Source organism: Streptomyces sp. NPDC015346 (assembly GCF_043078785.1).
In the GTDB taxonomy this organism is placed as follows: domain Bacteria; phylum Actinomycetota; class Actinomycetes; order Streptomycetales; family Streptomycetaceae; genus Streptomyces.
The window spans coordinates 53904-96937 of record NZ_JBIBTW010000014.1 but is presented as its reverse complement, the minus strand read 5'-3'; the positions used below and the strand labels follow the sequence as shown (position 1 = coordinate 96937).

At 69.4% G+C, this 43034-nt stretch carries 71 protein-coding genes and 1 pseudogene; 25 read left to right on the top strand and 47 right to left on the bottom strand.

Features of this window, described 5'->3' with window-relative positions; translation table 11 throughout:
- The 3 genes and pseudogenes from ACF06X_RS33845 to ACF06X_RS33835 form a co-directional block, all read left to right on the top strand.
- Positions 1 to 530: pseudogene (locus tag ACF06X_RS33845) on the top strand (hypothetical protein); the annotation flags it as partial.
- Between the two features lie 92 nt (positions 531 to 622).
- A complete protein-coding gene (locus tag ACF06X_RS33840) occupies positions 623 to 1207 on the top strand; it encodes a GIY-YIG nuclease family protein (protein WP_392291163.1) in 585 nt (194 codons plus the stop codon).
- 163 nt (positions 1208 to 1370) lie between these two features.
- Positions 1371 to 2087: a hypothetical protein gene (locus ACF06X_RS33835; RefSeq protein ID WP_392291162.1), complete on the top strand. Its 717-nt coding sequence runs from the start codon at positions 1371 to 1373 to the stop codon at positions 2085 to 2087.
- 146 nt (positions 2088 to 2233) lie between these two features.
- Here ACF06X_RS33835 and ACF06X_RS33830 read toward each other — a convergent pair whose 3' ends face one another.
- Together ACF06X_RS33830 and ACF06X_RS33825 are read right to left on the bottom strand one after the other, a co-directional pair.
- Positions 2234 to 2524, bottom strand: coding sequence for a hypothetical protein (locus tag ACF06X_RS33830; protein ID WP_392291161.1), 291 nt, complete (start codon positions 2522 to 2524; stop codon positions 2234 to 2236).
- A gap of 89 nt (positions 2525 to 2613) precedes the next feature.
- Positions 2614 to 3129 carry a hypothetical protein gene (locus tag ACF06X_RS33825; protein WP_392291160.1) on the bottom strand — a complete coding sequence of 172 codons (516 nt, stop codon included), beginning with the start codon at positions 3127 to 3129 and terminating at the stop codon, positions 2614 to 2616.
- 119 nt (positions 3130 to 3248) lie between these two features.
- Between ACF06X_RS33825 and ACF06X_RS33820 the strand changes: the two genes are divergently transcribed.
- The 20 genes from ACF06X_RS33820 to ACF06X_RS33725 all read left to right on the top strand — a co-directional run bounded on the left by ACF06X_RS33820 (position 3249) and on the right by ACF06X_RS33725 (position 15287).
- Positions 3249 to 3803, top strand: a complete 555-nt coding sequence (locus ACF06X_RS33820; protein WP_392291159.1) for a Uma2 family endonuclease — start codon at positions 3249 to 3251, stop codon at positions 3801 to 3803.
- Between the two features lie 63 nt (positions 3804 to 3866).
- Positions 3867 to 4271: a hypothetical protein gene (locus ACF06X_RS33815; protein WP_392291158.1), complete on the top strand. Its 405-nt coding sequence runs from the start codon at positions 3867 to 3869 to the stop codon at positions 4269 to 4271.
- A gap of 516 nt (positions 4272 to 4787) precedes the next feature.
- Positions 4788 to 5183, top strand: a complete 396-nt coding sequence (locus tag ACF06X_RS33810; RefSeq protein WP_392291157.1) for a hypothetical protein — start codon at positions 4788 to 4790, stop codon at positions 5181 to 5183.
- A gap of 35 nt (positions 5184 to 5218) precedes the next feature.
- Positions 5219 to 5851 carry a hypothetical protein gene (locus tag ACF06X_RS33805; protein WP_392291156.1) on the top strand — a complete coding sequence of 211 codons (633 nt, stop codon included), beginning with the start codon at positions 5219 to 5221 and terminating at the stop codon, positions 5849 to 5851.
- An 11-nt stretch (positions 5852 to 5862) separates the two neighbouring features.
- Positions 5863 to 6054: a hypothetical protein gene (locus ACF06X_RS33800; RefSeq protein ID WP_392291155.1), complete on the top strand. Its 192-nt coding sequence runs from the start codon at positions 5863 to 5865 to the stop codon at positions 6052 to 6054.
- A 64-nt stretch (positions 6055 to 6118) separates the two neighbouring features.
- Positions 6119 to 6472, top strand: a complete 354-nt coding sequence (locus tag ACF06X_RS33795; protein ID WP_392291154.1) for a hypothetical protein — start codon at positions 6119 to 6121, stop codon at positions 6470 to 6472.
- Positions 6473 to 6763: 291 nt separating this feature from the next.
- Positions 6764 to 6970, top strand: a complete 207-nt coding sequence (locus ACF06X_RS33790) for a hypothetical protein (RefSeq protein ID WP_392291153.1) — start codon at positions 6764 to 6766, stop codon at positions 6968 to 6970.
- Between the two features lie 34 nt (positions 6971 to 7004).
- Positions 7005 to 7226: a hypothetical protein gene (locus ACF06X_RS33785; RefSeq protein WP_392291152.1), complete on the top strand. Its 222-nt coding sequence runs from the start codon at positions 7005 to 7007 to the stop codon at positions 7224 to 7226.
- A gap of 224 nt (positions 7227 to 7450) precedes the next feature.
- On the top strand, positions 7451 to 7813 hold the full coding sequence (locus ACF06X_RS33780) for a hypothetical protein (protein ID WP_392291151.1): 363 nt from the start codon (positions 7451 to 7453) through the stop codon (positions 7811 to 7813).
- Complete coding sequence (locus tag ACF06X_RS33775; RefSeq protein ID WP_392291150.1) at positions 7803 to 8414, top strand: hypothetical protein; 612 nt, start codon at positions 7803 to 7805, stop codon at positions 8412 to 8414. Before ACF06X_RS33780 ends, ACF06X_RS33775 begins: the two co-directional genes overlap by 11 nt.
- Complete coding sequence (locus ACF06X_RS33770; protein ID WP_392291149.1) at positions 8411 to 8716, top strand: hypothetical protein; 306 nt, start codon at positions 8411 to 8413, stop codon at positions 8714 to 8716. Before ACF06X_RS33775 ends, ACF06X_RS33770 begins: the two co-directional genes overlap by 4 nt.
- Positions 8713 to 9060 carry a hypothetical protein gene (locus tag ACF06X_RS33765; protein ID WP_392291148.1) on the top strand — a complete coding sequence of 116 codons (348 nt, stop codon included), beginning with the start codon at positions 8713 to 8715 and terminating at the stop codon, positions 9058 to 9060. Before ACF06X_RS33770 ends, ACF06X_RS33765 begins: the two co-directional genes overlap by 4 nt.
- Positions 9060 to 9566: a hypothetical protein gene (locus tag ACF06X_RS33760; protein WP_392291147.1), complete on the top strand. Its 507-nt coding sequence runs from the start codon at positions 9060 to 9062 to the stop codon at positions 9564 to 9566. Before ACF06X_RS33765 ends, ACF06X_RS33760 begins: the two co-directional genes overlap by 1 nt.
- A complete protein-coding gene (locus ACF06X_RS33755) occupies positions 9566 to 10462 on the top strand; it encodes a hypothetical protein (protein WP_392291146.1) in 897 nt (298 codons plus the stop codon). The genes ACF06X_RS33760 and ACF06X_RS33755 overlap by 1 nt, the downstream gene beginning before the upstream one ends.
- Before the next feature lie 2 nt (positions 10463 to 10464).
- On the top strand, positions 10465 to 11250 hold the full coding sequence (locus ACF06X_RS33750) for a hypothetical protein (protein WP_392291145.1): 786 nt from the start codon (positions 10465 to 10467) through the stop codon (positions 11248 to 11250).
- A 110-nt stretch (positions 11251 to 11360) separates the two neighbouring features.
- Positions 11361 to 11675, top strand: a complete 315-nt coding sequence (locus ACF06X_RS33745; RefSeq protein WP_392291144.1) for a hypothetical protein — start codon at positions 11361 to 11363, stop codon at positions 11673 to 11675.
- Positions 11676 to 12444: 769 nt separating this feature from the next.
- Positions 12445 to 13272 (top strand): helix-turn-helix transcriptional regulator, encoded by an 828-nt coding sequence (locus ACF06X_RS33740; protein WP_392291143.1) that lies wholly within the window; start codon positions 12445 to 12447, stop codon positions 13270 to 13272.
- Between the two features lie 86 nt (positions 13273 to 13358).
- The gene (locus ACF06X_RS33735) at positions 13359 to 14432 is read left to right on the top strand and encodes a PhlD (protein WP_392291142.1); all 1074 of its coding nucleotides are present in this window, start codon (positions 13359 to 13361) and stop codon (positions 14430 to 14432) included.
- Positions 14433 to 14552: 120 nt separating this feature from the next.
- Complete coding sequence (locus ACF06X_RS33730; protein ID WP_392291141.1) at positions 14553 to 14705, top strand: hypothetical protein; 153 nt, start codon at positions 14553 to 14555, stop codon at positions 14703 to 14705.
- Between the two features lie 429 nt (positions 14706 to 15134).
- On the top strand, positions 15135 to 15287 hold the full coding sequence (locus ACF06X_RS33725; RefSeq protein ID WP_392291140.1) for a hypothetical protein: 153 nt from the start codon (positions 15135 to 15137) through the stop codon (positions 15285 to 15287).
- Between the two features lie 267 nt (positions 15288 to 15554).
- On the opposite strand, the gene ACF06X_RS33720 is transcribed toward ACF06X_RS33725, so the two are convergent.
- The 3 genes from ACF06X_RS33720 to ACF06X_RS33710 all read right to left on the bottom strand — a co-directional run bounded on the left by ACF06X_RS33720 (position 15555) and on the right by ACF06X_RS33710 (position 16796).
- A complete protein-coding gene (locus ACF06X_RS33720) occupies positions 15555 to 15836 on the bottom strand; it encodes a hypothetical protein (protein WP_392291139.1) in 282 nt (93 codons plus the stop codon).
- Positions 15837 to 16002: 166 nt separating this feature from the next.
- Positions 16003 to 16425 carry a helix-turn-helix domain-containing protein gene (locus ACF06X_RS33715; protein WP_392291138.1) on the bottom strand — a complete coding sequence of 141 codons (423 nt, stop codon included), beginning with the start codon at positions 16423 to 16425 and terminating at the stop codon, positions 16003 to 16005.
- A gap of 71 nt (positions 16426 to 16496) precedes the next feature.
- Complete coding sequence (locus ACF06X_RS33710; protein WP_392291137.1) at positions 16497 to 16796, bottom strand: hypothetical protein; 300 nt, start codon at positions 16794 to 16796, stop codon at positions 16497 to 16499.
- Positions 16797 to 17020: 224 nt separating this feature from the next.
- Here ACF06X_RS33710 and ACF06X_RS33705 point away from each other — a divergent pair, with 224 nt between their 5' ends.
- Positions 17021 to 17950 carry a Ku protein gene (locus ACF06X_RS33705; protein ID WP_392291136.1) on the top strand — a complete coding sequence of 310 codons (930 nt, stop codon included), beginning with the start codon at positions 17021 to 17023 and terminating at the stop codon, positions 17948 to 17950.
- Here ACF06X_RS33705 and ACF06X_RS33700 read toward each other — a convergent pair.
- Positions 17947 to 18336: a DUF6233 domain-containing protein gene (locus tag ACF06X_RS33700; RefSeq protein ID WP_392291135.1), complete on the bottom strand. Its 390-nt coding sequence runs from the start codon at positions 18334 to 18336 to the stop codon at positions 17947 to 17949. The two genes, ACF06X_RS33705 and ACF06X_RS33700, sit on opposite strands and share 4 nt — an antisense overlap.
- 10 nt (positions 18337 to 18346) lie before the next feature.
- On the bottom strand, positions 18347 to 18670 hold the full coding sequence (locus ACF06X_RS33695) for a hypothetical protein (RefSeq protein ID WP_392291134.1): 324 nt from the start codon (positions 18668 to 18670) through the stop codon (positions 18347 to 18349).
- Between the two features lie 137 nt (positions 18671 to 18807).
- Between ACF06X_RS33695 and ACF06X_RS33690 the strand changes: the two genes are divergently transcribed.
- Positions 18808 to 19452, top strand: coding sequence for a hypothetical protein (locus tag ACF06X_RS33690; RefSeq protein ID WP_392291133.1), 645 nt, complete (start codon positions 18808 to 18810; stop codon positions 19450 to 19452).
- Positions 19453 to 19552: 100 nt separating this feature from the next.
- Here ACF06X_RS33690 and ACF06X_RS33685 read toward each other — a convergent pair whose 3' ends face one another.
- The 40 genes from ACF06X_RS33685 to ACF06X_RS33490 all read right to left on the bottom strand — a co-directional run bounded on the left by ACF06X_RS33685 (position 19553) and on the right by ACF06X_RS33490 (position 42928).
- A complete protein-coding gene (locus ACF06X_RS33685; protein WP_392291132.1) occupies positions 19553 to 20104 on the bottom strand; it encodes a nuclease-related domain-containing protein in 552 nt (183 codons plus the stop codon).
- Positions 20105 to 20208: 104 nt separating this feature from the next.
- Positions 20209 to 20409, bottom strand: coding sequence for a helix-turn-helix domain-containing protein (locus ACF06X_RS33680; RefSeq protein WP_392291131.1), 201 nt, complete (start codon positions 20407 to 20409; stop codon positions 20209 to 20211).
- A gap of 29 nt (positions 20410 to 20438) precedes the next feature.
- Positions 20439 to 20948 (bottom strand): hypothetical protein, encoded by a 510-nt coding sequence (locus ACF06X_RS33675; RefSeq protein WP_392291130.1) that lies wholly within the window; start codon positions 20946 to 20948, stop codon positions 20439 to 20441.
- 94 nt (positions 20949 to 21042) lie between these two features.
- On the bottom strand, positions 21043 to 21564 hold the full coding sequence (locus ACF06X_RS33670) for a response regulator transcription factor (RefSeq protein ID WP_392291129.1): 522 nt from the start codon (positions 21562 to 21564) through the stop codon (positions 21043 to 21045).
- On the bottom strand, positions 21561 to 22034 hold the full coding sequence (locus ACF06X_RS33665; RefSeq protein ID WP_392291128.1) for a hypothetical protein: 474 nt from the start codon (positions 22032 to 22034) through the stop codon (positions 21561 to 21563). The genes ACF06X_RS33670 and ACF06X_RS33665 overlap by 4 nt, the downstream gene beginning before the upstream one ends.
- A gap of 109 nt (positions 22035 to 22143) precedes the next feature.
- Positions 22144 to 22770, bottom strand: coding sequence for a hypothetical protein (locus ACF06X_RS33660; RefSeq protein WP_392291127.1), 627 nt, complete (start codon positions 22768 to 22770; stop codon positions 22144 to 22146).
- A complete protein-coding gene (locus ACF06X_RS33655; protein WP_392291126.1) occupies positions 22767 to 22994 on the bottom strand; it encodes a hypothetical protein in 228 nt (75 codons plus the stop codon). The genes ACF06X_RS33660 and ACF06X_RS33655 overlap by 4 nt, the downstream gene beginning before the upstream one ends.
- Positions 22995 to 23073: 79 nt before the next feature.
- Positions 23074 to 23799 (bottom strand): hypothetical protein, encoded by a 726-nt coding sequence (locus ACF06X_RS33650; RefSeq protein ID WP_392291125.1) that lies wholly within the window; start codon positions 23797 to 23799, stop codon positions 23074 to 23076.
- A gap of 70 nt (positions 23800 to 23869) precedes the next feature.
- The gene (locus tag ACF06X_RS33645) at positions 23870 to 24400 is read right to left on the bottom strand and encodes a hypothetical protein (RefSeq protein WP_392291124.1); all 531 of its coding nucleotides are present in this window, start codon (positions 24398 to 24400) and stop codon (positions 23870 to 23872) included.
- A 43-nt stretch (positions 24401 to 24443) separates the two neighbouring features.
- On the bottom strand, positions 24444 to 24779 hold the full coding sequence (locus ACF06X_RS33640; protein ID WP_392291123.1) for a hypothetical protein: 336 nt from the start codon (positions 24777 to 24779) through the stop codon (positions 24444 to 24446).
- A complete protein-coding gene (locus tag ACF06X_RS33635; RefSeq protein ID WP_392291122.1) occupies positions 24776 to 25132 on the bottom strand; it encodes a hypothetical protein in 357 nt (118 codons plus the stop codon). Before ACF06X_RS33635 ends, ACF06X_RS33640 begins: the two co-directional genes overlap by 4 nt.
- 42 nt (positions 25133 to 25174) lie before the next feature.
- Positions 25175 to 25708 carry a hypothetical protein gene (locus ACF06X_RS33630; protein WP_392291121.1) on the bottom strand — a complete coding sequence of 178 codons (534 nt, stop codon included), beginning with the start codon at positions 25706 to 25708 and terminating at the stop codon, positions 25175 to 25177.
- A gap of 14 nt (positions 25709 to 25722) precedes the next feature.
- On the bottom strand, positions 25723 to 25989 hold the full coding sequence (locus tag ACF06X_RS33625) for a hypothetical protein (protein WP_392291120.1): 267 nt from the start codon (positions 25987 to 25989) through the stop codon (positions 25723 to 25725).
- A gap of 11 nt (positions 25990 to 26000) precedes the next feature.
- Complete coding sequence (locus ACF06X_RS33620) at positions 26001 to 26594, bottom strand: hypothetical protein (RefSeq protein WP_392291119.1); 594 nt, start codon at positions 26592 to 26594, stop codon at positions 26001 to 26003.
- Between the two features lie 22 nt (positions 26595 to 26616).
- A complete protein-coding gene (locus ACF06X_RS33615; protein WP_392291118.1) occupies positions 26617 to 27489 on the bottom strand; it encodes a methyltransferase in 873 nt (290 codons plus the stop codon).
- A 222-nt stretch (positions 27490 to 27711) separates the two neighbouring features.
- Complete coding sequence (locus ACF06X_RS33610; protein ID WP_392291117.1) at positions 27712 to 27894, bottom strand: hypothetical protein; 183 nt, start codon at positions 27892 to 27894, stop codon at positions 27712 to 27714.
- Positions 27895 to 28061: 167 nt separating this feature from the next.
- Positions 28062 to 28580, bottom strand: a complete 519-nt coding sequence (locus ACF06X_RS33605) for a single-stranded DNA-binding protein (RefSeq protein WP_392291116.1) — start codon at positions 28578 to 28580, stop codon at positions 28062 to 28064.
- Positions 28577 to 28999 carry an HNH endonuclease signature motif containing protein gene (locus ACF06X_RS33600; RefSeq protein WP_392291165.1) on the bottom strand — a complete coding sequence of 141 codons (423 nt, stop codon included), beginning with the start codon at positions 28997 to 28999 and terminating at the stop codon, positions 28577 to 28579. Before ACF06X_RS33600 ends, ACF06X_RS33605 begins: the two co-directional genes overlap by 4 nt.
- 336 nt (positions 29000 to 29335) lie before the next feature.
- Positions 29336 to 30118 (bottom strand): hypothetical protein, encoded by a 783-nt coding sequence (locus tag ACF06X_RS33595; RefSeq protein ID WP_392291115.1) that lies wholly within the window; start codon positions 30116 to 30118, stop codon positions 29336 to 29338.
- Positions 30115 to 30573: a WhiB family transcriptional regulator gene (locus tag ACF06X_RS33590; RefSeq protein WP_392291114.1), complete on the bottom strand. Its 459-nt coding sequence runs from the start codon at positions 30571 to 30573 to the stop codon at positions 30115 to 30117. The genes ACF06X_RS33595 and ACF06X_RS33590 overlap by 4 nt, the downstream gene beginning before the upstream one ends.
- Positions 30570 to 31085 carry a RusA family crossover junction endodeoxyribonuclease gene (locus ACF06X_RS33585; RefSeq protein ID WP_392291113.1) on the bottom strand — a complete coding sequence of 172 codons (516 nt, stop codon included), beginning with the start codon at positions 31083 to 31085 and terminating at the stop codon, positions 30570 to 30572. The genes ACF06X_RS33590 and ACF06X_RS33585 overlap by 4 nt, the downstream gene beginning before the upstream one ends.
- 115 nt (positions 31086 to 31200) lie before the next feature.
- Positions 31201 to 31368, bottom strand: coding sequence for a hypothetical protein (locus ACF06X_RS33580; protein ID WP_392291112.1), 168 nt, complete (start codon positions 31366 to 31368; stop codon positions 31201 to 31203).
- On the bottom strand, positions 31361 to 31666 hold the full coding sequence (locus ACF06X_RS33575) for a hypothetical protein (protein ID WP_392291111.1): 306 nt from the start codon (positions 31664 to 31666) through the stop codon (positions 31361 to 31363). Before ACF06X_RS33575 ends, ACF06X_RS33580 begins: the two co-directional genes overlap by 8 nt.
- Positions 31659 to 32228 carry a hypothetical protein gene (locus ACF06X_RS33570; protein ID WP_392291110.1) on the bottom strand — a complete coding sequence of 190 codons (570 nt, stop codon included), beginning with the start codon at positions 32226 to 32228 and terminating at the stop codon, positions 31659 to 31661. Before ACF06X_RS33570 ends, ACF06X_RS33575 begins: the two co-directional genes overlap by 8 nt.
- Positions 32221 to 32742, bottom strand: a complete 522-nt coding sequence (locus ACF06X_RS33565; RefSeq protein WP_392291109.1) for a hypothetical protein — start codon at positions 32740 to 32742, stop codon at positions 32221 to 32223. Before ACF06X_RS33565 ends, ACF06X_RS33570 begins: the two co-directional genes overlap by 8 nt.
- Positions 32739 to 32867: a hypothetical protein gene (locus tag ACF06X_RS33560; protein WP_392291108.1), complete on the bottom strand. Its 129-nt coding sequence runs from the start codon at positions 32865 to 32867 to the stop codon at positions 32739 to 32741. Before ACF06X_RS33560 ends, ACF06X_RS33565 begins: the two co-directional genes overlap by 4 nt.
- Positions 32864 to 33094 carry a hypothetical protein gene (locus ACF06X_RS33555; protein WP_392291107.1) on the bottom strand — a complete coding sequence of 77 codons (231 nt, stop codon included), beginning with the start codon at positions 33092 to 33094 and terminating at the stop codon, positions 32864 to 32866. The genes ACF06X_RS33560 and ACF06X_RS33555 overlap by 4 nt, the downstream gene beginning before the upstream one ends.
- A complete protein-coding gene (locus tag ACF06X_RS33550; protein ID WP_392291106.1) occupies positions 33091 to 33726 on the bottom strand; it encodes a hypothetical protein in 636 nt (211 codons plus the stop codon). The genes ACF06X_RS33555 and ACF06X_RS33550 overlap by 4 nt, the downstream gene beginning before the upstream one ends.
- Positions 33723 to 33989 carry a hypothetical protein gene (locus ACF06X_RS33545; RefSeq protein ID WP_392291105.1) on the bottom strand — a complete coding sequence of 89 codons (267 nt, stop codon included), beginning with the start codon at positions 33987 to 33989 and terminating at the stop codon, positions 33723 to 33725. The genes ACF06X_RS33550 and ACF06X_RS33545 overlap by 4 nt, the downstream gene beginning before the upstream one ends.
- Positions 33990 to 34049: 60 nt before the next feature.
- Entirely contained in the window at positions 34050 to 34520 is a 471-nt protein-coding gene (locus ACF06X_RS33540; protein ID WP_392291104.1) for a hypothetical protein, read from the bottom strand.
- 106 nt (positions 34521 to 34626) lie between these two features.
- The gene (locus ACF06X_RS33535) at positions 34627 to 34968 is read right to left on the bottom strand and encodes a hypothetical protein (protein WP_392291103.1); all 342 of its coding nucleotides are present in this window, start codon (positions 34966 to 34968) and stop codon (positions 34627 to 34629) included.
- 172 nt (positions 34969 to 35140) lie between these two features.
- On the bottom strand, positions 35141 to 35368 hold the full coding sequence (locus tag ACF06X_RS33530; protein ID WP_392291102.1) for a hypothetical protein: 228 nt from the start codon (positions 35366 to 35368) through the stop codon (positions 35141 to 35143).
- 133 nt (positions 35369 to 35501) lie between these two features.
- Positions 35502 to 36041, bottom strand: coding sequence for a hypothetical protein (locus tag ACF06X_RS33525; protein ID WP_392291101.1), 540 nt, complete (start codon positions 36039 to 36041; stop codon positions 35502 to 35504).
- A gap of 213 nt (positions 36042 to 36254) precedes the next feature.
- Entirely contained in the window at positions 36255 to 36608 is a 354-nt protein-coding gene (locus tag ACF06X_RS33520; protein ID WP_392291100.1) for a hypothetical protein, read from the bottom strand.
- 440 nt (positions 36609 to 37048) lie between these two features.
- Positions 37049 to 38281, bottom strand: coding sequence for a ParB/RepB/Spo0J family partition protein (locus ACF06X_RS33515; protein ID WP_392291099.1), 1233 nt, complete (start codon positions 38279 to 38281; stop codon positions 37049 to 37051).
- Complete coding sequence (locus ACF06X_RS33510; protein ID WP_392291098.1) at positions 38278 to 39531, bottom strand: ParA family protein; 1254 nt, start codon at positions 39529 to 39531, stop codon at positions 38278 to 38280. Before ACF06X_RS33510 ends, ACF06X_RS33515 begins: the two co-directional genes overlap by 4 nt.
- Before the next feature lie 261 nt (positions 39532 to 39792).
- Positions 39793 to 40008, bottom strand: coding sequence for a hypothetical protein (locus tag ACF06X_RS33505; protein ID WP_392291097.1), 216 nt, complete (start codon positions 40006 to 40008; stop codon positions 39793 to 39795).
- A gap of 119 nt (positions 40009 to 40127) precedes the next feature.
- Positions 40128 to 40940 (bottom strand): DciA family protein, encoded by an 813-nt coding sequence (locus ACF06X_RS33500; protein ID WP_392291096.1) that lies wholly within the window; start codon positions 40938 to 40940, stop codon positions 40128 to 40130.
- A complete protein-coding gene (locus tag ACF06X_RS33495; protein WP_392291095.1) occupies positions 40933 to 42285 on the bottom strand; it encodes a transcriptional regulator in 1353 nt (450 codons plus the stop codon). The genes ACF06X_RS33500 and ACF06X_RS33495 overlap by 8 nt, the downstream gene beginning before the upstream one ends.
- A 313-nt stretch (positions 42286 to 42598) precedes the next feature.
- The gene (locus tag ACF06X_RS33490) at positions 42599 to 42928 is read right to left on the bottom strand and encodes a hypothetical protein (protein WP_392291094.1); all 330 of its coding nucleotides are present in this window, start codon (positions 42926 to 42928) and stop codon (positions 42599 to 42601) included.
- Positions 42929 to 43034 lie beyond the last annotated feature (106 nt).

The window sequence follows — 43034 nt, the reverse complement described above, 5'->3', positions numbered from 1 at the left end:
ATCCGGAAACTGGCGTTTCCGCAGGTCACGGGCGGAATGCGGAAAACCCGCGATCCGCTGTTCACCCCCCACACCCCCCGGAGGAGGTGGAAACCTCCTCCCCCTACCCCCTCACGTCAGCTGACCGTTCCAAGGAGGGGGAGGGGCAAGGCTCCGCCAGCAACGACGAAAAGACGCAAGCCGCGTACGACTTCCTGCAAGACCTCCCGAACCCGTGGCGCGCTGGCCGGGCCACGGCCCGCAAGCTCGCACCCAAGCTCGTCGAGGCGATCACCGAGCAGGGCTGGGAGCTGAACGCCGACCTGGCGAAGAAGCTGACCGAGGCACCCGAGGGCATCAAGAGCTACCCCAGCGTCCTTGCGAGGCGCATTGAAGACCTTCCTCGCCGCGGCCCTTCTCGACTGCCGGGACAGCGCAGGGAGCGCTTCAGCGATGTTCCTGAGCGTCCTGAGGAGGTCGTGCCCTCCGAGGCCGGCATGGCGGCGGTACGCGCAGCTTTCGAGGCAATCAGGAGCGGCCGCCCCACGTAGCGCGTCCTTCTGGCCGACCAACCTGGTGGCGTACGGCCTGTCAGTGCCGTACGCCACCATCCAGCTACCGCTCAACCTGATCTGGGGGAACGATGACCGCCTTCGTCTATGTGATTGGCGAACAGGGATCACGCATTGTCAAGATCGGCACCACGAAGGACCTGAGCCTCCGGCTCACCGCGCTCCAGACCGGCAACCCGAACCCCCTCGTACTCCTCTGGAGTCACCAGGGCGGCAGGGACCTCGAGGGCCACCTCCACGCCACATTCGCCCCCCACCGGGTGCGCGGCGAGTGGTTTGACCTGAATCCGCTGGGAGAACCGGTAGCAGCAGTTCAACGAGCAGTAGAGGCTGCCGGCCTCGGACTTCTTCCCCGCCCGCGCCGCGAGGCCATTCCAGTCTCAGGCCGCCCTGATGAAACCGCTGGCACGGCCTCGGACGACGGGCACTGGTGGCTCTCCCTCAAGCTGGACAACCTCTTCAGGGCGCGGGAGCACTTCACCCTTCAGGAGGCGGCCGAAGCCCTGGAGAAGCCCCTCCATTTCGTCGAGCACTACGCGGCGAAGGCGGAGGCCAAGAACCTGCTGATCCGCCGACGCGCCTTGTCCTCCCGCGGAGAGCCGCTGTTCGCCGTGCCGTGGGACAGCTACCTGCCCTGCTCAGGCGAAGACTGGTAGCGCGGGCCCTCGCTTGCCCGGCAGTACGGCACGCCCGACCAGATCGAGACGTACGCCAGCCCCGCCCCGTTCTAACCAGCCACTTCCCTGAGGCGCGCGGCAGTTGTCTGTGTCGCGCGCCATCATGGGCGTAACCGCCCTAAACCGGCTTGGAGGCCAGTTGATGGACGCCTGTCAGATCGCAGCTTTGGACGACAGCGAGTATGAGCAGCTCGTCGTCACTCACGCCCATCCGCGCCGCCGGGATGAAGAGATCTGGGCTGTGCTCATCCACCCCGACAACATCGACCGCACACGGCAAGCGGCGGTCAACGTGCACGCACGTACGGCAGCCACGATGCGTCGGAAGAAGGCGGAGCGGGAGGAGTACCAGCAGGAGTGCCACGCCCGCGGCTACGAGGGCAAGCAGGAATGGTTCGCAAGCAAGCCCGAGTACGAGCAGTGGAAGCGGCGCACCGGGAACTTCCACCAGATGATCCAGGCTGCGATTGCCGAGCTCACTCGGGCAAAGAAGAACGTCAACCGCGCTGCGGGGGACCAGAGTGTCGGTCAGCAGCGCGACACCCTCCGCAAGCTCGCCACGGCCATCAGCCGTCACCAAGCCGCTCACGCACGTGCCGGCGGTATCGCCGAGCAGGCGGACTATGAGCTGTGGCGGCTCCTGGACACCCTGACCGTCCCGGTTGGCCAGAATCAGGGTGGGGTGTCGCTGCGGACCATGTTGGACATCTACTGGGCCGATGTCACGCCGCTGACCGAAGCGGACGTGAGCGCTGAAGGGGCGGAGCGGTCGATGCGCTCAGCGCCGGCAGGGCAGTCCGGTCGATACGCCGGCATCCCCAGGGCTCGGCACGCCCACAACGACAAGCACCTCGCGTAGCCCTCCCCCTCGCCCCCGTTCCGCGCTCTGGACGGGGGCAAGCCGCTCGATCCGCGTCCGCGCCCCGCCCCGCTGGGGGCGCCTCAACCGGCCGTGGGGCAGAGGCCACAGGCGTTCTGCCGGGATTCTGCGCTGCAGCTGGCCGGTCAGGCCAGTGCGGCGCGGCCGGCCTCGGTGGCTACTACTGAGGCCTGCGGCGCGCCCTCGACCATGGTGACCAGGTCGGTCCCAATGAGCACGAGCAGCGCACTATCGAGCTTGGTCTTCCTGGCCGCCCACGCCGCCCTGCGGGGATCGTCGTCGGGTGCGTCGCTATCGAAGTCCGGCGGCCACATGTCGTAGAAGGAGTCGTCCGAGACGTTCACCGGGTTCGGTGACTGGGCGATCATGCGCAACAGCTCGCGCTCTTCAACGGTCAGCTCAGCGGTCAGTGTCATGGCGGCAGGGTAGGGGGCGCCGCAGCAAGAATGGCGGATTCCGAACTGGGGTGGCTACGCCCGCCCCGCGGTCGGCGGAGTAGGGCCGGTCATGCCTGTTCCGTCTCCGAGAGAGCGGCGCGAGCAGCGGTGAGGTACGACTGCCTCGCCTCCGCCATCCTGGGCTCATGCTCGGCAGGGGCCGATCGGTTAGTGGCAGCAGCCTGAATCAGCTGAACAAGCGCCTGAAGGTACCCAGCGGCGGCGTGATGCACCGGGTCAGGGCCCTCAAGTTCGATCAAGCCCAGCGAATCGACGACACCGTCCAAGGTCGCATTCACTGTTGCTTGAGTCAGGCGGTCACCTCCTGCTACACGGTGGCGCGCCTGGTCCAGAACACGAAGGAACTGCGAATATGCCTGCCGCCGCCGGTCGAGAAGCCGGGCGCGGCGTTGTTCGTCGAGAGTGGCCTGAACAGTCGCTATCAGTGCGTTCGCCTGCGCCTGGCCCGCGGCCTCAGCCCCCTCGGCCTGGCGGTGGCCGGCCTTCCACGCGAAGAACCCGGTCGTGATGCTGCCCAAGATGGCCGACCCTGCGGCGATCAGGGCGATCCCCCACTCACTCATGCCGGTGATCCTGCCACTCGCGCGCGGCTGCCCATCGGCTTTCCCGCCCGCCTGCGGTACCCAGGCGGTAGCGTCAGCATCAGGAGCAGGAAGGACGTGACGGGGATGCAGGGCGGACGATGAGTACAGCGGCCGACTACGACGGCGTCGACCCCGAACGGGCCCTGAAGTACGCCGTCCAGCACATCAAGGGCGACCGCGCCCAGATCGTCGAGGGGATCATCGAGCCGGTGTCTCCGACTTGGGACCACGAAGCCGCGGCCGAGACGATCCGCGACCAGATCCGGCCCCGGGCCCGCGAGCTCGGCTGTGTCACCGGTTCCGGGAACCTCGACCTGCCGGGCTCGTCGAACTGGTACGTACCCGACATCGCCGTCGTGCCGGCCGCGCAGGCTAAGGGCGCGACCGCGCTCCTGCCCGAGGACACGCTGCTGATCGTCGAGGTGACATCGGAATCCAACCGGGACACCGACCGGGTCGTGAAACGGAAGCGGTACGCCGAGTACCACGCCCCGCTCTACCTGGTCGTCGACCGGCAGGAGCAGAGCGTCACCCTGTATGCAGAGCCCGGCCAGCTGGGCTACACCCGCGTCGACGGCCCCCATCCCTTCGGCGCCCACATCCGGCTGCCCGCCCCGTTCGATCTCGATGTGGACACCAGCGGCCTGACCTGACCATTCCGCCTGTTCTCAACGTTTCGTTGGCAATGAAACGTTGAGAGCGGGAGCATGGTGAGCATGGACGCGAAAGCCGCTCGAGACCACCTCACCGCCAAGTACCCGCTGCTCCTCAACGCCGACGACGCGCAACTCGTCCACGCGATCAGCAGCAGCGACTTCCGTGTCGAATGGCGCAATGTCGCCATCCGACACGACTGGGATGGCGACCCCGACCGCGAGCTGCCCCCGGTCACGGCCGAGGACACCGAGGCTGCCCTCGTCATCCTGGCCGATCTCCGTAAGCGTCTCGACGCCCAAGAGAAGATCCTGATCGACACCGCCCGGGACCGGAAGGTCAGCTGGCCCCGTATCGCCCAGGCCCTCGGACTGAGCTCCCCGCAGGGCGCCCAGCAGCGCCGAAAGCGCCTGGACGCCAAGACCTGGCTGGACTCCCTGCTTGACCCATCGAGGCGGAACCCGTGACCAGCGTGTCAGGCCTGGAGGCGTTAACGCCCCGGACCCTCTGGTGCACGCACTGCAGGGCAGGCCCAGGCGATGGCCAGGCCCGCACCCTCACCGTCACCGCAGGGCGTCTCACCGTGACGTGGCACCACCTGTCCTGCCCGCACTATGCGGCAGACCGAGTCCTGGCCGGCGAAGCGGACTGACCCCCTGGCGGTGGCGCGCAAGGCCCCGGCAGGCGTAGACAAGAAGGTCACGACAGCGGCGCCATCCGTCCACCTACCTCGGGCGCTCGGCGCTCGGCCCCGGGCTCGACGTCCGAGCCCCGGCCGCCGGAGCGGCGGCTACCTCGTAGAGCCCGGCTCGGTCGTGGGCGGCCTGCCCTACGCCATCGTTCGCGACGTTCCGGTGGCTCCCCTTCCCGACTGGATCGCCGCCAGGCTCCGTCAACTTGAAGGACGCTGATCCGGCGCCATTCTTCCCCGCAGTGTCAGGGGGCTCTGGGAGACTCCGAGCCTGCCGACAACAGGAGACCCCATGGACTTGAACCGATCCCCCGAAACCATCGCCTACGCCGCCGACGCAGAGGTCCGCGCCCTCAACCACCGCACCAACGACAGCGGAGCCTTCACCTATCCCGGAGAAGTCCAGGCGACCGCGTGCGGCCTGAACGCCCTCCTGCTCAAACTGCCCCAGGCGCTCAACCAGCTCGCCAGCGGCCTCGTTTCCGTCCAGGACAGGCAAGACCTGCACACCTACGACAACTCCGACGCCGACGAGATCGTAGACATGTCGAATGAAGACTTTCTCAGCGCTGCCGCGCACGTCCGGAAGGCACAGGCGGTGCTGCAGCTGGCGGTGAACCGGCTTGCTTACCTTGGCGCCCAGGTTCCAGAGGACGAAGCCGACGACGAGGCCACCGTGGCAGGCTGACCCAGGCCACAGCACGTACGAACCGAGGGAGCACCATGCGCTGGGAACGTCGGAAGGTCCTCTTCCACGACCCCGTCAACCTGACCGGCGACTCTGAACGCGACGCTCTCGCCTGCGCGTTGCAGGCCATCGAGGCTCGCGAAGGTGAACGCCGCGGCTGGGACCAGCCTCCGCGCCTGTGGACCTTGCACCTGGCCGACATCGACACCGGCGCCGTCGAACTGCGTGTAGTGCCGCCCCGCGAATGGGCTGGCACGGCAAGGAACCCGGCTGACAGTCTCAGCTCGTGGGCCCTGTCCTTCCCTGAACCGGGACCCGTCGCCCCCTTGAGGTTCGCTGATTCGGGTGACGGGTTTGCCGGCGTCGCGTTCATGACCGAGGGCTACACGGCTCCGGATGACGCGCCCGAAGACCCGGAGGAGATGGCACGCCGCGCGGCTGGAGAGCGCACCTTCCTGACCCGGCCTGACCGGGTCGAGGTCCGGATGATTACCGCCGTGGACATCAACGGCCACTCCTACATGCTGCGCCGCCTCCGCGGCCGCCAGCCCGAGATCGTCGCGACCGGCGACCACGAGGGCGCTGCTGGCGACAGCCGGGGCCGAGTCCCACACGCGCTCAGCCGGATCGCCCACGCCGGCCGCACCGGCTTCTTCGCCAACCACTGAGAGAGGGACCGATGACCGACACCGCTGAAATCCCCGCGCAGACAGCCCTCCTCGTCAAGGAACTGGGCCAGTGCGTGCGCCTGATCGAGCTGGACACGGAGGACCTTGAGAAAGGGTCCGATGCGGCCGAGGGCCTCGCGGACGAGCTGGAGCACTACATCAGCTCGCTGGAAACCGTGATGGAACGCTTGCGAGGCGACTGACAGCCGGCTGTCGGTGGGCTCTGGGAGACTGCGAGCCTGCCGACAACACCCCGCGGAGGCCCCCGTGACCGACAAGACGCCCGCCCAGCACGCCGACACCGCCGCCGAGGCGATCCGCGCGATCAACCACCTCACGATGAGCCCGCGCGACGGCTTCCAGTACCCCGGAGACGTGTACAGCCTGGTCGCCGACCTGTCCCGGATGGCCATGATGCTGCCGCAGGCGCTCGAGCAGGCCAGCCGCCTTATCGACGACCTGAACGCGGCCGGCCACCTGCGCAGCGACAAGGACCAGCTCGAGCACGACCTTCAGAACACGTTCATGGGATTGGAGCAGGCCCGTGTGGCGGCAGAGCAGCTGTATGGCGGCCTGAACCGCGCACACAACGGCCTGGGACCGATCGGCTACAAGGACTGACCACGGCCACGGCAGACCGGATCTCCTTCGGTACTGTCCACAACCGGAGTATGGTGAAGCCCAACGGTCCGCGGAGGCCTGTACCGCTGCCAGGGTCTGCCCTGGCCGACAGAGGGTGTGGGTCACCCACTCCGCACATGAACAGCGCTCAGCTACAGCTGGGCGCTGTTTGCTGCCGCGGCGGCCTACCGGGCACACAACGGGCTGGGCCCGAGCGGCTACAAGGACTCGAGCCCGCGGGCCGGGGTCACTGCGCTAGCCTCGATCCGTACCCGACCGGTGGAGGCCCCGATGGCACACCTCATCTTCGACGAGGACGAGCAGCGCGAGCTCCGTGAATCCGCGCGTGCCGAGTTCCCCGGAAACCCGGCGCTCGCCTACGTCCTGGAGAACCTCGCCTCCGAGGGCATCGACCTTGACCGGTGCCGCGACTGGGACGACATCCGGGCTGAGAAGGGCCTGCCCGAGCGGAACGACGAGGCCCCGAACGTTGCCTAGTCCGAAGCACTCCCGCGGCCGCCGACCTCGCATCGTGTTCATCGAGCCGGCCGAGACCCAGGTCCGAGCCCTGAGCATTGCGCAGGCCGCGATGCTGGACGGGACTTTGAACGCGATCGCGGCCGACCCGGACGCGGCTAAGCCGCACGCCACCGCCTCAGCGCTGCGCGACTACGATTTCGGCGGCGTCCGCGTGATTTTCTATGCGACCGCGCTCGGGAGCATCCTCATCGTCACGTACGTCGAGGTCGACTGACCTCCGCGAGGCGCCCCTTGCTTACTCCTAGGGGAACTGTTAGCCGGCCCCGCGCCCTTCTGGGTGCGGGGCCGATCTGTGTCCGGAACACCCAGTTATTGTATTGCAAGTGCACTACAATAGCGGTACGGTGATACCACCAGCCACGCGGCACAAGAGCCGGGGGAACGAACCCGCCGAACCACGCCACGCTGGAACCCTCCCCCTTCCCCAGGAGCCACCCCATGCCCGATCAGGTCACCCGCTCCCCCTACTGCCGGAAGATCCGATACGGCGTCACCGGAGCACCATTCCTCTCCGACCCGGCCACCTTGAGCGCTCCCGACACGGGGATCGCCCCCACGCTCGTCGAACTCGTCTACTCCGCCGCCAGGGACGACCGGCCCGCCAGCATCAGCGCCACCGTCGAGGGCTGGTGGATTCGCCACGGCCAGCTCGCACATCCGAAGAAAAAGGTGATGGCGCACTACGGGCACGGCCCGGCCGGGTGGCCGCAGTGGCTCGCGGATGAGACGCGGCTGCACTTGCCGGTGCGGCACGCGTGCTCGTCTGGGCCCTCGACAACTGGAACGCCCGATGAGCACTGAGACACTCACCCGTTTCTTCTGCGATGCCCCGCGCTGCCGCGCCAACGGCATCGGCCACGACAACATCACTCCGCCCGACGGCTGGACCAAGCTCAAGTCCACCACGCACATCCCCGTCGCCGAGACCAGCCCCTACCCGGCCCGGCGCCGGCGTGGAGAGCTGTCCTACAGCGAGCGCTGCTACGGCGGCTTCACCCTCCACCTGTGCCCCGAACACCCCGACGCCTTCGCCGACCACCAGCCCATCACCAACGGCTACGGCTACAACGCCAGCGTCGAAGTCAGCTGCTCATGCGGCGCGCTGCGCGGCCGCGCCCCGGCCGCCACCATGGTGAGCCAATACCCGGCACACGCCCCCGAGAGCACCTGGTTCCACCACCTGCCGGTCGAGCTGCGCTGGTACCTGTGGCGCGGGCAGCGCCAGTGGGGCACCCGTAAGTACATCCACGGTCGCGAGCACATCCAGCAGTACGGAACCGAGGAGCAAGCCCGCAACGCAGCCACCCCAACGAGCTCGCTCTACTACACCCTCGAGGTGGTCCACCGCGACGCCGAAGGCGACCTGTGGACCGTCGCTCCTGAGCCAGCGGCCGCGCCGTGACCGCGGCCCTGATCGCTGCGGTGGCCGCGCTCGCCGTCGGGTACGTCGCCGGCCGTTACGGGCCTGGGCCACGGCTCCTGTCCTGGGCTGAGGACCACGCCCGAGGCGGATGGCGCGACCCCGCGAACTGGGCCGCGCAGGTCATCTTCGCGATCGCCCTGGCCTGGATGTGGACCGTGCACCCGCGCCGGACCCTCGCGAACGTCCGCACCTGGCGCGAAGCCGCCCGCCGCGCCGCCGAACCCGCCCCGCAACTCCGTATCCGACGCACCGACCCGAATACCGAGGAGCCCACCCAGTGACCGACGAAGCCCCCACCCACTGCTGGGCGTGCTCCCACCCCGTCGAAGATCACGAACTCCAGCCCGACGGCACCCGCCCATGCCGCACCCCAGGACACCCCAACGGCGTCCCCTGCGCCGGGTGCCGCGCCCTCCTCACCCCCGAGCACCGTGCCGCAATCCAGGAAGAACGCGAGAACGACTCCTTCGAAGCGGCGTGGGGCGCCTACAACGTCACCCTGGTGGACGCCCAGAAGGCGTTCGGTGAACACGCCCCCTTCTACTTCTCCGACATCCACCAGTCCGCGCTCGCCTCCGCCCTCATCGCCTACCGCAAGCACCTCGCCGACGAGGGAGGCATGTGATGCGCGCCCTGACCGTTCGGCAGCCGTACGCCGACGCGATCGTGTGTGGGCCGAAGCGGACCGAGAACCGTTCCCGCCCGATCCCCGCCGCTCACATCGGCACCACGATCCTCATCCACGCCGCGAAGGACCCGCACGCCTCCGGAGTCGTCGCCGCCGACTTCACCAACACACCATGGCCGGACACCCGCAGCGCCATCCTCGGCACCGCCGTCCTCGACTCCTGCCACCAGGCCGCCGACAACTGCTGCACGCCGTGGGGCGAGCCGGACGGATGGCACTGGCAGCTCCGCGACGTACGCCCCCTCCCCCGGCCCGTGCCGACCTCTGGTGCGCTCGGCCTGTGGACCCCGACCGAGGCCGTCCTGCACGACGTCCAGGTCCAGTTCTGGGAGCCCACCCCCACCGCGGCGACCAGAGCCGCCACCCCCTGGGCCGAACCGACCGCTGACATCCTCGGCGACATGCGCGCCCACATCGACCGCTGGGAAGGGAAGCAGACCTGATGGGACGAGAAGTACGCCGCGTGCCGCTCAACTTCGACTGGCCGCTGAAGAAGGTCTGGGACGGCTTCCTCATGCCCGACGGCCTTGACGAGACCCCGTGCGCACACTGCAAGGGCGGCTGGTCGTCCAGCGCGGAAGCCCTCAAGGACCTCTGGTACGGGTACATCCTGTTCGACCCCGCCAGCACCGGTTCCACCCCGCTCCGCCACGACACCCCGGCCGTACGCGCCCGGGCCGAACGCAACGTGGCCCAGGCGCCCGACTTCTACGGCACTGGCGAGCGCGCCGTCGTCCGCGAAGGACAGCGGCTCGCCGACCTGTTCAACGCCCAGTGGGCCCACCACCTCAACCAGGACGACGTCGACGCCCTCGTCGCCGAGAACAGGCTCCACGACTTCACGCACACCTGGTCCCGCGAGACGGGATGGCAGAAGCGCGAACCCGCCGTCGTCCCCACCGCAGCCCAGGTCAACGAATGGTCGCTGACCGGCTTCGGCCACGACACCATCAACCAGATGGTCTGCGTCCAAGCCCGCTGCGCCCGCGAAGGCCTGCCGGTCTACTGCGCCGAGTGCGACGGACGTGGATCCTTCGAGGCCTACCCCGGCCAGCGCGCCGAAGCCGAGGCCTGGGAGCCCACCGGGCCGCCGGAAGGCGAGGGATGGCAGCTGTGGGAGAACGTCACCGAAGGCTCCCCGATCAGCCCCGTCTTCCCGACCGCCGAGGCTCTCGCCGCCTGGATGTCCGACCCCGCCCGCGGTAAGCGCTGGGTCCCTCCGGCCACCGCAGCCGCGTTCATCGCCGACGGATGGGCCCCCAGCTTCGTCAGCATCCCGGAGACGGGCGTCGTGTCCGGCGTCGAGTGGATCGGCCACCACACCACCGAGGAGGCCTGACCGTGGGAGCAGCACTCCACCTGGCGCACGCGCACCACGAGCCGGTGAAGAAGCGCCGGCCGAAGCGCACCGGCGGCGGCGACGGGCCGAAGTTCGCTGAGATCGCGAACCAGATCTTCCGCGACAACCGCGCGGACACCGAGTCCCGGCAGCTCCTCCTCGCCGTCGCCTACGCCGTCACCATGGCCGAGCTGAACGACGACACGAGCGTGTGGGCCGCCGCTCGCGCCGCGCTGGGCACTCCCCGCAACAGGCACCGCTACCACTTCCAGGAGCTCGTACGCCGGGATCTCCCCCGCTACGAAGCACCCGGCTACCGGTGGGGCGACGACCCGATGCAGGGACTCTGCGCAGGGCCGCGTGTCCGCCCGCACCCCGACGGCGCCGAGGACTTCCGGAACCGGCTGAACGTCTGCGGAGCACCGGCGAGCGAGTACGCCGTGGAGAAGCAGCTCGACACCGGCTGGCACAAGAACCACTGGTTCTGCCCGCGCCACCGTGACCACCTCACCCGAGTTTGCACGCAGGTCGCCGCACAGAATGCCGCCGCGCCCCCGCCGATCCCGAACCGCGGCGGGCTCCTGCCCTGCTACTTCGAATCGGACTGGCTGCGCGTGTACCGGTGGGCCACCGGCCACGAGGGCTGGGAGCCGCCGGTGTACGGGCTGCGCGCAGACGACTGGCCGGTACCCGGCCAGGATCCCCTTCCCCAGCGTGCACGGCTCCGCCTCGTCCTTGGCGGTCACAGCCTTGAGTCTGGGGAAGAGGCCGGGGATGACGACGCCTGAGACCCGCGCCCGCCTCGGCGCCCTGGAGCAGCAGCTCACCGCCCCGACACCGCCGCCGCTCGACGGCCAGACCGCCATCCCGATCCGCACAGACGAGCCCGGAGCAGCCGATGAGCTCGATCACCGACTTCAATCCGACCGCGCGGCGCGACGCGAGGAAGGATCCGCGGTATCCGGCGGTGCTGGAGCAGATCGTGAAGATGGCCTGGCCGGCGGGGAACCCGATGGTGCCCGGCGGGTGGGCTGAAACGCTCGCGAAGGACGTGATGGCCGCGATCCGCCGCGAGGAAGGCCAGCACCGGCTCATCACCCACCACACCTACGAGGGCCCCGGCCCGTGCCAGGCCACGTTCTACAGCATCGACGCCTGCGGCTACCCGGAGAGCGAGCACCAGCTCGTCGAGGACCCGTCAACGGAAGCCTGACGGTCTGTGAACCTCACCAGCCCCTCACCTCTTTGGGTGACAGCACGTGCCGAAAGCACTTTCCGGGGAAGACGCACCATGCCTCCCCCCACACCGCAGGGCCACCTATGCCCGCACCGTCCCAGGAGATAGCCGCCCGTGACCGCCGCCCAGAAGGAGCCGGAGCCCAGAACCTGCAGCGCGCGGAGAAGCCGCGGCGCGCGGCGAGACGCCGTGAGCATGGGCCGGCCCGGGCAGCGAGGGTGCTGCCCGGGCCGGGTCGGCCGCAGCGGCGAGGGGGCCGCTGGTCCCATGGCCGGCGGTAAGGGAGCCGCCGAACCGTACGGGCCTGGACGGCAAGGGGGATGCCGTCCGGCCCGCAACGACCGGCGCCAAGGACGCTACGCGATGGCGATTGTCGACACCGGCCGCCGTGCAGAGGTTTTCCCGTCCGAACGGCGACGGGAAGGAGAGCGGAACGGCACCGTGCTGCGAAATCCGCAACGGGTAGAAGCGAATTACGGCACCGTCCACTTGCTTCCCGCCTTGCCTTCGACGGGGCTTAGGAGATTCCTACAAGGGCGTTTTGACGGATTCCCGCCGCCCGCCTCGCAGTTGCACCCAAGCTGTTGCAGCGTGACCACACACCCGCTGCCCAGCAGGTCAGCGGCGGCCACGTCCCCAGCATGAAGGTTCAACAGTCTGTTTTCTACGGACAGTTTTTATTACTAAACCCGGCCCGAGTATTTAGACTCCATGACGCAAGATGCGTCATACATGGGGGGATCCGATGAACAAGAAGGCGCTGCAGGCTCTGCTGAAGGAACGACGCGAACTCATCGATCCGGAAGCACACGGCCTTTCCCGCCCCACCGGCCGAGGCCGCCGTGCCCGAGGCCTCAGCCAGCAGCAAGTCGACGAACTCACCACACGCGGCGTCGACACCTACAACCGGCTCGAGACCGGCCGCTACCCCAACCCGCCCGTCGAGTACCTGCGGCAGGTCGCCCGCCTCTTCGGCCTCAACGAACAAGAATGGGTCTCCCTGTGCCGGTACGCCGGCATCGGCGACCCCCCGGGCCCCCTCAACCAGTCCAGCGGTCTCGAGGTCCCCGGCGTCTGGCAGGAAGCCCTCAACGGCATCTCCCACATGGCGTACGTCACCGACGCCTCCTGGAACCTCCTCGCCTACAACAAGCCCTGGGCCGACCTGTTCCCCGGCGGTCGGATACCCCGCAACACGATGCGGTGGATGCTCCTCGACCCCGACGCCCGCACCACCCTCCTTCAGTGGAAGGAAGTCTGGGCGCCGCTCGTCGTGCCCCAGCTCCGCGCCGCGCTGACCGTACGCACCGACGACGAAACGCTTCTGCAGATCGCGAAAGATGTCCGCGCCGACCCCGACCTCGCCCCCATCTGGGTCGCGGGCGGCGCCCACATCCACCCCGACGGCGACGAACGCCCCATCCTCCACGCCCTCCACGGCCCCGGCCACGTCACCATGTGCGCCTCGGAGCCCCTGGGATCACCCGGAGCCCGCATGATTGTCCTGCTGTTCCATCCCGGTACGAAGAAGCGCCATGCCCGTGTACCGATGCTCCGCGCACGTGGCATCTGACCTGTGATCAGGGGGATTGCCGGACACCTTACTGACGTACGGTGTCGGCACCCCCACGCCGACCACCTATGTGCCGGAGGACCCGCGTGCCGATCTACATCTCCCGACCCCACACGATCCTGCCCGACCACAAGGTCACCACCGGCGAGATCATCGACGACATCGCCACCCACCACCCCAACCACCCCAAGAGCGCTTCGATCCCACGCATCATCAGCGGGCTCAAGGTCGACACCCGGTACTTCACCCAGCCACTCGGCGCCCCCACGATCTCCGGCACCGCGTCCATCGAAGACCGCTCCGCCATCGCGTTCCGCGACGCCCTGGAGATGGCCACCCGCGCCGGCCGCACCGCCCTCGCCCAAGCCGGCCTCTCCCCCGGCCCAGACCCCGGCGCCTACGCGAACATCGACGCGATCGTCACCACCCACTCCACCGGCTGGTCCGTCCCCAACCTCGACATCCACCTCATAGACCGGCTCCGACTCGCCCCGACCGTCCGCCGCATCGCCCTGACGACCCTCGCGTGCGCCGGCGGCACCCAGGCCCTTATCCGCGCGGTCGACCTCGTCACCGCCCGCCCCGGCACCCGCGTCCTCGTGATCGCCGCCGAAGTCATCTCGAGCGTCTACAACCACGCCGACACCAGCATCGAGGCGATGATCTACAAGGCGCTGTTCGGCGACTCCGCCGCGGCCTGCATCGTCTCCGACACCCCGCTCGGCCCCAGCATCGCGATCGACGGCCCCGACGACACCTTCGAGTACGTCCTGCCCAACAGCGTCGACCGCTACAGCGGCCGCCTCGACGCGGCCGGCTTCCACTTCGACTCCACCAAGGCCGCGCTCACCGCCGCCGACGACGTACTGCCCACCCTCCTCGACTGGCTCGGCCCCGACCAGGCCGTCGACTTCGCCGCCATCCACCCCGGCAGCCCCCGCATCGTCACCGACACCGCGACCGCCCTCGGCCTCGACGACACCGCCGCACGGCACTCCTTCCACACCCTCGCCGACGAAGGCAACCTGGGCGGCGTATCGATCCTCCGAGTCCTCGAGCGCACCCACACCGACCCGCCACCGGCCGGCTCCCGCGGCGTCGTCGTCGCCTACGGCCCCGGGTTCGCCACTGCCGCCCTCCGCGGCACCTGGACCACCTGAACTATCGAGACCCCCGCCCCCTGCCGCCCGCACCGGCCAGGGGTGTCGTGCTGTCCCGGGCCGATTGTCAGACCCCTCTGTCACACTGCGCCGCAACTCAGACGGAAGGAGGTGATGTTGATGTCGAAGAACCAGAAGGCCACCGTTCTGATGCTGGCCGCCGTGGCCGCCCAGGTCTACGCGGGCCGTATCGCGAAGCAGCAGGCTGCGGTCCTGGGCCTGCCCGTGATCGTGCTGGCCCTGGCGGGGATGGCCGCCGGCGCCGTCCTGTAGGGCAACAGCACGGGCCCCTCCCCACGGCACATGGGGAGGGGCCCGTCGGTGTCCGGCGGTTGTTGGCGCCTAGCGTGCCCCGGGCCCGCGCAGGTGACGGCCCTGCTCGTCCACGACGATGACCGGCGGGTCAGCCGGGCACGACACCTACTCCCGTCCCATCCACCGCCATCCGGCCTCCCACAGCGGCGTGTGGTCGCCGTCGGCAGGCACCGGCGCCGTGGCTTTACAGCGGGTGCATTCGAGGCTGGTGCGGTCAGTCACGCCGAGTTCCTTCCAGGCTGGGGAGGCCAGGCTATCGCCGACCACCACGCACCCTGGAACCCTGCTGTCAGTGGCCCGTGCGAGCCTGTACAAGCCCGGCGGCGCCCATCACCTCGAAGCCGATGCGAACCGCCGGGCACACCCCAGGCAGAGCGGAGAACAGCGATGGTGAACTACAGACTCCACTGGACCGAGAACGGCGAGCGCCGGACGTCGGCAGTCAGCTACGGCCTGTCCAGCGCCGAGCACCGCAAGCAGCAGCTCGAGACGGCGGGCGCCACCGACGTCGAGATCGTCAAGGTGAAGCCGGGCGAGTAGAGGCAGCCCGGCAGCATGCCAGCGTCCGCCCCGGGCAGCACACGGGGCGGACGCTCTGCATATGCCTGAGGTTCTTTCTGCACGACCCTGTTGCGCCCGGCGCTCCGGTGGCAGGGTGGAGGAACGCGGTCCTCCGCAAGGCGACTCCCCCCGGAGTGGACTGCGCCCGGCCCCGCCCTGCGTCGCCCGCGTGGGCGGGGCCGCGCCGCCTCCCGGCTCCCCACGGGAGGCCAGGCGCATGCCCGGATCAGCCTCGGGTTGCGGTGCTCAAGCCCCCGTGCCGTCGGCCCTGGTGCGCTTACGGAGCGCGGACAGAACCGTTTGCACCAGGCCCACGGGCCACAGCGCAAGGAACATCAGCCAGACCAGCGAGAAGACCAGCGCCATCACGCCCGGGGCATCACCGGCCGCAGCGTCGAGTTGTCGACTCTGCTCTCGCCCATGGATCATCACGTTGCGAGGGGTGCAGTCAGTAAGCAGAAGGAACGCCACGCCAGCGAACACGTAGACGGCGACGATGAGCACCGTGACGACCTGAGACTCCGACACGTGCTGCTCCCTCGCTGGCTTGCGCTACGGAACTACAACCCGTTCGGTGCTCCTTCGGTTACCGGCGCCAGACGTTGACCCCGCCCCGCCCTGCGTCGCCCGCGTGTGGCGGGGCCGCGCCCGCCTCCCCACGGGAGGCCCGGCGCATGCCCGGAGCGCCCGCGAATCAGCCTCCGGCCGCATCTCCCTGACCGGCGTACGCAATCGCCAGGCTAGGCACCTCCTGCGCAATGCGAGCAATCACCGCGCGGTGCCATGAGGCGGGGAACGGAACGTCAGGGTGTGCGGCGTGGTAGTCCTCGTCGGTCCGGTACGTGAGCACGCCGGGTGAAGGGATGTCGAGGAGCTGAGCGACGACGCCGGCGACGAACTCGGCGGTTCGGCGCTCCAGGTCTTCCATCTCCAGCCGGACACCGTCCGGGATGGCGTACTTGCCCTGCTCCCAGTGGCGCACAGTGCGCCCGGAGACGCCGAGGTGTTCGGCGAGCCAGTCGCCGGTGAGGCCCAGGTACTCGCGGACGACCCGGAACTCCGCGTCGGTCATTCGCTCGTCCTCGGGCATGCCGGGAGGGTCGCTGTAGTCGGTCATGGCATGTCCCCTGCTGGTCTGTGGCGAAGGCCCCGGCCTAGTGCGGCCGGGGCCTGGAGGGCGAAGCTGGGTCAGACGCGTTCGACGGTCACGACGTACGCGTTGTCGACCGCGTCCCAGTCGGCGACGGTGCGCCAGCCGGCTTCGCCCATCAGCGCCTCGGCCTCACGGATCGCGTCGTCGATGTCGCCGTTCTCGGCGTCGACCTGGGTGAGGGCGTAGAAGGCAGGCTCCTTGGAGGAGTCGGTGGCCCAACCGCCGCCGGCCGAGTCATCCCCGAGCAGCTCGTCCTCAAGGATGGTGATGTCGCAGGTGGGGCCGTCGAGGCAGGAGGGGTCGTTGACGAGCCAGGCGGTGAAGTGCGTGGTCATGGCCGGGTCCTTCCGGTGGGGCCTGGGGCTGTTCCCCTGGCCTGACACCAATGTAGCTTCCTATTTTAGGAAGCGCAAGGGCCCCGCCGTGGCCCCTCGGCGTGCCGCCGCAGTGTGGGTCCGAGCCGTGCCACGGCTTCCCACCGGACCGTTGAGGTATGCGATCACGGCCGCCGTCTGCATAGTCTGTGAATCCGTCCCCGGGGGGCGCCTGGGAGGCCTGCATGCCCCGCCACATCTGGTCCGGCGCGATCTCGTTTGGCCTGGTCACGGTACCGATCAAGCTGGAGCCGGCCACCGAGTCGCACGCGATCTCGTTCAACCAGATCCACCTCGCTGACGGGGGCCGGATCCGGTACAAGAAGCACTGCGAGATTGACGGTAAAGAGCTGCGGCAGGACGAGATCGGCAAAGGGTTTGAGTACGGCGACGAGATCATTCCGATCACCGATGAGGATCTCGCGAGCATGCCGCTGCCGACCGCGAAAGCGATCGACATCGTGGCGTTCGTCCCGTGGGACTCCATCGACCGGCGGCACATTGGCGAGGCCTCCTTCTATCTGAGCGCCGACGGCCAGGTCGCGGCCAAGCCGTACACCCTCCTGCGTCAGGCGCTGGGCAGGAACGAGAAGGTGGCCGTCGCAAAGTTCGCCCTGCGCGGCCGCGAGCGCCTCGGCCTGCTCCGCCCCTACGGCGACGTACTCCTCCTCCACGCGATGCGCTGGGACGACGAGGTACGCGACCCGGCCGAGGTGACACCCCCGGAGATCGACCTCACCGAAGAGGAGATCGCCGAAGGCCTCAGCCTCATGGAGGCCCTGAGCGTCGACCGCCTGGACGACCTGGAGCTCGTCGACCACTACCGCGACGCTCTGGTCGAAGTCATCGAGGCCAAGGCCGAGCACCGCGACGTCCGGCCGGCCGAAGGCACGGAAGAGGCGCCGTCAGGCCGGGTCGTCGACCTGATGGCCGCGCTGCAGGAATCTGTGGCGAAGGCGAAGGAGTCCCGCGGCGAGACCGGCGGACCCGCCACCGTCCACGAGATGCAGAAGCCGAAGCCGAAGAAGGCCGCGGCCAAGAAGGCGCCTGCGAAGAAGACGGCCGCCAAGAAGACCACGGCGAAGAAGACCGCACGGAAGCGGGCGGCGTCCTAAGGCGTCCCGCCGCCCGGGAGCTTCCGGGGCGGTGGCTTCTCGATCCCGAACTGCCCGAGGCTGCTGATCACGTTGCAGATCTCGCACATCTCCATGGCCGGGAACTCGCGGAGTGCGGTGATGACCTCCTGGGACGACAGGAAACCGGTCTGGCGCGGGTCGATGTGGCAGTTCCCGCGGTGCAGCATCGGCTGGCCCTCAACCGCCCGGGACGGCATGACCTTCCACGACATCTCTGCGCGCGCGACGGCCCGTCGGCGCTCCTGCTCCTTCTCCTCGGCCTTGAGCGCGCGGATCGTCTTACGGGTCTGCGCGACCTGGTACTCCAGCCACGCCAGGACGGCCCTCTGCTTCTCGATGCGCTCGGATATCGGCATCCCCGTCATGGCGGCGCTCCTACGTGGCCGCGACGACGGCCGGGACGGCCCCCGGGTGGTGCTTCAACTTCATCCGCGCCTCGATCAGAGCCGGGCCCCGCTCGATGGTCTCCCAGTGTGGGTGACGCGTCACCGTGTCGGTCAGCTCGCCCAGGAGCGCCTGGAGGCGTGCCACCTCGGTCTTCTGCTTGTCGGTGTAGCCGGGGCTCGGCTCGCGGCCGGCCCAGCCGGGGTCGGGCTCTACGGACCACGGCAGGGTCTGGCAGTACGCCTCGTATTCGGCCCGCACCTGGTGGAGGCGGAGCTGGGCATCGATCAGGTCTTGGGGGAAAGTATCGGCCACGGCTAGAATGATACGCCTGTTCGAATACCGGAGCGTGTGAGCCTCACCGCGGGACCGCTTGTCGGAGACTGCGGATAGCGTGACCAATAGGGCTGCGCCCTTGGCGCGGCCGTCTCGGGGTGGAGAGGATCGCGAGCATGGCGAGTACGAGCAGCATCCTGCGGGCAGCGTGGGTTCCCGATGATGACCCCGAACGGGGTTGGGAGATCGCAGCCGATCTGGCCGTGGCCTGGGTACGGCGAGAATGCGCTGAGCAGGGGGCCGTCGGCGCGCTCGTGCTCAATGCTTTCGGCGTGGAACAGCAGTACCCTTCCCTGCGGCGTTTCGCGGCGGAGCATGCTGTCACCACACCGCGTGCCTCACGCGATCGTGTCGGTCGCGGCACAGGGCCGGTTCTGGCATACGTACCGGACGAGAAGACCCTCGACTTCGCCGCGAGCCTGGCTCGCGGGTCCTCGCTTGCCGTCGTGGAGAGTGTCCACGCCTTTCCGCTCAGAGGCTGGGCGCGCCAGCTCGGGGCCATCGACCTGACCCGGCCCGACGAACAACCCGAGCCGATCAATCCTGAGATGGCAGCAGCGATCGACCGGCTGGACTTCTACAAGAACAACGGCTTCGGCGATCAGTTCGGCAAGCAGCAAGCCCAGCGCATTCTGCAGGACCTGCGCGGCGCAGGGCTGCTGGAGCGGGACGTCATCCTGGGAGCTCTTGCAGCCAAAGGCGCCTCCGATCATGCGGTGCGGAACCTCGCCAAGTTGATCGACGCGCTGAACCGCCGCTGAGTCCCGCACCGGCCCGACCTGTCCACCTAAGGCTGTGGCGGGTCCGGTGACAGCAAGCAAGCGACTTTGGCCGCGCCTCGACAAACTTCTCGCGAGTCGGTTAGCCGCCGCTCCCGCCGTACGCGCGCAGCACCTGGTCCACGCGCGCGGCCAGGACGCTTCCCCTCTCCGGGTCCCACTGTCGGGGCGCGGCCGCCAGCGTCGGCACCAGCCGGTCCGGCCCCAGAACGTGCACCACCCCGTCCCAACCCGGCGCCCGGGCCTCCAGCCGCCCGCCCAGGATCGGGGAGCCGTGGACGACGAGCAGCGGCCACACCGATCCCGTCGGCATTCCCAGCGCGGCCGCCGTGCGGCGGGCGTACGAAGCGACCGCCTCGACCTGCCGGTGCCGGTCCTCCTGACCGCAGTGCACCCGGCCCCGCACCAGCGCCGTCGTACGGCCGCGGTGCCACCGCTTCGTGTCCAGCACCACCACCGCGCTCCCGCACGGCGACACCAGCACGTGGTCCAGGTTCGCCCGCGAGCCCGGCAGGGCCAGGTCGTGCCGTATGTGCCAGCCGGCCGCCTCGAGCGGGCCGAGTAACCCAGCCGTCATCCGCTCCCCCGCCGCGCCGTGCTCCGCCCGTGCTGCGTGAGCGTCCGCCCGGCGCACCTCACCGCCCCGTAATCCGAGCCAGGCCAGCACACGACGCCACAGGCCCCTTCGGGCGCCGGCACGCAGCTCCCGGGCCCACGCGTCCGCCGACCGTCCCGCGCTCACTGAGCACGCCCCTGCACTGGCTGGACACTGATCACCAGGGCCATCCCGCACAGCCCCAAAATCTCTTCCGCTCTCTCCAGGGACAGGCCCGCCCTACCCGTCAGCATCTGCGACATGTGCTTCGTGCTCAGACCGAGTTGACGAGCGGCTTGAGCCTGGCTGACCCCGGACGTCTCGAGCAGCGTCCGCACCTGCATCCGGAGCTGTTCCTGAGCGTGGCCCGCCCTCATCGGCCAGCCTCCCGCCACCAGCGCAGGCCATCCGGCTCCTCGCGCTCCAGGTCCCCGTCCACCGCCGCGAGGTAGGCGCTGTAGGCGGCGACCCGGTCCGCGGCGTACTCCCGCTGCTCCGTCGTCATCTTCTTCGTGACCCACGACCAGTTCCCCTCGAGCCACACGGTGTGCCAGGCGCCGTTCTCCACCGTGTCCCCGGCGTGAGCCCGCGCCGCACGGGCCCGGTCCCGCCCGGCGACGGCCGCTGCCTCCCGCTCCAGGACCGTCACATACGTCGGCCGGTACGCCTCACAGCCCGAGCACGTCACCACAGTCTCGTTCGGCAGCGCATCGCCTTCCACGGAGCTGCCGCACAGCGCCAAGCCCGTCATCCAGCCGTCCCACCGGTCATTCCACGCGTACAGCGACAGGTGGACCAGGTCCGGCTCGTCGGGGAGCAGTAGTCGGCCGACAGGCACCAGGTAGCGGCGTGCGCGGTCCAGTTCGGTCGTGTGAACGGTCATGGAGGTCCTCTCAGGGCGATGTGACGGTGGGTTACAGCACCCGGGCCAACCCGTGTGGCGACCCGGCGATCCGGATACTTTGATCAAGGAACGGTCACACTGCGTCGACCTTGCTGGCCTGCGGGGCGCGGATCAACCGCCCTCCGATCGCCAGCGCAACCGCGTGCGCACGGTCCCGGGCACCAAGCCGTCGGCGGGCTTCCTTCACCTGGTCCACGACGGTGTGCTCCGACCGGCCCAGGATGCGGGCGATGTCAGCGTTCGTGCGGCCGTCGGCAACCAGCTCGAGGACCTGGAGCAGCGGCCACGGCCATCCGTCCCGGGCGGCGCTGTCCAGCTCAAGGCGCAACACGCCAAGCCGGTACGCCGCGTCCACGGCCTGTGGTGCCGTCTCGACCCCGCCCAGCTTGCGGAAGATCTCCTGGAAGGTGCCCCCGACGGTCTTCAGGTCGATGCCCAGTTCGCGGGCGATCTGCTTGTGTGTCTCGCCGCTGGCCGTACGGCGCAGAACGTCCAGCTGCTTGTCGGTCAGGGGGCGGTTGCTGAGTCCGCGCCGGGAGGATGCGGCGGGCCCGCCACCTACCGATGACGGGCCCGCGTCGGTCGTCCGGGTCATCCCTTCTCCTTCGTGGAGGCAGAGGCGCGGGAACGCCAGCCGAACGGAAGACGCGCGGACGGGCGGGACGCGAGGCGCCGGACCGCGCCTTGCCGACCAGTCGGGCGCGGCAGGTCGGCGAGCAGCGCCGGCGACGGGGACAGCGGGGCGGCGGCTTCCGGATGCCACATCTCCACCCACACCCCGCCGGTACGCCACAGGCACACCACGCGGCCCTCGACGCTGAAGTCGACCGCCGGCCACTGGTGTGGTGTACGGGTGTCGAGGACGACCGAGGTCCCGTTGGTGAAGGCCAGCAGCGCCTTCTCCTGGTCCGGCCCGGAGATCCGTACGGTGAGCAGCGGGCTGCCGTCGGCGGCGGTCGACTGCTCCCAGCCTGTCAGCTCGGCGTCGAGCTTGGTGTACTGCCGGTTGAGCTTCCAGGACCGCTCAGCGTACGCCCTGGCTTCATGCGCTGCAGCATTACTCATGGTCATCTCCTGACGGTGTGGGATGTGCTGGTGGGGCGGACGGTGGTGGCCCCGTGAGGGGCGTGCTGGCCTGGGGAGGCCTTGGGCACGCCCCATCGCTGTCTGCGGGTCAGTCGGCGGCAACGAAGGTGTGCGGGGCGAGGATCCGACCGTCGTGGGTACAGCCAGCGCAGTCGGTGTCGTTGTGGAGGTCGCGGGCGTGTCCGCATCGGCAGCGGGCCCGTGCGGTCGGCTTGGGCTGCTGCTCCTGCTGCTCGTCGAAGGCGGCGCGGATGCGGTCGGCGATCAGCGGCTCGTTGCCGGTCTTTGGGTTGCCGCGAGCCAGCTCGTCGGCGAAAGCGCGGACGCGTTCGAGCTTGGCCTCGGCCCGCTCTGCGCGGGTGCACTGGGCCATCAGCTTCATGTGACAGCCACGGTGCTTGAGCGCGTCCGCTGCGGTGGACTGCATGGCGGCCGTCATCGCGGCGGCCTTCGCCTCGGCCTGCTCGGCACGTTCTCGCTGTTCGGCGGCGTAGGTCTCCAGGGTGGCGGCGTACCCGGTGAGGTAGTCGACGTGCTCGTACAGCTTCGTCAGCTTCGGGTTGGTCAGGGTGTCGACGGTGTGCCGCCGGGCGGGCTCGGCGGGTGTGGTGCCGCGAAGCGAAGTCCAGGCGCGGTTGATGGCCTCGCGGCATTCGGTGGTGCAGCCCTGGGTGCAGGCGTCGAGGAGGCACTCGGCGGGCGTGGGGTCGGTCATCGGGCGTCTCCGGTCTCCAGGACGTAGCCGCTGCGGCGGCGCTGGCCGGTCTTCGTGGTCGGGGTGGCGTGGAGGTTGCGGACGACAATCCGGCGAGGGCGCTTGCCAGTGGCGGCGTCGACCACGTCGGCGCGATTCCAGCCGGGCTCGTAGCTGACGATGCGGATGCGGATGGTTTCGCGGGGGTCGGCGGACCGGTAGGTCTGTCCGGGCGCGATGGTCATCGGGTGCTCCGGTGTTTCTCGTGGGTGCGGTGGAGGGACCAGGCGGCGGCGAGGAGGGGTTGGGTGGCGAGCCACCAGCTCACGGGGTGCTCGCCTCGTCGGCGAGGAGCTCCCGCAGCACCTCGGCGACCAGGTCCGCACCAACGGGCTTGGTCGCGGGCCAGCCGTCGGGGCCCTGGTAGTTGATGACCATGCGGGAGAACGGGTTGCCGGTGTCGGCGTACCGCTCGGTGAGCACGGCCCGCAGCCGCTCGGGCAGGTCGGCGGGCGCTGTGGCTTCGGCCGGCTGTCCGGCGTCCTGCCCCCCGACGGCGGGGGTGTCGTCGTCGCCGTCCTCGATGCGCTGGATGACGGCGCGCATGTCGTCGGCCCATTCGGCGGGGACGTGGATGGGCACGTTGTCGCTGCGGCATGCCTGGGCGGCGAGGTGCCCTGGGGGGTTGCCGCGCCAGCACCACCAGCCGACGTGGACGAGCTGCTCGGCGGCCATCTCCTCGGGGGCGGCGTCCCGAACCGCGGCAGCGGCGCGGCGGGGGCCTGCCTGCGTGAACTTGATGCAGAAGCATTCGGTGCAGCAGGTGATATGCCTGTCTCGGGGGTGTCCGCAGGTGCAGGCGTCTGGCTGTACGGCCCGGACCCCGGCGGCGGTCAGCGCCTTCAGGACGGCGTCGGCGCGGCCGTAGGCGTTCTGGCGGACGGTCTCAGGGCGGCGCAGGGAGGCGTACTGCGGGTTGCCATTGTGCTCGGCCCAGGACATGAGGGCTTCGGCGATCTGGTCGCGGAGGTTGGTGGTCTGGTCGGTCATGTGCTGCTCCTGGTGGTGGGTAGGGTCTGGGCCAGGCCCGCCCGGATACGCCCCGGGCGGGCCGTCCTGCTCATGGGGCGGGGCACTCGCCAGTGACTGTCAGCGCGTCGGATGCGGCGCGGCACTCGGGCCGGTCGATGTGGAACCGCGGCGTCGCACACTCAGGAACGCCCGGTCGGCGGATCGGTCCGGTCCACGTCCAGCTGATGTCGCTGCCCTCGATCGGCTCGCCGCAGTGCGCACACACCATCGAGTGCGGCCGGGTGTCGATGTCGTAGACCCAGGCGGCACAGACGGCAGCAACCTGAAGCAGCTCGGCGCGCAGCTTGGCAGGGGCGGACTCGGCAAACGCCTCGGCGACCTCCTCGTTGAGCACGTGCCGCCACGTCAGGTCACCCCGCTCAGCGGCACGCTGGCACCGGTTCCTGGCCTCACTGGCGGCCTCATCGGCGTGCACAAGCGCGCCCCAGCTCGCAGTACGGGGGCCGGTGCCGTCGGGGTGCTTCTGGTCGCCGAACTTGGCGATCTGGCGGGCGCGCTCGGCGTCGATGGCCTCGGCGAAGTCCTTGACGCCGGGGGTGCTGAAGAGGGTCGGGTACATGTGGTGCTCCTTCGTGGGTTCGGGTGGGGCGGGCCGGCAGGGGCTACGAGGCGAGGTCGAGCGCGGCCTGCACCGGCTGCTCTGCCTCGGGCTCGGGTTCAGGAGTTTCGAGCGGGGTCGGGTCCCACTCGATGTGCGCGTCGGCCCAGTTCCGGACGCGCATCTCGTCGAACGAGAGGGCAGACACCCACTCCTGGTCGGCAGCGGTCATGGTGAGACGGCCGTCGGGGTGGAGGGTGCAGTCCTGGGTGCGGCCGTCGTGGTGGACACGGAACGGGCGGGCGCTGTCGGGCAGCTGTATGGGCTCGTGCACTACGGGGGCCTCGGCAGCGGCCTGGACGGTCGGCTTGCAGTGGCGGCAGAAGCAGCGCTTGTTCATGCCGCACGTCCAAGCAGGGCAGTAACCGTCTGCTCGCTGACGTACAGGCCGGCGGCGATAGCGGAGACGGGCATGTCGGCGGCGGCCATGGTGTGGACCATTTCCGTCCAGTCGGTCATGCGCTGGCGGGTAGCTGCGACGGCGATGTGGTCGGGGACGGTGGGTGTGCGCCGTGCCGTTGTCGGGGTCGATGCCGGGGCGGGGGGCAGGACTTTCTCGGGGCAGGGTGTGGGGCAGGTGGCGCAGAGCGCGGCGGCCCGGTGGACGGCCTGGGTGCGGGTGTCGGCGGGTGCGTCGTCGAAGAGGACGAGGTCGTAGAGGGTGGCTTGTCCGGTGCAGGGCAGTGCGGGCATGACTCCTCCTGTGCGTGTGGTGGTGGAACCGGATCAGCGCGGTCAGGCGGGCAGGTAGTGGATCTGGATGGCCATGTCCGCGCCCTCGACGTCGAACGTCATCAGCCACGGGCACTCGGCGTCCTCGGGCTGCCACTCGAAGACCACCCACCTGAGCTCCACCCCGTCCGGATCGTGAAAGCCGGAGTCGGGGTCCATGCCCTGGTCCTGGAAGTACGCGAGGAGCGCGGCCCGTGCGGCAGCCGGGTCGGCGGTGAGAAGCACGATGTCCTCGTCCTCGAACTGGCACACCGGGATGCCGGCGTACGTGGCCCCATCGAAGTCGCTGACGGTGGGGTGGAAGCGGCCCATGGGCAGCTCGGGGACAGGGGTGACGTCGTCGAGGTAACGGAGGCCCTCGTAGTCGGCGCGGCAGGCGACGGTGGACCTGAGGCCGTCGAGGCGTACCCGGAGGCTGGCGGGGTCGTCGGTGATGGTGGTGATGATGCCGGGAAGGTAGGTGTCCTGGTCGCGGTAGTAGGCGAGCTCGACGCGACGCCCTACGACGGCCGCGGGAGGCAGGGTGATGGCGGGCATGTTGGTCTCCTGGGTCAGGCGGCGGGCACGGGGTGGCCGTTGAGGGTGACGTTCGGGGCGACGCGGCGGGCGATGGCTAGGGCGGCGGCCTGGTCGGAGTGCGGGGACGCGTTGTCGATCGGCACGCGTTGGCCGTCCTGGTCGTAGGCGCCGTCGGCGTCCCATACGGCCCAGCCGTGGTCGGTGGAGGCGACGATCACGGACCAGTAGTGGCGGTCCGGGTGGGTGGCGGGCAGGACGGACACCTCGTAGCGGGTGATTGTGGTGGTGGGCTCAGGCATGGCGGGCTCCTTCATGCGGCGGGGGCGGGCGTGGGGCGGCCGCACGTGCAGGACACCGTGCGGTCAGTGATCGTCAGCTGGCGCCAACGGTGGAACGGGCACGGCTCCACCAGGGCCGCGCCGGGCGGGTGCTGAATGAGGCCGAAGCGCGGGTTGTACGGGCCGCCCATCGCCCGGACCGGGTGAGTGTCGCCGCACACGAGACACCGGGCTGTAGTCCCGCCCGGAAGCGGGGCGAGGAACGCGCGGCGAGACCCGGGGCAGTTCTTCGGCGGTCGGAGTTCCCGCGGCCCGAACCCCAGACGCCGGCCGCCGGGCTGCTGCTCCTCCTGGCCGGCGCCGATCGCCCGGCCCTCGCACGTCGCGCACACCAGCTCCCCAGCCGGTATCTCGTCGGCGGTGAGAGCGCGGGCACGGTCGCTGGAGCCAATGTTGTAGCCGCACCAGGCGGTGTAGCAGTCCCGGTCGCCGTGGCGGGATCCGGAGCGGGGCCGGTGCCAGCGGGACATTCCTTGGGTGCGGAGGAACCGGGGGCCTGTGGTGAGCGCCTTGACGTCGAGGGAGACGGCGCTGCCGGTGGTGGGCGGGAGCAGGGCGACAGGCATCAGGGGCTCCTACCGGGGTACCTCAGGCGGGGAAGGCGAGCTGCTCATCAGGCAGCGGGACGTCGACGATGGGGCGCCTCTGGCGAGGCCGCGGCAGGTGGAGTTCCGCGACGCGCGGTGTTGCGTCCGGTGCTTCGTTCAGGGCCGGCTTCTCGTCGAAGTCGCAAACCGTGACTTCCACCTTGGGAGACACGCCGCGCCATTCCTGCCGGTACATCGACGTGTCGAACCCGGCGCCCGGGCCAAGGCGGATACCGGTCTCCTTCTCGAACCGTGCGCATTCCCGGTCGCGCTCCTCTCGGTAGTACGGCTCGCCGCTATACCGGAACGGGGCGCTGCGCTGGGGGATGATGAAGGCGCCGAAGTCGGCGAGCATGGCTGCGATGGCGATGACGTGGTACTCGAACCGTCCGCCGGTGTAGGTGGGCGCGTTCCCGGATCGGGGGATGGCACCGAACGGCGGGTTGCTGATCGCGGTGTCGAACCGGCCCAGGCCGAGCGTGGGAACGGTGAGGACGTCGGCGCAGATCCAGGTCGCTTCGGGGAGGATCTTCCGGCCGACCGCAACGTAGGCGGGGTTCTTCTCGACGCAAACGATCTCGCGCGGGGGCTGGTTGTTCCAGCGTCGGCCCCAGTAGTCCCGGCAGGTGTAGGCGAGGCGGCCGATGCCAGCGCAGAGGTCGATGATGCGGTCACCGTGAACCTCGATGGACAGGTCGCGGGCGAGCGGCTCGGGGGTGAAGAACGCGCCGTCGAGGTTGTGGCTGGCGGTGGCGGCTTCCTGCCAGTTGTCGAGGACGAACTCCTTCTCGTTCTCGGTGAGGTCACGGTCCAGGGCGACGAGTGCGGCCGCCCTTTCGTGGGCTTTGGCTGCTTCCTTACTCAGGCGGGCCATGCGAGGCGTCCTTCGAGTCTGGGTCTGATGGGACCGGACGCCCCGGGAAGGGGGGTTCGGGGCGTCCGGCCGGGGCGGGCGGCACTCGTCGGGTAGCGGGCGGCACGGAAGGGGGGTTCGTGCGGGCCGCGTGTCCGGGTGCCTGCCCCGGGGTGCCCTCCCCGAGGGGGACGGGGAGGGCGGGTGGCTCCCCTGGGGGGTGGGGAGCCGGTCTGGGGGCCGTCAGAGGGCGGAGGCGATGTCCTCGGCGAGCCGCTCAATGGTGAGGGCCTCGGGGGCGTGGCCGTCGTGGGTCTTGGGGGTGTTGAGGGTCTCGACGGCGCCGAGGAGGCGGTCGTAGAGGTCCTCGTCCGTCGCGAGGAGCTTGACGATGTCGGCGACGGTGTCGGCGGTGATGGTGGCCATGTGGTTTTCCCCTTCCGTTCCCTCCGGCGGTTTGCCGGGTGGGTAGTTGTCGGCTCTGCCAGACTACCTGTATTGCAGTGCACGCGCAATGCAATACATCGGATTGGTCACCCCCCCCCACGACAAAGGGCCCGCCCCCACCGGGAACGGGCCCCACCACCACACCGTCAAAACGGCGGCTCGTCCTGCCCTCCCCCGCCCCAAGGCGACCCGCCACCAGCCCCGTGAGCGCCCGGAGTCGACGCCGACCACGGATCCTCCACCGAAGCCGCGCCCTGCTCCCTCCGCGCCGCCTGGTACGCGTCCTGCCCCCGTCCGGCGCCCGCCGTCTTCGTCACCCGCGCGGTCGCAGACTTCAGACTGGGGCCGAGTTCTTCGACGTCAAGCTCATAGACGGTGCGCTTCACACCCTCACGGTTCTCGTACGACCGCTGCTTCAGCCGGCCCTGCACAATCACCCTCATCCCTTTCTGCAGGGACTCCGCAACGTTCTCCGCAGCCTGCCGCCACACCGAGCACGACAGGAACAGGCCCTCGCCGTCCTTCCACTCGTTCGTCTGCTTGTCGAACACCCTCGGGGTCGACGCGATACGGAACTTCGCCACCGGCGTTCCGTTGGGGAGGAATCGCAACTCAACCTCGTCCACGAGGTTTCCGCACACGGTGATCACGGTCTCGCCGCTCATGCTGCTTCCTTCTTTCGCTTGCTTCGTTCTCGCCGATGAGGCTGCCGGTCTCTGTCCCTTGCACACTGCCGACAGATCCGGCTGCTGCGTGCGGGGTGGATGTAGGTGTTGTCTGCGCTGTACGGGTGACCAGCCGGGCAATGCGTCTTGAGCCGGTTCCACGTTGAGATGCCGAAGCCTCTTCGTGTGTTCTCGGCCGGCGTGACGACCTCAAGGTGATCCGGATTCACACAAGCCCGGTTTCGGCACACGTGGTCGATGACGAGCCCCTCGGGTATCGGGTCCCGCAGCAGTTCCCACGCGTATCTGTGTGCAAGGACAATCTGCCCCTGAGCGGGGTGGAAGGCGCCGTAACCGCGCCCGTTCTTTCCGGCTGTCCACTGCCAGCAGACGCCCGTGATCTTTCCCTGAGCTGGCATCGGACCATTCCTGTCCACCTTGGCCCAGAAGCGATCCTGAGGTGGCGTCACAGTGCGCGTCACCTCAGGGTCTCCCCACCGGCGCCAGCGCTTGTAGTGCTTCCGGCAGTAACCGTTGCTCTGGTGCTCAGCCTTGCAGTCGGAGACGGAGCATCCGCGGTAGCGCGGCGGCAAGAGCGCAGTGGGATCACCATGGCGACGCCAGCGGCTGTAGTGCATGCCGCACAGGCCTCGCGCTGTTACGCGTGTGTCGCATTGCGGCACGGTGCAGGTCTTGGGTCCCCGCTTTGAATGCAACGGGTAGGACTCGATGCTGTCCACGTCAGGCCTCCTCGCTCAGCTCGCCTGGGCGTAGCCAGCCTTGCCGCGGGCCCACACGGTCCGCGTCTGCTCCCCCGGCTTGTTCTCCTTCTTCGTCCTCAGCGGCCCGCCGACATGTCCGTACGCCTGGCCGAGCAGTACCCGTGTGATCGTGTTCCGGGCCACGCCGTACCGCATGGCGAGCTCCATGTCCGTCACCCCGCCCGCCGCGTACTCCTGCCGGATCCGCAGGACCTTCGCGTCGTCCAGCGTCCGCGGGGCGTCCGGCCGGATCATCTCCGGGAACACCTGCCCACGCTGCTCGTACGCCCGCCTGGTCCGACTGATGAACGTGGACGTCGACCCCTTCGTCAGCCCATGCATGGCATCAATCTCGAGGTAGGTCATGCCGCGTGCCACACACCGGACGACGGCCTCCAGCCGTTCCTGAGGTGTGACCTCGATACGGACGCCGAGTACGTACTTCCGAATCGCGGCCTCGTCGACGTAGTCGTCCTCGAGCTCAGGGTCCGGCGCCAGGTCCCTCAGCGGAGTCTTCTCGCCCCACGTGGGGACGACGGTCTCGCCGTGCTCGTTGAAGTCCAGCCACCCCAGTGCCGCCCCCATCGGCTGGTCCGGGTCGACCAGGCCGGCCAGGACGACGAGCAGCGCATCCTTCTGGGTGGCGTCCAGGCGGGCGAGGGCCTGGTGCACGTCCCGGGGTCCGCCGTCGCCGTGGACGAGGGTCACCAGGTGCGCCGCGATCGGCAACAGTGCCTCGGCCATGTCTCCGCGCTCCTTCGCGCTCAGCGTCGTCATGCCCGCACCTCCTGCCGGGCCAAGAGCGCCCGGGCCACGTTGTTCACGGTCTGCGTGTTCGTCCTCAACGCCTTCGCGATCTCCCACGTCGACAGACCGGCGTCCACGGCCTTCAAGTAGTCGTCGAGCTGCTCCCGGATGATCTGGTCGACAGCCGGCACGTCCCGGTTCTGGCTCGCCCGCATCGAGCGGCGCAGGAGACGACGGCGCTCCTTCTCGTCGAGGCCTCCCCACACGCCCTCGGTCTGGCGTGTGTCCAGGGCCTGTCGCAGGCATTGCTGACGGACCAGGCACACGTTGCGGCAGACCGCTTTCGCTGCTTCTTCCTGCGCGACCCGCACGGCGCCACGGCCGTCCGGGAAGAACAGGTCGGGGTCGACGGTCCGGCAGGCTGCAAAGTCCTCCCAGCGGTCTGAAACGGCGGCTGTTATGGGGCGGCGGGTGAGGGTGGTCATGCGGTCTCTCCGAGGGTGTAGAGGCGGATCACGGCGCCGGGCTCGGGTAGCGCGTCGGGGTGTTCGCCGGGGTAGACCTTGCGGTTGTGGTTCTCGATGACGGAACCGTCGTCCTTCCACGCGTTGGCTTTGGTGATGGCGTCGTAGGTGGAGCGTTCGAGCTTGTCGATGTCGGGGGTGACGGCGGGGTAGGTGCGGCGGCGCTTGGGGGCTCTGACGGGCTTGGGGAGGGTGAAGGTGATGTGCGCGTACACGGGGCCCGTGATGGGGCGGGCTTCGCCGCTCGCGATGGCCTGCTCGATGGCGGCCTGGACCTTCTCGCGCCAGGGCTTGACCTTGGTGGACGACTCCCGCATGAGGGGGATGGCTCGGCCGGTCTTCCGGCTCCGGCCCCATCCGACGGGGGTCTTGCTGCCTTGGGGGCCGGCGAGGCCGTAGACAACGACGGCGATGGACGGTTCGTCGTGCCAGAGGTACGGCCCGGTGTGGATGTTGATGGCGGGGGCGGTCACTGTGTGAGCTCCTCTACGGGGGTGGGGCCGTTGAGTCGGGTGCGGCTGGCTTGCTTCTTGGCGTAAGCGCGGCGGTGGAAGCGGACCTTGCCGAGGCACGACACCTGGTATTCGTTCACCGCTGAGAAGCCGGGGCTGGCAGGCCGATCGCGAGGGCGAGGGCTGCGCGTGCGGTGTCGTCGTAGTCGGGGTTGTTGATCCAGGTGGCGACTTCGGCGAGGAGGTGGCGCAGGCGCTGAACTTCGTCTTCGGAGGTTCGGAGTGCGCTGGTGAGGTCAGCCATGACGGCGCTCGGCAACGAGTGCGTGGAGTTCTGCGATCCGCTGGGCTTCGGTGAGAGCGGTGTCCCGGTCCCACCGGTAGACCTCGGACAGGCAGAGGGCGACGCGGTGTTCCCAGCGGGTGCCGGTCCAGGTCTCTCCGTCGCGGATGATGGCCCAGCCTCCGCCGTGGCCGTCGACGCGCTTCTCGACGGTGATGTCGGTAGTGCGGTCGTAGGAGGTGACCTGGCAGGGGATGCGGAAGACGGCGACGAGGTCGAGCTCCGCGACGAGCTGGGCGATGTAGTCGTGGTCAGTCACGGCTGTCCCCCTGTGCCCGGACTCGGATGCGGCGGACTGCCGCGCGCATGCCGTCGTCGTCCTCGTCGTGCTGGCCATGAAGCTCGGCCTCGATGGCCTCGCATTCGTTCAGTACGGCAGCCAGGCGGGCCTCGGCGCGCTGCCGGAACTCGTGGGGGGTGGGGCGGGTGCGGCGCTGGATGGTGACGGTGTACGAGTCCATGGGGTTGGAGCCGTCGCGCAGGTCCATGGATACCGACGGGGCAGTCATCTCAGTCTCGACGTAGTTCTCGGCGCCGTAGCCGTCGAGGACGCCGCGCATGGCGGCGACGTAGACCTTGAGGATCTCGGTGGCTTCCTCGAGTTCGAGGGTGACGATGCCGTCCTTGATGGTCAGGGACCGCATCATCGTGCCGTCGACGAGGATTTCGGCGGCCAAGTCCCCGAGGGCGTCCAGCGCATGGTCGGCGAGCACCGCGGGTGATGCGGTCTCGGCGCCGGGGGCGTTGGCGATGGCGGTCTCGATGGCCGTACGGGCCTGCTGGCGTCGCTGTGCGCGCTGGAGTTCGGTGAGTTCAGCCATGGGGGTGCTCCTTCGCGTGCTCGTCGCGTAGCGCTGTGACGTTGGGGGGTTGGGTGTCGGCGGCCGCGAGGACGTCGGCGAGGGTCCGTACGGCGGGAGTGGTGGGCGGGGCCGGTACGGGTGTGCCGTGCGTGTGACTGCAGTCGCTGGCGGCGAGGCGTGCGAGGTGGAGGGTGGCCGTGTCGGTGACGGTGGCCTGGTGGTGGGCGCCGTTGGGGCACGGGGTCCAGGCGGTGAAGGTGGTGGTGTGTCCGCCGGTGTGGACGAGGAGGGTGTCGTCGGCGAGGCGGGCGTAGGCGGTGGGGCCTGTGGCGTGCCAGGCGAGGACCGGTATGGGGAGGCGGGCCGTGGCGGAGGCGAGAGCTGCGCGGGCTTCGGCGAGCTGGGCGGCGTTCGGGGGGCCGACGATCCGGCGTATGGGGAGGGGGTGGCGGAGGTCGACGAGGGTGGGTCGGGGCGCGGGCGTGGTGGCCGGCTTGGGGGTGCGGCGGCGGGTGCGGGTCTTGGTGCTCATGACGGTTCTCCGTCCGGAGGGTCCTGAGGGGGTGTGTTGCGGGTGCCGAGGCCGTGCTGGGAGAGCACGACCATGGCGGCGGCGATGAGGCCGCAGATTGCGGCGATGGCGGAGGTCCAGGTCACGGGGTGTCGGTGCCTGCGTTCGTGTCCTCGGCGGTCGGAAGGTCGGTCCAGGGGCCGTACCACTGGGAGTCGTCGTCCCAGGTACGCACCACCCGCTGCTTGGCGTAGACGCGGTCCCAGGGGTGGGCGCGGCGCGCGGCGCGGACGGCGGCGATGGCCTTCTCGGCGCTGTCGGCCCCGTCGACTCCCCAGCCGCCGACGACCTGGTACTCCACGTCTTCGGTCATGTCGTGGCCTGTCGGGGCGAGCAACTCCAGTTCGGCCACGCGGGTCCGCAGCCGGTCGACCTCCGACGGACCACAAACGCGGCACGGCGAGGTGGTCCCACCCTTGGCAACGAACCGTGCGGCATCAGCCCCGTAACAGCGCGTGCAACTAGGCGACGGGCCACGTAGGTCTCGGCCTCCAGCTCGGCCACCCGGGCACGCAGCCGGTCGAGCTCCGCGAGGAGTATGCCCTCGTCGGTGTCGGGCTCCTCGGCCCACGCCCGCTGAGTCGTGCAGCGCTGGCACATCTCCTGGCCCGGGTACTGGGAAGGGCCCCAGACGTGCAGCGGGCGTTCGTCCTCAGTCTCAAAACGGGTGGCCTCGCAGTGCGTGCGCCGCTTGCGGATCAGCACGAGGCGGTCGTCGTCGAGCGCAGCTACACCGGTCACCCGGGCCCGTAGCTGTTCGACCTCGTCGGCGAGGTGCGGGAGTAGCCAGCGCCCGACCTTCGCCCGAGCCTCGGGGTCAAGGAACAGGGCGACGGGTCGGCCGTCTTCGGCGACGGCACCGACGATGAAGACCTGCTCCTCTTCCGGGGCGGGCTCCATGCCGACGTCGAAGCGCGACACGATGAGCGGATCCGTGGTGGTCATCGCTGCGCCGCCTTGGTGTCGGTGTGGGCGAGCTCGGTCTCGGCGGCGGCGACGGTCTCGCGCTCCATGCGGAGCTCGGTGATGCGGTCGCAGTAGCCGAGGGCGCGCAGGAGGTGGGCGTGGTCGACGTACTGGGCGCCGATGGCGATGAGTTCGTCGAGGGTGCGGGTGTGGGAGTCGTCGTAGGCGTCGGCGCGGCCGGCGGCGTACTCGGGGTCGTGGCGGTAGCCGCCGACGGGGGTGGTGAGGGTCAGCTCGCTCATGACGGGGTCCGTTCTGGGTGGGGCGGGGCCTGGTCAGGGCCCCGCCCGGGGAATGGGTGGTCAGGCGGCGCGGCGCGGGCTGGGGATGTGCACGGCCTGCGGGATGTCCGTCGTGCGCTGCGCGGGAACGGTGCTGGCGCGGTCGGCGGCGAGGGCGGCGCGTTCGAGGACGCCGATGACGTCGGCGGTGTTGGGGCGGCGGCCGAGGAACGGGTCGGTGTCGGCGAGCCATCCGGCGAGGTGCTCGATGACGTCATCGCCGTTTCCGGAGTCCGGGGCCTCGGTCGGCAGGATCCGGGAGATCCAGCGGAGGGCGGCCATGACGGGCTCGTTGGTGGTGACGAGCAGGACCGCGTGGTCGGCGTTGCCGAGGAAGGCGTTGGGGGTCTTGCCGGTGACGGCGCGGTACACGGCGCCGGTGATGTCGAGGCGGCCCTGCTGGTCGGCGAAGTTGGTGTGGTCCGGGTCGGTGAGCCCGAAGTAGTTCATGAGCTGCTGGGCGGTGCGGAGGATGAGTCCGGTCTCGGACATGGGGGTCTCCCGGTGCGTGCGGGGTGGGGTCTCTGGGGTGTTGGTCCGGCCCGGCCGCGAGGGAGCGGGTGCCTCGACCTGGCGGCCGGGCCGGTGTTCGGGGTGCCTAGTCCTCGATGGGTGCGGGGTGCTGGTCGGTGCAGTCCTGGCACTGGAGGAGGGGCAGGTTGTACTCGCTGGTCTCGACGACGGTGAGGCCGGGGGCGGCGGTGTCGAAGATGCGGCTGCAGTAGCACTTCGGGCAGGCGCACTTGGCGATGTCGTGGCCCTTGGGGAGGGTCAGGCCCGCGAGGTGGGTGGCCATCTCCATGAGGGTGCGGTACTCGGTTGCGTCGACGGTGTTGTCGGCCTGTGCGAGGAGGTGGTCGAGGAGTGCCTGGGTGTGGGTGCCGAGCTGGTTGTAGTCGGCGGTCTGGTTCTGCGGTCGGGCAGGGCTGTACACGCTCATGGCGTCGCTCCTGGGCTGGTAACTCCTCACCGGCCCTTTGTGGGCTGGTGCGTTGTCGGCTCTGCCAGACTACCCATATTGCAGTGCACGTGCAATGCATTAACTCGGTTAGGTATGAAGAAGCCCCGCTCCCGGAGGTCCGGGGCGGGGCTTCGGTGGGGCAGCGGGACGGTCAGCCGGCTTGGCGTGCGACCCACTTGGCGTGTTCTACGAGGAGGTCGGAGAAGGGGTAGTAGTCCTTCTTCCCGATCCGGGTGGCGCGCAGGGACTGCTCCTGGACCCACCGGCGCATGGTGGATTCGGAGACTGGGTGGTCCGTCTCTGCAAAGAGTCTGCTGGCCTCTTTGAAGGAGACGACTTCACCCTCGACCTCGTGCGGTACGGCGTTCATGACGGCCACGACGGGCTCCCGATGATCGACGACCGGAGTTCGCAGCTCCAACGGTCGATACGCGGGCTCCGGACCTTAGAGGTCCGGTTGTGGGCATGGTGCGATGAAGTTGTGGTTGAAAGGTAGACCTACGAGGGGCGGATCAGGTTGCCCTGCGCGCAGACTTTTCTTTCCGGTTCACGTGCTCCTGTGCCAGGTGCGAGAGCGTCCAGGTGCTACTGCCCCCGCTGGCGTCCTTGCAGTACCGGTTGACGCACAGCGCCCGCTGCAAAGCCTGGTTCCAGAAGAGACCCCAGGTGCCGCAGCCGGGGCAGGGGTGGCGCCGGATGACCTTCCGTTCGCCGAGCATCAGGGCGTGCTCAAGGCCGTGGCGGTAGATGACCGCTTCGCGGTGCTGCTGCTTCTCGGGCTCGAGGTGCGCCGTGTTCTCGCGCCACCAGCCGTAGAGGCCTTCGACGGATGCCGGCCTCGGTCCGGCGTCCGGGGCGGCCGCGCGGGTGAGAGCGACGACTTCGGCGACGCTGCCCTGGACGTGGTCGACGGTGTCGATGTCGAGGGGGGCGGCCGGCTCCGTGGGCCGGGTGGAGCGGGAGGCCGCCGGCCCGCGGCGCCGAGGGGTGATGAACTCGAGCTGGAGCAGGCGCAGACGCTCTGCCGGCGTGGTGTCGTCCTGAGTGGCCATGTGTCCCCGTCCGCCGTGCGGCCCCGGGCGTTGCGGGACGGACTGAGCCGGGGCGCACGCCGGTGCCGGAATGTGTCACTCCGAGTGAATCCGGACGCCCCATCGTGGCATATGTGCGGCGGGAGTTGAACGCGCTGTTCTTGTTGATCTACCGAGGGCAACAGATGGTGCCAGGGGTTCTCCCGATTCGCTCCGCAATGTCGGTTGGCATATTCAGACGTTCTGAGGAGACTGCCGCAGCCCGTCGAGCATCTCGACGAGGACGGTGTGCGCCGTCTCCTCGACGATATGGGTGGCGAGCGCGCCGTCGAGTACCTGGCGGACCGCTTCGAGGGTGATGTCGAAGGCGACCGCGGTCGGCTCGTCGGTCAGTGTCCGGCCACGGCTGAGGAAGTAGGCCTGGACAGTCTCGGCGATCTGCGCCTCGATCCCGTCCGGTGCCGGGCCCGCGACAGGAGCGGCGGGAGGTTCACCGCGGCGCGCGCGCCGGTGAGCGAGATGGTGGATGACGGCGCCGCCGTGGTCGGGCGCCGGCGTCGTGGGCGCAGGTTCAGCAGATGAGGGCATGGGGCGTCTCCGCTCCTGTGGCAGCGGGGAAGGGTCACCCGGCGCCTGCTCCCCTTTTCGCCGGCACCGGATCCGGGCTGGGCTGCCGTCCAACCCCGGGGAGGCCACTGTGGCAGGAAAACCGACCCGGATGGGAGTCCCGGTCTCTTTTTAACGCCGCGGCATCCCTGCATTTTGCGCTTTTCGGCCATTTCACCGGGGGGTGTCGGCCAGAAAAGTACGAACCCCCGCACGAGAGGGGACGGAGTTGCCGACAACGACCCTGCCCGGGCGGGGGCCCAGAGACCTCACGGACGCGTGCCCGTCAGATGACGGTGATTGTAGTGAGGAACCTCGCCAGCCGGGTAGCGCATCCCCAGCCATCGTCCGGCGCCGACCGGACACACGAAAACGGCCCCGCTCCCCCACCTCAACGGTGAAGGAACGGGGCCGCTGTCCGGTCAGACGTTCTCGCTGAGGGCGTCGGCCGCATCACGAAGCAGGGCGGCCGCCGCGGGCAGATCCTCGGGAGGAACGGCCCGGGCCAACTCCTGCGCCATCCGCTCCCCGCTTCCGATGTTCTGCAGGTAGCGGAACAGGAGCCGGGAACGCTGGACGCCCAGCATCTTCTGGAAGGCCAGGTCCATCACGGCTTCACCGTCATCCCACGGCACTACGACGGCGGACGGCCGCACAGCGGGCTCGGCTGCGGGCTCGGGCTGCCGCTCGCCCTGGGCTTCTGGCGCCTCCGACTCAACGCTCACCTCCGTTTCGGAACGCCCTGTCTCGGCTCCGGCGTCCGCCTGGGCACCGCTGCCGCGAGGCTCGGGCACAGGATTCCTCGTCAGGAGGGCATGGCCGAAGTCTTCCGGCGTGGCCCAGTTGGTGCCGCCGTCGGGCCCCTTCACGACCTCGGCCGGCTTCGTCCGCTCCTTCTTGCGAGCCGCCGCTTCCTCCCGCTGACGCTTACGGGCTGCTGCCGCTTCCTCCCGCTCCTTCTTCAGCTGGGCGAGGTGCGCTTCCTGTTCCTCCTGCTTCTTGCTGCCGACCTTGCGCATGAGGTCGGCGGACTCCTGACCGTTCTTCAGGCGCTTCTGCAGGTCCGGTGTCAGCTTCAGCAGGGCCAGCCGTGACGACACCCAGGGCTGAGACCTGTGGAGCCGGGCCGCCAGCGCCTCTTGGGTTCCGTGGATCTTCAGGAGCTTCTCGAGCGCGCGGGCCTCGTCGAGGTGGTCCAGGTCCTTGCGGTGGATGTTGGCGACGAGGGCCGACTCCAGTATTTCGTCGGGGTTGCCGCCCAGTTCGTCGTCGACCATCACCTTGATCGTTGTGAGGCCGACTTCACGCGCGGCGGCGAGGCGGGAGTTCCCGTCAATGACGACGTACTTCGTGTCGGGTTCGAGGTCCTGCTCCCGGCCGGGGTTGCCTTCGAGGTAGGCGAACCGGCTCATGACGCTGATCGCTGTCTTTTGCCCGTGGTCGAGAAGGCTGTTGCCGAGATCGGTCAGATCCCCCAGCTCCTTGCGGGGGTTGTCGGGGTTCAGGCTGATGAGGGTGACGGGCAGTTCCGTGGGCGGCGGGGCGCCTTCGGTGGGCGCGGCGGTCGCTGCTTCGATCGCAGCGCGCCGGGAACTGACGGGTTGGGCCTGCTGGAACGACGCTCCCTTGCCGAGCTTGGCGGCGCGGCTGCTCATGAGATCTCCCGGGCGAGTGCGCGCATCCCGACCGCCTGGTTACAGCGCGGGGCGTACACCAGGAGCGGCTCCTTCACGCGGACGGCTTCCTTCTGCTCCTTCAGGTCGCCGATCACGCCGACCACACGCGGATCCTTTATGTCCATCCAGGCCTCGAGCGAGGAGGTGGCGATGTATCCGCGGCGGGCGTCGTAGTGGTTGACGACGATGCCGAGGTAGTCGAGGTCCAGGTGCATGTCGCTCCGCAGGTCCTCGATCTGTGAGGTGAGAAGGCCGTAGGCGTCAGCGGAGCTGTCCTCGGCCTGGACGACGACGAGGACGCCCGAGTTCCCGGGCTCTTCGTCGGTGCGGCGTCGCCCGAAGTAGGCGGCCGCGTCCATGGAGAGTCCGAGACTCGGCGGGCAGTCGACGACGATCGCGTCGTAGTACGGCTCGACAGACATCAGGGCTCGCTCGAGTGCCGCCTCGCGGGCGCGGACGCCTGAGAGCTTGACGTCCAAGAGGAAGGCGTCAGTGCAGGCGGGCAGCAAGTGCAGCCGGCCTCCGAAGCGGTCGCCGGCGATCGGGACGATCAAGTCCTGGAGTTCGCCCTTCGGTTCGCCCGCCATGTGCTTGGTGAGGCTGTCGCCTTCGATGGGGAGCGGCTCGTGCCCGAGCTGCTTGGTCATGTGCGCCTGCGGGTCGAAGTCGACCAGGAGCACGTTGAGGCCGAGGCCGGGCAGGTCCTCGTAGTCGAGGGGGGAGTCGCCCGCTTCCTCTTCAGTCTCGTTGCTGCTGAGGGCGGCGGCGAAGTGCTTCGAGATCCGTACCGGATGAAGCTGGTCCGGATCCTCGGCGAGGGCTTCCCCTACGCCGGAGGCGATGGCGGTCTTGCCGACACCGCCCTTCTGGTTACAGACGATGATGCGACGGGGGTGCTTGGGACGCACCACAGCCGGGGCCGGATTCTTCTCCAGCCACACCTGTACGGACTGCGAGAGGCCTTGAACGATGGACACCCCCCTGGCCGCGCAGTCGTTGCGGAAGTCCTCCCACTGGCCGGGGGGCAGGAACGTGGAGAACGACCTGGCGCCCGACGTGTCGATGGGGGTCAGGTTGGATCCCAGCCCGCGCCAAGCCGTGATGCCGGCCTCGACGGCGTGCTGGATGTCAATGCCGTGTTGCGCTGTCCGGATCTTCAGATCCTTCTGCAGCCCGGCCGGAAGCTTGGAGACGACCTTGTCGCGGTCGCCGGTGGTGGGCGATGTCATGCGCGACACCTTACTAACGTTCATGATCGACGTGAGTATCGGCACGCTACTTCTCGGCCGCAGAGACGGGGTGAGAGGCCCTCAGAGCTCACCGGGGGAGTATTACGCCGTAATAATTGGCGCCAGGTCGGCCACTCCCATGGACCCGAGAGGGCCCACCGATCATTACGGCGTGATGATCGACATCGGTGTGCCCGCACTGCGGCCGACTCCTCGAACCGTCGACGCGGCGGTATTACGCCGTAATACCCGAGCTCTGCATCAGCATCTTCCGGCGTCGCTTCGGTGCTGACGCGCGATCCGGTCGAGCATCTCCCGTTCGACGGCAGCCTGGTAGGCGGCTCGAGCTTCGCTCTCCTCAAGGTGGTCGTGCGCGAGGTACCAGTCGATCGTGACGCCCCAACAGGTCGAGGTCATGTAGTGGACGTCGGCGTGGAGGAGGCAGACGGTGGGCGCGCCGGCGATGAGGGTCGTCACAAGAGTCTCCGTTCGGTCGGGGCTTTCACGCTCCCGCAGATTCCGGCCGACGTTCCCCCGGTGGCCACCGGCGCCGCTCCCCTCGCCGGGCAGTATTACGGCCTAATACTCGGGACGGTTCAGGCAGTCTTGAAGACCTGCTGCGGCTCGCTCGTCCCGGTGGTCTGCCCGGTGCGGGCGTAACGGCGTGCGGCTCGTACGGTCGCGTCGTACTCGTCGACGGGCTGGTCCCGGGTGAGCCACTCGAGCTGGGCGAGGTACTCGGCGTGCTCTTCGGGCGGCAGCCGGTGGGCGGCGAGCGCTGCGTCCTGACGGGCGCGCGCTGCCGCGATCCGCTCGGCGAGCAACGGGTCGGCCGGCGCGGCGTGGTGGTGTTCCTGGTGGGCGGCGAGCGCGCGGCGGTACCCGTCGGAAGCGGTCTCCCGCGTGCGGACCGGTCCCGCAGGTCCGGCGCCGCCGTCGACCTGGTCGGAGGACGCCGTCGGGCCGCCTGGGGCGGCGTCGAGGGATCCGACCGGGAGAACTCCGAGGGAGCGCACGACGGTGCTGCCGAGCTTGTCGTTGATCTGTCGGCAGAGCTGCCCGCCGAGGAGGCGGAGCTGGGCGGCGTAGGCGTCCGATCCGGGACGGACATCGAGGCGCCCTCGGTCCGGGTGGAAGGCGACGGCCTGGACGCGGCCGGCGTACTGGGGGCACAGCTCGGCGAAGCGGCCGACGAGGTCACCTCCTTGGACTGAGCCGGTCCAGCCCTGTTCGGCGCCGAGACGCGCGAGGACGGCGGCGAAGGCTTGGGGGTCGCGGCCGTCGGTGCCGCGCCGCTTGATGCGGCGGGCGGGCTGGGCCGGTCCGGTGTGGGCGCGGCGGCCGGTCTTGTAGGCGGCCAGGGCCTGCCGGGCGAGGTCGGCTCCGGCGGCCCGTGGGGTGTCAGACATGGGCGAGCCTCTTCTCGGTGCGCAGCGCGCGGTCGACGAGGGCGTTGGTGTAGAGGCGGCGGGCGTCGCGCTCGCTCATGCCGCTGGACAGCGCCGCGAAGATGAGCCCGGGGTCGGCCTCCGCAGCCGCCCGCATGTCGATGACGACGTCGCGGGGCAGATCCTCAAGGGCGATCTCCGCCTCGGCGTCGACCAGGACGGACCGGCTGTCGTCCACGAAGACGGCGGCGACCGCTTCGACCGCGGCCGTGAACTGGCGCTGCACGGCCCGCGAGGACGGGCCGGTCTGCTCGATGTGCCACTCGGTGTGCCGCTGGGCGGTCGCGGCCTGCGAGTCCCGCCATGCTTCGACGGCGGTGTCCCGCTTGGCCTTGGTGTCCCAGAGCAGGTGCGCGCCCTTGAGGCGGTGGGCAAGCAGGGCGGAGGGGCGCCGTACGTTCGGGTCGGCAGCCAGCGCCAGGAACGCGCGGACCTGGTCCACGGTCCAGCCGGCGTCGGCGACGTGCCGGATGACCCAGGCGATCCGCGGGGACGCGGCGTTGGCGAGCCACGGCACGGTCGCGATGAGCTCGCGGGCGAGCTGGTGGCGGCGGCCGACCTTGTTGAGCTTCCGAGTCTTCGGCTTCTGATGCTTGGGGGTGGGGGACGACTTCTTCCCGCTTGCGAGCTTGCTCTCAGAGGGAAGCGGGAGATCACCGGTAGAAGAGACAGTTGAGGTACCACCCTGCATTGGGGTGCAATCCAACCCCGCGTTCTTCGGCGTCCTCGAGCGCTTCCGGCGCACCTTGCGGGCGGCCTTTTTCGCCAGCTTCCCGATCAGCTTCCGGCCCTGCTCCGCGATCCCGACCGGCACCCGCGTATACGCCGGGGCGGTCTCGTCGCGCTGCACAGTCCGGATCCCGAGCGCCTGGTCGAACTCGACGGGGATGACCCGCTCGTAGACGGACGCCTGCCGGATCCGGCCGGAGAGGCGGGTGCCCTTGCTGAGGTACACCAGCAGGCCGGCCTCCCGGAGCATGTCCAGGTGGTACTGAACGGTGCGCTCCGACATGCCGAGCTTCCGCGCCAGGTAGCTAACACCGGGACGGCACTCGGTGAGCGCGGACATCTCCTGCGCGATGAGGACGGTCGTCGGGCCCCACTTCGGTCCGTGGTTGCGGGACGGCTCGTACAGGCCGGACCCGCCGACCCAGTGCACGGCCTGCATCCAGGAGTACGGGTCCGGGGCGATCCGACCAGTCGTCGTGTCGATCCACTGGCGCGGCGAGGGGACGCGGAGAGCGGCCAGTTCTGGGACCTGAGTGCCGGTCCGCTGGCACGGGATGTCACCCGAGGGAGCGGACATAGGCCGCGAAACGCCCGTGCGGGCGCGCGGAAGCTGACAAGAGGGTGCTGCGTGCTGCACTATGTACCTGCTTTCGCTGCACGGTGGAGGCACGAAAAGGCCCCGGCTCCGGCTGGTGGTCAACTGCTGGGGAGCAGTACTTGCTCGAGACGCCAGGCCCGGTCGCCAAACCGGTTCTGAAGTTCGGGCCTTAGCTCGGATCGCCAAATCCGAGCCGTAGGAAGTGGCCGCGCACGGTGCGCCAACACCAGCGGCCGGCGGTAGAGGATGAGCCCCCGCCAAGGGGCCCACGGACCTCCCGCTTAGGAAGTCGCTACGTCACTTGATCTCCATCAGTCGGTGGGGTCTGCGCCGGGTCAGGCGCAGAAGTCTGAGTCAGTCCTTGGATGGTCATGAGCGCTTGGTCGCTGGTCAGCTGTCCGGCCAGACGCTGATCGATAGCGCGCCGTACTAGGTCCAGCAGCTCACGCGGCCCTGGTGCCATCAGGTCGACCGCGAACTCGTGCGTGGGATTGCTCAGCACCTCGAGCACGTCAGCGACGCGGATCATGTCGTCGTCGGATCGGCCGGCCAGAAGCTCCCTGACCGCTCGCACCTGAGCAACGCGAAAGTCGGCCGAGAGCATCTCGGCCTCGCTGCTCATCGCGCGGTGTGGGTAGTGGTGAGAGGGCCCGTGCTCGACGGCGGTGGTGTGATGTTCACGCCGGAGTCTCGGGTCCCACTGTCTGAGCGCCCAGGTGGGCGGGTAC

Excerpts from the sequence above, each read along its gene's own strand:
- ACF06X_RS33655 (WP_392291126.1), bottom strand. The coding sequence starts at position 22,994 with ATGACCATCGCGCCCGGACAGACCTACCGGTCCGCCGACCCCCGCGAA.
- ACF06X_RS33705 (WP_392291136.1), top strand. The coding sequence starts at position 17,021 with ATGCCCCGCCACATCTGGTCCGGCGCGATCTCGTTTGGCCTGGTCACG.
- ACF06X_RS33610 (WP_392291117.1), bottom strand. The coding sequence starts at position 27,894 with ATGGCCACCATCACCGCCGACACCGTCGCCGACATCGTCAAGCTCCTC.
- ACF06X_RS33800 (WP_392291155.1), top strand. The coding sequence starts at position 5,863 with ATGACCGACACCGCTGAAATCCCCGCGCAGACAGCCCTCCTCGTCAAG.
- ACF06X_RS33640 (WP_392291123.1), bottom strand. The coding sequence starts at position 24,779 with ATGAACAAGCGCTGCTTCTGCCGCCACTGCAAGCCGACCGTCCAGGCC.
- ACF06X_RS33495 (WP_392291095.1), bottom strand. The coding sequence starts at position 42,285 with ATGTCCGCTCCCTCGGGTGACATCCCGTGCCAGCGGACCGGCACTCAG.
- ACF06X_RS33650 (WP_392291125.1), bottom strand. The coding sequence starts at position 23,799 with ATGACCGACCAGACCACCAACCTCCGCGACCAGATCGCCGAAGCCCTC.
- ACF06X_RS33740 (WP_392291143.1), top strand. The coding sequence starts at position 12,445 with ATGAACAAGAAGGCGCTGCAGGCTCTGCTGAAGGAACGACGCGAACTC.
- ACF06X_RS33515 (WP_392291099.1), bottom strand. The coding sequence starts at position 38,281 with ATGAGCAGCCGCGCCGCCAAGCTCGGCAAGGGAGCGTCGTTCCAGCAG.
- ACF06X_RS33635 (WP_392291122.1), bottom strand. The coding sequence starts at position 25,132 with ATGCCCGCACTGCCCTGCACCGGACAAGCCACCCTCTACGACCTCGTC.
- ACF06X_RS33755 (WP_392291146.1), top strand. The coding sequence starts at position 9,566 with ATGGGACGAGAAGTACGCCGCGTGCCGCTCAACTTCGACTGGCCGCTG.
- ACF06X_RS33510 (WP_392291098.1), bottom strand. The coding sequence starts at position 39,531 with ATGACATCGCCCACCACCGGCGACCGCGACAAGGTCGTCTCCAAGCTT.
- ACF06X_RS33660 (WP_392291127.1), bottom strand. The coding sequence starts at position 22,770 with ATGACCGACCCCACGCCCGCCGAGTGCCTCCTCGACGCCTGCACCCAG.
- ACF06X_RS33805 (WP_392291156.1), top strand. The coding sequence starts at position 5,219 with ATGCGCTGGGAACGTCGGAAGGTCCTCTTCCACGACCCCGTCAACCTG.
- ACF06X_RS33555 (WP_392291107.1), bottom strand. The coding sequence starts at position 33,094 with ATGACCGAAGACGTGGAGTACCAGGTCGTCGGCGGCTGGGGAGTCGAC.
- ACF06X_RS33670 (WP_392291129.1), bottom strand. The coding sequence starts at position 21,564 with ATGACCCGGACGACCGACGCGGGCCCGTCATCGGTAGGTGGCGGGCCC.
- ACF06X_RS33570 (WP_392291110.1), bottom strand. The coding sequence starts at position 32,228 with ATGGCTGAACTCACCGAACTCCAGCGCGCACAGCGACGCCAGCAGGCC.
- ACF06X_RS33715 (WP_392291138.1), bottom strand. The coding sequence starts at position 16,425 with ATGACCGACTACAGCGACCCTCCCGGCATGCCCGAGGACGAGCGAATG.
- ACF06X_RS33780 (WP_392291151.1), top strand. The coding sequence starts at position 7,451 with ATGCCCGATCAGGTCACCCGCTCCCCCTACTGCCGGAAGATCCGATAC.
- ACF06X_RS33810 (WP_392291157.1), top strand. The coding sequence starts at position 4,788 with ATGGACTTGAACCGATCCCCCGAAACCATCGCCTACGCCGCCGACGCA.
- ACF06X_RS33835 (WP_392291162.1), top strand. The coding sequence starts at position 1,371 with ATGGACGCCTGTCAGATCGCAGCTTTGGACGACAGCGAGTATGAGCAG.
- ACF06X_RS33645 (WP_392291124.1), bottom strand. The coding sequence starts at position 24,400 with ATGTACCCGACCCTCTTCAGCACCCCCGGCGTCAAGGACTTCGCCGAG.
- ACF06X_RS33710 (WP_392291137.1), bottom strand. The coding sequence starts at position 16,796 with ATGACCACGCACTTCACCGCCTGGCTCGTCAACGACCCCTCCTGCCTC.
- ACF06X_RS33500 (WP_392291096.1), bottom strand. The coding sequence starts at position 40,940 with ATGTCTGACACCCCACGGGCCGCCGGAGCCGACCTCGCCCGGCAGGCC.
- ACF06X_RS33630 (WP_392291121.1), bottom strand. The coding sequence starts at position 25,708 with ATGCCCGCCATCACCCTGCCTCCCGCGGCCGTCGTAGGGCGTCGCGTC.
- ACF06X_RS33620 (WP_392291119.1), bottom strand. The coding sequence starts at position 26,594 with ATGCCTGTCGCCCTGCTCCCGCCCACCACCGGCAGCGCCGTCTCCCTC.
- ACF06X_RS33675 (WP_392291130.1), bottom strand. The coding sequence starts at position 20,948 with ATGACCGTTCACACGACCGAACTGGACCGCGCACGCCGCTACCTGGTG.
- ACF06X_RS33775 (WP_392291150.1), top strand. The coding sequence starts at position 7,803 with ATGAGCACTGAGACACTCACCCGTTTCTTCTGCGATGCCCCGCGCTGC.
- ACF06X_RS33680 (WP_392291131.1), bottom strand. The coding sequence starts at position 20,409 with ATGCAGGTGCGGACGCTGCTCGAGACGTCCGGGGTCAGCCAGGCTCAA.
- ACF06X_RS33550 (WP_392291106.1), bottom strand. The coding sequence starts at position 33,726 with ATGACCACCACGGATCCGCTCATCGTGTCGCGCTTCGACGTCGGCATG.
- ACF06X_RS33815 (WP_392291158.1), top strand. The coding sequence starts at position 3,867 with ATGGACGCGAAAGCCGCTCGAGACCACCTCACCGCCAAGTACCCGCTG.
- ACF06X_RS33760 (WP_392291147.1), top strand. The coding sequence starts at position 9,060 with ATGCGCGCCCTGACCGTTCGGCAGCCGTACGCCGACGCGATCGTGTGT.
- ACF06X_RS33820 (WP_392291159.1), top strand. The coding sequence starts at position 3,249 with ATGAGTACAGCGGCCGACTACGACGGCGTCGACCCCGAACGGGCCCTG.
- ACF06X_RS33700 (WP_392291135.1), bottom strand. The coding sequence starts at position 18,336 with ATGACGGGGATGCCGATATCCGAGCGCATCGAGAAGCAGAGGGCCGTC.
- ACF06X_RS33825 (WP_392291160.1), bottom strand. The coding sequence starts at position 3,129 with ATGAGTGAGTGGGGGATCGCCCTGATCGCCGCAGGGTCGGCCATCTTG.
- ACF06X_RS33565 (WP_392291109.1), bottom strand. The coding sequence starts at position 32,742 with ATGAGCACCAAGACCCGCACCCGCCGCCGCACCCCCAAGCCGGCCACC.
- ACF06X_RS33725 (WP_392291140.1), top strand. The coding sequence starts at position 15,135 with ATGGTGAACTACAGACTCCACTGGACCGAGAACGGCGAGCGCCGGACG.
- ACF06X_RS33790 (WP_392291153.1), top strand. The coding sequence starts at position 6,764 with ATGGCACACCTCATCTTCGACGAGGACGAGCAGCGCGAGCTCCGTGAA.
- ACF06X_RS33625 (WP_392291120.1), bottom strand. The coding sequence starts at position 25,989 with ATGCCTGAGCCCACCACCACAATCACCCGCTACGAGGTGTCCGTCCTG.
- ACF06X_RS33600 (WP_392291165.1), bottom strand. The coding sequence starts at position 28,999 with ATGCCAGCTCAGGGAAAGATCACGGGCGTCTGCTGGCAGTGGACAGCC.
- ACF06X_RS33605 (WP_392291116.1), bottom strand. The coding sequence starts at position 28,580 with ATGAGCGGCGAGACCGTGATCACCGTGTGCGGAAACCTCGTGGACGAG.
- ACF06X_RS33745 (WP_392291144.1), top strand. The coding sequence starts at position 11,361 with ATGAGCTCGATCACCGACTTCAATCCGACCGCGCGGCGCGACGCGAGG.
- ACF06X_RS33730 (WP_392291141.1), top strand. The coding sequence starts at position 14,553 with ATGTCGAAGAACCAGAAGGCCACCGTTCTGATGCTGGCCGCCGTGGCC.
- ACF06X_RS33580 (WP_392291112.1), bottom strand. The coding sequence starts at position 31,368 with ATGGCTGACCTCACCAGCGCACTCCGAACCTCCGAAGACGAAGTTCAG.
- ACF06X_RS33830 (WP_392291161.1), bottom strand. The coding sequence starts at position 2,524 with ATGACACTGACCGCTGAGCTGACCGTTGAAGAGCGCGAGCTGTTGCGC.
- ACF06X_RS33525 (WP_392291101.1), bottom strand. The coding sequence starts at position 36,041 with ATGGCCACTCAGGACGACACCACGCCGGCAGAGCGTCTGCGCCTGCTC.
- ACF06X_RS33665 (WP_392291128.1), bottom strand. The coding sequence starts at position 22,034 with ATGAGTAATGCTGCAGCGCATGAAGCCAGGGCGTACGCTGAGCGGTCC.
- ACF06X_RS33840 (WP_392291163.1), top strand. The coding sequence starts at position 623 with ATGACCGCCTTCGTCTATGTGATTGGCGAACAGGGATCACGCATTGTC.
- ACF06X_RS33615 (WP_392291118.1), bottom strand. The coding sequence starts at position 27,489 with ATGGCCCGCCTGAGTAAGGAAGCAGCCAAAGCCCACGAAAGGGCGGCC.
- ACF06X_RS33545 (WP_392291105.1), bottom strand. The coding sequence starts at position 33,989 with ATGAGCGAGCTGACCCTCACCACCCCCGTCGGCGGCTACCGCCACGAC.
- ACF06X_RS33520 (WP_392291100.1), bottom strand. The coding sequence starts at position 36,608 with ATGCCCTCATCTGCTGAACCTGCGCCCACGACGCCGGCGCCCGACCAC.
- ACF06X_RS33690 (WP_392291133.1), top strand. The coding sequence starts at position 18,808 with ATGGCGAGTACGAGCAGCATCCTGCGGGCAGCGTGGGTTCCCGATGAT.
- ACF06X_RS33490 (WP_392291094.1), bottom strand. The coding sequence starts at position 42,928 with ATGAGCAGCGAGGCCGAGATGCTCTCGGCCGACTTTCGCGTTGCTCAG.
- ACF06X_RS33535 (WP_392291103.1), bottom strand. The coding sequence starts at position 34,968 with ATGAGCGTGTACAGCCCTGCCCGACCGCAGAACCAGACCGCCGACTAC.
- ACF06X_RS33595 (WP_392291115.1), bottom strand. The coding sequence starts at position 30,118 with ATGACGACGCTGAGCGCGAAGGAGCGCGGAGACATGGCCGAGGCACTG.
- ACF06X_RS33540 (WP_392291104.1), bottom strand. The coding sequence starts at position 34,520 with ATGTCCGAGACCGGACTCATCCTCCGCACCGCCCAGCAGCTCATGAAC.
- ACF06X_RS33590 (WP_392291114.1), bottom strand. The coding sequence starts at position 30,573 with ATGACCACCCTCACCCGCCGCCCCATAACAGCCGCCGTTTCAGACCGC.